This is a genomic window from Pelagerythrobacter marinus (genome assembly GCF_034375205.1).
In the GTDB taxonomy this organism is placed as follows: Bacteria; Pseudomonadota; Alphaproteobacteria; order Sphingomonadales; family Sphingomonadaceae; genus Pelagerythrobacter; species Pelagerythrobacter marinus.
The window spans coordinates 3,189,849-3,244,925 of sequence record NZ_CP139719.1 but is presented as its reverse complement, the minus strand read 5'-3'; the positions used below and the strand labels follow the sequence as shown (position 1 = coordinate 3,244,925).

The 55,077-nt window shown below is 68.9% G+C and carries 55 protein-coding genes and 2 tRNA genes (2 of these 57 running past the window's edge); 30 read left to right on the top strand and 27 right to left on the bottom strand.

Translation table 11 applies throughout. From position 1 onward, the window contains the following. From T8T98_RS15865 to T8T98_RS15850, 4 genes are all read left to right on the top strand, one after another. Window positions 1-371 carry the 3' portion of a MotA/TolQ/ExbB proton channel family protein gene (locus T8T98_RS15865; protein WP_160733370.1) on the top strand. 424 nt of this gene lie to the left of the window's left edge, so the window shows 371 of its 795 coding nt (coding positions 425-795); its start codon lies off the left edge, out of view; the stop codon is at window positions 369-371. Between the two features lie 74 nt (window positions 372-445). After that, window positions 446-979 carry an ExbD/TolR family protein gene (locus T8T98_RS15860; protein WP_202389015.1) on the top strand — a complete coding sequence of 178 codons (534 nt, stop codon included), beginning with the start codon at window positions 446-448 and terminating at the stop codon, window positions 977-979. A gap of 30 nt (window positions 980-1,009) precedes the next feature. Next, window positions 1,010-1,456 (top strand): ExbD/TolR family protein, encoded by a 447-nt coding sequence (locus tag T8T98_RS15855; RefSeq protein ID WP_160733371.1) that lies wholly within the window; start codon window positions 1,010-1,012, stop codon window positions 1,454-1,456. A gap of 160 nt (window positions 1,457-1,616) precedes the next feature. Beyond that, window positions 1,617-2,063: an ExbD/TolR family protein gene (locus T8T98_RS15850; protein WP_251104501.1), complete on the top strand. Its 447-nt coding sequence runs from the start codon at window positions 1,617-1,619 to the stop codon at window positions 2,061-2,063. Window positions 2,064-2,081: 18 nt separating this feature from the next. On the opposite strand, the gene T8T98_RS15845 is transcribed toward T8T98_RS15850, so the two are convergent. Then, window positions 2,082-4,544 carry a ligase-associated DNA damage response DEXH box helicase gene (locus T8T98_RS15845; protein ID WP_251104502.1) on the bottom strand — a complete coding sequence of 821 codons (2,463 nt, stop codon included), beginning with the start codon at window positions 4,542-4,544 and terminating at the stop codon, window positions 2,082-2,084. Between the two features lie 243 nt (window positions 4,545-4,787). On the opposite strand from T8T98_RS15845, the gene T8T98_RS15840 reads away from it, so the two are divergent. Further along, complete coding sequence (locus T8T98_RS15840) at window positions 4,788-5,657, top strand: BON domain-containing protein (RefSeq protein WP_251104503.1); 870 nt, start codon at window positions 4,788-4,790, stop codon at window positions 5,655-5,657. Between the two features lie 76 nt (window positions 5,658-5,733). On the opposite strand, the gene pgmG is transcribed toward T8T98_RS15840, so the two are convergent. From pgmG to T8T98_RS15825, 3 genes are read right to left on the bottom strand one after another with little or no spacing between them, the layout of a single operon-like run. Continuing rightward, entirely contained in the window at window positions 5,734-7,137 is a 1,404-nt protein-coding gene (gene pgmG / locus T8T98_RS15835; RefSeq protein ID WP_251104504.1) for a phosphoglucomutase/phosphomannomutase PgmG, read from the bottom strand. 9 nt (window positions 7,138-7,146) lie between these two features. Continuing rightward, window positions 7,147-7,446 (bottom strand): J domain-containing protein, encoded by a 300-nt coding sequence (locus T8T98_RS15830; protein ID WP_251104505.1) that lies wholly within the window; start codon window positions 7,444-7,446, stop codon window positions 7,147-7,149. A gap of 3 nt (window positions 7,447-7,449) precedes the next feature. Continuing rightward, the gene (locus tag T8T98_RS15825; RefSeq protein WP_407675051.1) at window positions 7,450-8,277 is read right to left on the bottom strand and encodes a division plane positioning ATPase MipZ; all 828 of its coding nucleotides are present in this window, start codon (window positions 8,275-8,277) and stop codon (window positions 7,450-7,452) included. Window positions 8,278-8,334: 57 nt separating this feature from the next. Here T8T98_RS15825 and panC point away from each other — a divergent pair, with 57 nt between their 5' ends. Beyond that, the gene (gene panC, locus T8T98_RS15820; protein WP_251104507.1) at window positions 8,335-9,201 is read left to right on the top strand and encodes a pantoate--beta-alanine ligase; all 867 of its coding nucleotides are present in this window, start codon (window positions 8,335-8,337) and stop codon (window positions 9,199-9,201) included. 12 nt (window positions 9,202-9,213) lie between these two features. Further along, entirely contained in the window at window positions 9,214-9,351 is a 138-nt protein-coding gene (locus tag T8T98_RS16345) for a helix-turn-helix domain-containing protein (protein WP_407675129.1), read from the top strand. A 179-nt stretch (window positions 9,352-9,530) separates the two neighbouring features. Here T8T98_RS16345 and T8T98_RS15815 read toward each other — a convergent pair. Beyond that, window positions 9,531-9,604: transfer RNA gene (locus T8T98_RS15815), tRNA-Gly, on the bottom strand. 183 nt (window positions 9,605-9,787) lie between these two features. On the opposite strand from T8T98_RS15815, the gene cysD reads away from it, so the two are divergent. The 3 genes from cysD to T8T98_RS15800 are packed head-to-tail and all read left to right on the top strand — an operon-like array spanning window position 9,788 to window position 13,355. Continuing rightward, window positions 9,788-10,690, top strand: coding sequence for a sulfate adenylyltransferase subunit CysD (gene cysD / locus T8T98_RS15810; protein WP_251106021.1), 903 nt, complete (start codon window positions 9,788-9,790; stop codon window positions 10,688-10,690). Further along, entirely contained in the window at window positions 10,690-12,615 is a 1,926-nt protein-coding gene (gene cysN, locus T8T98_RS15805; RefSeq protein ID WP_251104508.1) for a sulfate adenylyltransferase subunit CysN, read from the top strand. Before cysD ends, cysN begins: the two co-directional genes overlap by 1 nt. A 2-nt stretch (window positions 12,616-12,617) precedes the next feature. Continuing rightward, window positions 12,618-13,355 carry a 3'(2'),5'-bisphosphate nucleotidase CysQ gene (locus T8T98_RS15800; RefSeq protein WP_251106022.1) on the top strand — a complete coding sequence of 246 codons (738 nt, stop codon included), beginning with the start codon at window positions 12,618-12,620 and terminating at the stop codon, window positions 13,353-13,355. A 3-nt stretch (window positions 13,356-13,358) separates the two neighbouring features. Here the strand turns inward: T8T98_RS15800 and T8T98_RS15795 are convergent, their stop codons facing one another. The 8 genes from T8T98_RS15795 to pepN all read right to left on the bottom strand — a co-directional run bounded on the left by T8T98_RS15795 (window position 13,359) and on the right by pepN (window position 22,870). Continuing rightward, window positions 13,359-13,949, bottom strand: coding sequence for an OmpA family protein (locus tag T8T98_RS15795; RefSeq protein ID WP_251104509.1), 591 nt, complete (start codon window positions 13,947-13,949; stop codon window positions 13,359-13,361). 17 nt (window positions 13,950-13,966) lie between these two features. Continuing rightward, window positions 13,967-15,820 carry a cation:proton antiporter gene (locus T8T98_RS15790; RefSeq protein ID WP_251104510.1) on the bottom strand — a complete coding sequence of 618 codons (1,854 nt, stop codon included), beginning with the start codon at window positions 15,818-15,820 and terminating at the stop codon, window positions 13,967-13,969. A 77-nt stretch (window positions 15,821-15,897) separates the two neighbouring features. Next, window positions 15,898-16,434 carry an adenine phosphoribosyltransferase gene (locus tag T8T98_RS15785; protein WP_251106023.1) on the bottom strand — a complete coding sequence of 179 codons (537 nt, stop codon included), beginning with the start codon at window positions 16,432-16,434 and terminating at the stop codon, window positions 15,898-15,900. Window positions 16,435-16,507: 73 nt separating this feature from the next. Continuing rightward, on the bottom strand, window positions 16,508-17,368 hold the full coding sequence (locus T8T98_RS15780; protein ID WP_251104511.1) for a cytochrome c1: 861 nt from the start codon (window positions 17,366-17,368) through the stop codon (window positions 16,508-16,510). A gap of 27 nt (window positions 17,369-17,395) precedes the next feature. Beyond that, complete coding sequence (locus T8T98_RS15775) at window positions 17,396-18,688, bottom strand: cytochrome b (RefSeq protein ID WP_160733383.1); 1,293 nt, start codon at window positions 18,686-18,688, stop codon at window positions 17,396-17,398. A 17-nt stretch (window positions 18,689-18,705) separates the two neighbouring features. Next, the gene (gene petA / locus T8T98_RS15770) at window positions 18,706-19,293 is read right to left on the bottom strand and encodes a ubiquinol-cytochrome c reductase iron-sulfur subunit (RefSeq protein WP_160733384.1); all 588 of its coding nucleotides are present in this window, start codon (window positions 19,291-19,293) and stop codon (window positions 18,706-18,708) included. Between the two features lie 177 nt (window positions 19,294-19,470). Continuing rightward, complete coding sequence (gene pgeF, locus T8T98_RS15765) at window positions 19,471-20,223, bottom strand: peptidoglycan editing factor PgeF (RefSeq protein WP_251104512.1); 753 nt, start codon at window positions 20,221-20,223, stop codon at window positions 19,471-19,473. Next, window positions 20,216-22,870, bottom strand: coding sequence for an aminopeptidase N (gene pepN, locus T8T98_RS15760; RefSeq protein ID WP_251104513.1), 2,655 nt, complete (start codon window positions 22,868-22,870; stop codon window positions 20,216-20,218). Before pepN ends, pgeF begins: the two co-directional genes overlap by 8 nt. Window positions 22,871-22,924: 54 nt before the next feature. On the opposite strand from pepN, the gene T8T98_RS15755 reads away from it, so the two are divergent. Beyond that, window positions 22,925-23,719, top strand: coding sequence for a Rossmann-fold NAD(P)-binding domain-containing protein (locus tag T8T98_RS15755; RefSeq protein ID WP_251104514.1), 795 nt, complete (start codon window positions 22,925-22,927; stop codon window positions 23,717-23,719). Window positions 23,720-23,729: 10 nt separating this feature from the next. Here the strand turns inward: T8T98_RS15755 and T8T98_RS15750 are convergent, their stop codons facing one another. Both T8T98_RS15750 and T8T98_RS15745 read right to left on the bottom strand, forming a co-directional pair. Continuing rightward, entirely contained in the window at window positions 23,730-24,650 is a 921-nt protein-coding gene (locus tag T8T98_RS15750; RefSeq protein ID WP_251104515.1) for a DMT family transporter, read from the bottom strand. Further along, window positions 24,647-25,642, bottom strand: coding sequence for a threonine aldolase family protein (locus T8T98_RS15745; RefSeq protein WP_251104516.1), 996 nt, complete (start codon window positions 25,640-25,642; stop codon window positions 24,647-24,649). Before T8T98_RS15745 ends, T8T98_RS15750 begins: the two co-directional genes overlap by 4 nt. A 50-nt stretch (window positions 25,643-25,692) precedes the next feature. Here T8T98_RS15745 and T8T98_RS15740 point away from each other — a divergent pair, with 50 nt between their 5' ends. After that, complete coding sequence (locus tag T8T98_RS15740; protein WP_251104517.1) at window positions 25,693-26,013, top strand: GNAT family N-acetyltransferase; 321 nt, start codon at window positions 25,693-25,695, stop codon at window positions 26,011-26,013. Between the two features lie 43 nt (window positions 26,014-26,056). Here T8T98_RS15740 and T8T98_RS15735 read toward each other — a convergent pair whose 3' ends face one another. The 3 genes from T8T98_RS15735 to T8T98_RS15725 form a co-directional block, all read right to left on the bottom strand. Beyond that, a complete protein-coding gene (locus T8T98_RS15735; protein ID WP_251104518.1) occupies window positions 26,057-27,598 on the bottom strand; it encodes a PH domain-containing protein in 1,542 nt (513 codons plus the stop codon). Window positions 27,599-27,606: 8 nt separating this feature from the next. Beyond that, entirely contained in the window at window positions 27,607-28,074 is a 468-nt protein-coding gene (locus tag T8T98_RS15730) for a PH domain-containing protein (RefSeq protein WP_251104519.1), read from the bottom strand. 93 nt (window positions 28,075-28,167) lie between these two features. Further along, window positions 28,168-28,242, bottom strand: a tRNA-Thr gene (locus T8T98_RS15725). A 91-nt stretch (window positions 28,243-28,333) separates the two neighbouring features. Here T8T98_RS15725 and T8T98_RS15720 point away from each other — a divergent pair. From T8T98_RS15720 to T8T98_RS15670, 11 genes are read left to right on the top strand one after another with little or no spacing between them, the layout of a single operon-like run. Continuing rightward, the gene (locus T8T98_RS15720; protein WP_202389019.1) at window positions 28,334-28,495 is read left to right on the top strand and encodes a hypothetical protein; all 162 of its coding nucleotides are present in this window, start codon (window positions 28,334-28,336) and stop codon (window positions 28,493-28,495) included. A gap of 34 nt (window positions 28,496-28,529) precedes the next feature. Then, entirely contained in the window at window positions 28,530-29,216 is a 687-nt protein-coding gene (gpmA, locus tag T8T98_RS15715; RefSeq protein WP_251104520.1) for a 2,3-diphosphoglycerate-dependent phosphoglycerate mutase, read from the top strand. 1 nt (window position 29,217) lies between these two features. Next, window positions 29,218-29,724 (top strand): 5-(carboxyamino)imidazole ribonucleotide mutase, encoded by a 507-nt coding sequence (gene purE, locus T8T98_RS15710; protein ID WP_251104521.1) that lies wholly within the window; start codon window positions 29,218-29,220, stop codon window positions 29,722-29,724. Continuing rightward, window positions 29,721-30,776 carry a 5-(carboxyamino)imidazole ribonucleotide synthase gene (locus T8T98_RS15705; protein ID WP_251104522.1) on the top strand — a complete coding sequence of 352 codons (1,056 nt, stop codon included), beginning with the start codon at window positions 29,721-29,723 and terminating at the stop codon, window positions 30,774-30,776. The genes purE and T8T98_RS15705 overlap by 4 nt, the downstream gene beginning before the upstream one ends. Before the next feature lie 7 nt (window positions 30,777-30,783). After that, a complete protein-coding gene (locus tag T8T98_RS15700; protein WP_251104523.1) occupies window positions 30,784-31,278 on the top strand; it encodes a dihydrofolate reductase in 495 nt (164 codons plus the stop codon). Beyond that, a complete protein-coding gene (locus tag T8T98_RS15695; protein ID WP_251104524.1) occupies window positions 31,275-32,459 on the top strand; it encodes a dipeptidase in 1,185 nt (394 codons plus the stop codon). The genes T8T98_RS15700 and T8T98_RS15695 overlap by 4 nt, the downstream gene beginning before the upstream one ends. Beyond that, window positions 32,456-33,382, top strand: a complete 927-nt coding sequence (locus T8T98_RS15690; protein ID WP_251104525.1) for a bifunctional riboflavin kinase/FAD synthetase — start codon at window positions 32,456-32,458, stop codon at window positions 33,380-33,382. Before T8T98_RS15695 ends, T8T98_RS15690 begins: the two co-directional genes overlap by 4 nt. Next, window positions 33,382-34,422 (top strand): glycerophosphodiester phosphodiesterase family protein, encoded by a 1,041-nt coding sequence (locus T8T98_RS15685; RefSeq protein WP_251104526.1) that lies wholly within the window; start codon window positions 33,382-33,384, stop codon window positions 34,420-34,422. The genes T8T98_RS15690 and T8T98_RS15685 overlap by 1 nt, the downstream gene beginning before the upstream one ends. A 49-nt stretch (window positions 34,423-34,471) precedes the next feature. After that, window positions 34,472-37,384, top strand: coding sequence for an isoleucine--tRNA ligase (gene ileS, locus T8T98_RS15680; RefSeq protein WP_251104527.1), 2,913 nt, complete (start codon window positions 34,472-34,474; stop codon window positions 37,382-37,384). Then, window positions 37,381-37,911 carry a signal peptidase II gene (gene lspA / locus T8T98_RS15675; RefSeq protein ID WP_202389020.1) on the top strand — a complete coding sequence of 177 codons (531 nt, stop codon included), beginning with the start codon at window positions 37,381-37,383 and terminating at the stop codon, window positions 37,909-37,911. The genes ileS and lspA overlap by 4 nt, the downstream gene beginning before the upstream one ends. Window positions 37,912-37,913: 2 nt before the next feature. Then, window positions 37,914-38,342, top strand: coding sequence for a DUF3035 domain-containing protein (locus tag T8T98_RS15670; protein ID WP_251104528.1), 429 nt, complete (start codon window positions 37,914-37,916; stop codon window positions 38,340-38,342). Between the two features lie 90 nt (window positions 38,343-38,432). Here T8T98_RS15670 and T8T98_RS15665 read toward each other — a convergent pair whose 3' ends face one another. Continuing rightward, the gene (locus tag T8T98_RS15665; protein ID WP_160733401.1) at window positions 38,433-39,725 is read right to left on the bottom strand and encodes a hemolysin family protein; all 1,293 of its coding nucleotides are present in this window, start codon (window positions 39,723-39,725) and stop codon (window positions 38,433-38,435) included. A 167-nt stretch (window positions 39,726-39,892) separates the two neighbouring features. Between T8T98_RS15665 and T8T98_RS15660 the strand changes: the two genes are divergently transcribed. Next, entirely contained in the window at window positions 39,893-40,582 is a 690-nt protein-coding gene (locus tag T8T98_RS15660; protein WP_160733402.1) for an OmpA family protein, read from the top strand. A 94-nt stretch (window positions 40,583-40,676) separates the two neighbouring features. Here T8T98_RS15660 and T8T98_RS15655 read toward each other — a convergent pair whose 3' ends face one another. Beyond that, a complete protein-coding gene (locus tag T8T98_RS15655) occupies window positions 40,677-41,465 on the bottom strand; it encodes a 3'(2'),5'-bisphosphate nucleotidase CysQ (RefSeq protein WP_251104529.1) in 789 nt (262 codons plus the stop codon). Window positions 41,466-41,568: 103 nt separating this feature from the next. Here T8T98_RS15655 and sucC point away from each other — a divergent pair, with 103 nt between their 5' ends. Next, on the top strand, window positions 41,569-42,768 hold the full coding sequence (gene sucC, locus T8T98_RS15650; RefSeq protein WP_160733404.1) for an ADP-forming succinate--CoA ligase subunit beta: 1,200 nt from the start codon (window positions 41,569-41,571) through the stop codon (window positions 42,766-42,768). A gap of 21 nt (window positions 42,769-42,789) precedes the next feature. Here the strand turns inward: sucC and T8T98_RS15645 are convergent, their stop codons facing one another. After that, a complete protein-coding gene (locus T8T98_RS15645) occupies window positions 42,790-43,323 on the bottom strand; it encodes a DUF6265 family protein (protein ID WP_251104530.1) in 534 nt (177 codons plus the stop codon). Between the two features lie 198 nt (window positions 43,324-43,521). Between T8T98_RS15645 and T8T98_RS15640 the strand changes: the two genes are divergently transcribed. The 4 genes from T8T98_RS15640 (at window position 43,522) to T8T98_RS15625 (ending at window position 47,229) form a co-directional block, all read left to right on the top strand. Continuing rightward, window positions 43,522-44,268: an electron transfer flavoprotein subunit beta/FixA family protein gene (locus tag T8T98_RS15640; protein ID WP_251104531.1), complete on the top strand. Its 747-nt coding sequence runs from the start codon at window positions 43,522-43,524 to the stop codon at window positions 44,266-44,268. Window positions 44,269-44,389: 121 nt separating this feature from the next. Next, window positions 44,390-45,319, top strand: coding sequence for an electron transfer flavoprotein subunit alpha/FixB family protein (locus tag T8T98_RS15635; protein WP_251104532.1), 930 nt, complete (start codon window positions 44,390-44,392; stop codon window positions 45,317-45,319). A 94-nt stretch (window positions 45,320-45,413) separates the two neighbouring features. Beyond that, on the top strand, window positions 45,414-46,310 hold the full coding sequence (locus tag T8T98_RS15630; protein ID WP_251104533.1) for an energy transducer TonB: 897 nt from the start codon (window positions 45,414-45,416) through the stop codon (window positions 46,308-46,310). A gap of 1 nt (window position 46,311) precedes the next feature. Beyond that, the gene (locus tag T8T98_RS15625) at window positions 46,312-47,229 is read left to right on the top strand and encodes an energy transducer TonB (RefSeq protein ID WP_251104534.1); all 918 of its coding nucleotides are present in this window, start codon (window positions 46,312-46,314) and stop codon (window positions 47,227-47,229) included. A 16-nt stretch (window positions 47,230-47,245) separates the two neighbouring features. Here the strand turns inward: T8T98_RS15625 and T8T98_RS15620 are convergent, their stop codons facing one another. The 6 genes from T8T98_RS15620 to T8T98_RS15595 all read right to left on the bottom strand — a co-directional run bounded on the left by T8T98_RS15620 (window position 47,246) and on the right by T8T98_RS15595 (window position 54,481). Then, window positions 47,246-48,457, bottom strand: coding sequence for a DUF445 domain-containing protein (locus T8T98_RS15620; protein WP_251104535.1), 1,212 nt, complete (start codon window positions 48,455-48,457; stop codon window positions 47,246-47,248). Between the two features lie 77 nt (window positions 48,458-48,534). Next, window positions 48,535-52,023 carry an efflux RND transporter permease subunit gene (locus T8T98_RS15615; protein ID WP_251104536.1) on the bottom strand — a complete coding sequence of 1,163 codons (3,489 nt, stop codon included), beginning with the start codon at window positions 52,021-52,023 and terminating at the stop codon, window positions 48,535-48,537. 3 nt (window positions 52,024-52,026) lie between these two features. Next, window positions 52,027-53,226, bottom strand: a complete 1,200-nt coding sequence (locus T8T98_RS15610) for an efflux RND transporter periplasmic adaptor subunit (RefSeq protein ID WP_251104537.1) — start codon at window positions 53,224-53,226, stop codon at window positions 52,027-52,029. A 230-nt stretch (window positions 53,227-53,456) separates the two neighbouring features. Beyond that, window positions 53,457-53,720, bottom strand: coding sequence for a GlsB/YeaQ/YmgE family stress response membrane protein (locus tag T8T98_RS15605; protein WP_160733412.1), 264 nt, complete (start codon window positions 53,718-53,720; stop codon window positions 53,457-53,459). Window positions 53,721-53,879: 159 nt separating this feature from the next. Continuing rightward, window positions 53,880-54,179 carry a CtrA inhibitor SciP gene (gene sciP / locus T8T98_RS15600; RefSeq protein WP_251104538.1) on the bottom strand — a complete coding sequence of 100 codons (300 nt, stop codon included), beginning with the start codon at window positions 54,177-54,179 and terminating at the stop codon, window positions 53,880-53,882. Continuing rightward, window positions 54,176-54,481: a hypothetical protein gene (locus T8T98_RS15595; RefSeq protein WP_251104539.1), complete on the bottom strand. Its 306-nt coding sequence runs from the start codon at window positions 54,479-54,481 to the stop codon at window positions 54,176-54,178. The genes sciP and T8T98_RS15595 overlap by 4 nt, the downstream gene beginning before the upstream one ends. Window positions 54,482-54,577: 96 nt before the next feature. Between T8T98_RS15595 and mnmA the strand changes: the two genes are divergently transcribed. Further along, window positions 54,578-55,077, top strand: the start of a protein-coding gene (gene mnmA, locus T8T98_RS15590) for a tRNA 2-thiouridine(34) synthase MnmA (protein ID WP_251104540.1). The gene runs 676 nt beyond the window's last position; 500 of the gene's 1,176 nt are visible here — the first part of the coding sequence; it begins with the start codon at window positions 54,578-54,580; its stop codon lies off the right edge, out of view.

Here is a 55,077-nt window from a genome sequence, read left to right as displayed (position 1 = left end):
GTGCGACCGCGCCGTTCGTCGGTCTGCTCGGGACCGTCATCGGCATCTACCGCGCGCTGATCAACATCGGCATCGCGGGCTCGGCCTCGATCGACAAGGTCGCCGGCCCGGTCGGTGAAGCCCTGATCATGACCGCCATCGGTCTGCTCGTCGCCGTCCCGGCCGTGCTGGCCTACAACTGGCTGCAGAGCCGCAACAAGCGCATCGCCGAGCTGCTCTCGGGCTTCTCGACCGACATCCTCGCGAACATCAATTCGAAGGGTGCGGTGAAGCCGGCCGTGATGACCAAGACCTCGACCCAGCAGTCGGGCAAGGCCGCGGCCACTGCCCCGGCCAGCAAGCCGGCCACCACCGCCGCGCCGAAGCGCTGAAAAGCCTAGCCGCCGGGCCGGAACGTTCCGGCCCGGCGACCCAGGCAAACGGAATAGTTGGATAGGATATAGCCATGGCGATTTCGATGGGAGGCGGCGGCCAGGAAACGCCGATGTCGGACATCAACACCACGCCGCTGGTGGACGTGATGCTGGTGCTCCTCATCATCTTCCTGATCGCGGTTCCGGTCGCGATCCAGACGATCGAGAAGCTGCGCATCCCGGTGTTTGAATCGACCGAATCGAAGGACAAGGTCGAAAACCTGCAGCTCACGGTCAGCACGACCGACGCCGCGGGACGCAGTGCCGGCGAACCCGGCTACGAAGGGGCCGCCCGCGAGGGCGAATGCCGCGTTTACTTCAACAACACGACCGCCGTGGATTCGCAGGAACTCTACGACCGCGCGTTCGAACGGCTCGACGCGATCGTCCAGCGCGCCGGCGGCGCCGATGCGATCATGGACGATCCGGACAAGATCCCGCAGGTGCACATCCGCGGCGACGTGAACGCCCCGTGGCAGTGCATCGCCGGCACGATCTACAACGTGCAGGCGGCCGGCTATCCGACCGTCGGATTCATCTCCAACCCGGTCGACCCCAACGGCTGATCGGGCGCAAGGACACAGGAGTAGCCCACCATGGCAATGTCAGGCGGCCGCGACGACGGCTCACCGATGATGGAAATGAACACGACGCCGCTGATCGACGTCATGCTCGTGCTCCTCATCATGTTCATCATCACCATCCCGGTGGCGACCCACTCGGTCGACATCGACCTCCCGGCGCCGAACCCCAACCCGCCGCCGGAAGACCAGATCGATCCGATCAAGAACAAGATCGTCATCACCCAGGCGGGCGAGATCCTCTGGAACGGCGACGCGATCGACCAGGGCGAGCTGGTTCGCAACCTGGAGATCAGCAAGACGATCGAACCGGAGCCCGAGCTTCAGTTCGAACCGGAACAGTACGCCAGCTACGACCTCTCGGTGAAAGTGCTGAACATCATCAAGGGTTCGGGCGTCACCAAGTTCGGCTTCGTCGGCAACGAGAAGTACCGGACCTTCGGCGCGCCGGCCGGCGCCTGACCGAAACGGTTCCTTACCGGACAGCGAAAGGGGGCGGAGCGATCCGCCCCCTTTTTCGTATCGGGCGTGCTCGCGGCAGCATCCGGCGGCGCGTGTCGCGATCCGGCGCGAATCGTGCTACGATGCCCCCGGCGGGAGGGTTGCGAGAGGGAGAGCACGCATGCCCCAACCCGACCACGCCGTACCAGACCGCGCCCGGGCCGATCACGCCCCGATGGCAGAAATGAACACGACGCCGCTGATCGACGTCCTGCTCGTCCTGCTGATCATGTTCGTCATCACGATTCCGGTCGCCACCCATTCGGTGGACATGGACCTGCCGCGCGACTGCGCCGACTGTCCGGCAGTCGATCCCACGGTCAACCGGCTCACGATCGACGGGGCGGACCGGCTCGCCTGGAACGGCAGCATCGTCGGCGAAAGCCAGCTCGCCGCGCTGCTCGTCGCCGCGCGCGATCTCCCGCAGGAGCCGGAGCTCCAGTTCGAGCCGGCGGCATCGGCCAGCTACCGGGCCTCCGCCCGGGTGCTGCGGCTGGTCGAACGGTCGGGCGTCACGCGGTTCGGCTTCGTCGGGAACGCGAAGTACCGGACATTCGGCGCCCGCTGATCGGAGCCGGGAAACCGGTCAGGCCCGGTCGATTTCGTCCTCGGCCGGGTCGACCCGCATCGCCTCCGCCGCCAGCGTTTCGGCTTCGAGCAGCAGCTCTTCGTCCACCGCGCCCTGCGGCATGGCCTCGCGCCCGATCATCGTCATGACCGGCACCGCCAGCGGGCTGACCCGGTCGAGTTCGACATGCACGAGCTGTTCGGCCGAGCGTTCGAGCAGGTCCGCCAGCCGGCCGACATCGGTGAGGCGCGCGCGGGCATCGGCCCAGGCGGCTTCGAGCAGGACATGTTCCGGCTCGTACTTGCGCAGGACATCGTAGATCAGGTCGGTCGAGAAGGTCACCTGCTTGCCCGTCTTGCGCTTGCCGGGATGCTGCCGTTCGACCAGCCCCGCGATCACCGCGACCTCGCGGAAGGCGCGGCGCAGCAGGTGCGAATCGGTGACCCATTCGACGAACTCGTGCGCGAGGATGTCGGGCGAGAGCAGCGGGGCCGGATCGGCCACCGGTTTCAGGCCCCAGACCGCCAGCGAATAGTCGTTCGCGACGAAGCCGCCGGGCGCCAGCCCGCGATCTTCCATCCGGCGCGTGATCAGCATCCCCAGGCTCTGGTTCGCGTTCCAGCCTTCGAACGTGTAATAGACGCTGTAGTGCTTGCGCGCGTGGGGGAAGCTTTCCACCAGCAGTTCGCCCGGTCCGGGCAGGCGGCTGCGCCAGTCCTGCACTTCCAGCCATTCGCGCACGTCGTCGGGAAAGCGCGCCCAGCCGGCGCGATCGACCAGCATGGCCCGCACCCGGTCCGCCAGGTGGGTCGTCAGCGGCAGGCGCTGCCCGCCGTAGGAAGGGATCGTCGCCGAGGCGCGGGCGGCGCGCACGATCACGTCCATGTCCTTGATCTGCTCGACCTCCAGGCTCGTCCCGGCGAAGAAGAACGTGTCGCCGGGCGAAAGGGTCGCCGCGAACCGTTCCTCCACCTTGCCCAGCTGGCGGCCGTTGCGGAACCGGACGGTGAGCATTTCCGAATCGACGATGATCCCGGCGTTCATCCGGTGTCGCTGCGCCTGTTCGGGGTGCGTCAGGCGCCAGGTGCCCGCCGCGTCGCGCACGATCCGCTTGAACCGGTCGTAAGCGCGCAGGGCATAGCCGCCGTTCTCGACGAAGCCGAGCACGCGCTGCCACACTGCTTCGTCGACCCAGGCGTAGGCGAGGCTGGAGCGGATCTCGGCCAGCAGGGCCGCCTCGTCGAACGGCGCGGCACAGGCGCAGGCCATGACGTGCTGCGCCAGGACATCGAGCCCGCCCGGCCGGAAATCGTCGCCGTCGCGCCGCCCCTCGTCCACGGCCTCCTTCGCCGCGGTGGCCTCGAGGAATTCGAAGCGGTTGCCCGGGACCAGGATCGCCCGGCTCGGCTGGTCGAGGCGGTGGTTGGCCCGGCCGATGCGCTGCAGCAGCCGGCTGGAACCCTTGGGCGCCCCCATCTGGACGACGCAGTCGATGTCGCCCCAGTCCACCCCCAGGTCCAGGCTGGCCGTGGCCACCAGCGCGCGCAGTTCCCCCCGGGCCATCGCCCCTTCGACCTTGCGCCGCACCTCTTTCGCCAACGATCCGTGGTGGATGCCGATCGGCAGCTTGTCCTCGTTCACGTCCCACAGCAGCTGGAACACGAATTCGGCCAGGAACCGGGTGTTGGTGAAGACAAGCGTGGTCCGGTTGCGACGGATCTGGTCGTAGAGCTGCGGGATCGCCCAGCGCCCGGCGTGCCCGCCCCAGGGCACGCGCTCTTCCTCGGGCAGGAGGATCTCCACTTCGGCCGGCGCCCCCGGCTCGCCCTCGACCAGGCTGACCGTCTCGATCTCGCCCCAGGGGGCCAGCCATTCGCGGTAGCCCTCGGGCCGGGCGACGGTGGCCGAAAGGGCCGCGCGCTGCATCTGCGGCGCAATCGCCTGGAGGCGCGCGAGCGCGAGCGCCAGCAGGTCGCCCCGCTTGCCCGTCGCGAAAGCATGGACTTCGTCGATCACCACCCGCCGCAGGCCGGCGAACATCTCCAGGCTTTCGGGATAGCTGAGCAGGAGCGACAGCGATTCGGGCGTCGTCAGCAGGACATGCGGCGGGCGCCCGCGCTGCCGCCGCTTGCGATCGGCGGGCGTGTCGCCGCTGCGCGTTTCGATCCGCAGGGGAAGCCCCATGTCCTCCACCGGGGCGAGGAGATTGCGTTGGACATCGTGCGCCAGGGCCTTCAGCGGAGAGACGTAGAGCGTGTGCAGCCCGTCGGGCGCGGGCGCAGCGCCGAGGCGCGAGGGGCAGAAATCGGCCAGCGTCGGAAGGAAGCCGGCGAGCGTCTTGCCCGCGCCGGTGTCCGCCACCAGCAGGGCATGCCGCCCGGCATCGGCCGCTGCCAGCATCTCCGCCTGGTGGCGCCGCACGCGCCAGCCGCGGCCGGAAAACCAGCTTTCCACCTCGGGCGGAACGGCCGCTTCAGGCATCGATCGGGCCGGGGGTGCGCATCGCGTTCACTCCAGCAGATATCGCGGCGACACGAAAGGTTCCGGGCCCCGGCCCGGCCGGTCCCGCTGCGCCGGGCCGTCGCCTCTCCGCGCCCAGCCGACGCAACGATCGCGCCGGCCGCGCGTTGATTCAACGCAACAGGGTGTCGCGGCAGGGGGTCGCAAGGCCTCTTTCCGCGCCAGACCATTCGCTGTTTCACACCAGGCAGGAGATGCTTCACCATGGCTTATCGAAACGACGACCGCCGGCGCTATCGCGACGATCCGCGGCGCCACGAGAACGACCGCTATCGCGAACACGACAGCTATTACCGCCAGGCCGACCAGTTCGCGGCCGACGACTTCGGCCAGCAGGGCTATGCCGAAGGCCGCCACGACGACTGGCAGGGCGGCCAGATGGGCGACCAGGCCCCCTATCGCGGGGATCCGTATGCCGATCGCTCGCGCGACTATGGTCGCCATGCCGAGCGCGGCCGGCGCGAGGCGGATCGCCCGCGCCAGTCGGACTATGGCTCCAGCTTCGGCCCCTCGCGCTTCGACGCGCGCGAAGGGCGCGGGTTCAACAGCTTCACCGGCAACGACCAGGGCGGGGCGGACTTCGTGGCCGGCGCCCGCCGGCCCTATGGCGGCTACGGCCCCGGACTGGGCGGCTATTCGGCCGACTACGCCTCGGGCCGGTACGACGCCGCGCCGCACCCCGGCCATACCGACAGGTATGAAGATCGCGGCTTCCTGGAGAAGGCCGGGGACGAAGTGGCCAGCTGGTTCGGCGACGAGGATGCCGCCCGTCGCCGGCAGATGGACCATCGCGGCCGCGGCCCGGCGAACTATACCCGGTCCGACGAACGCATCCTGGAGGACGTGTGCGACGCGCTGACCGACGATCGCGAGCTCGACGCGCGCAACATCCAGGTCACGGTCAAGGACGGGGAGGTCACGCTCGACGGCACGATCGCCAACCGGTTCGAGAAGCGCCGGGCGGAGGACCGCGCCGACTGGGTTTCGGGCGTCAACCACGTGCAGAACAACTTGCGCGTCAGCGTGCGCGACCAGCGCGCGGAAACGGGCGAATCCCGCTCGGCCGAAGGCTGAGACATTCCTGCGGGCCGAAAAAGGGGGGGAGACGGGGCGCCTGCCCCTCTCCCCCCTCTCTCGTTTCGCCGCGCAATCAGTGGGCCGCCTGGGCCCCGCGTTCCAGCCCCGAGAGCGCGAGCTGCTCGTCGATCTGCGCCATCAGGCGCGCGAGCCCTTCCTCGCTATCGCTTTCCGCCCGCGCAACGAGGACGTCCTGCGTGTTCGATGCCCGCAGGAGCCACCAGCCGTCTTCGGTGGTGACGCGCACGCCGTCGGTGCCGTCGACGTCGGCCGGCCCCTCGGCCAGCCGGGCGCGGACTTCGTCGATCGCGGCGAACTTGCGTTCCTCGTCGACCTGGAAGCGCATTTCGGGCGTGTTGACCATCTCCGGCATTGCGCCGCGCAGCGCGGTGACCGACCGGCCCAGCCGCGCGCTTGCCGCGAGCAGGCGCACCCCGGCATAGAGCGCGTCGTCGTAGCCATAGTATTCGTCTGCGAAGAAGACGTGGCCGCTCATCTCCCCGGCCAGGGGAGCACCAGTTTCCTTCATTTTGGACTTTATCAGCGAGTGGCCCGTCTTCCACATGACCGGCTTTCCGCCGAGGTCGGCGACCTGGTCGAACAGCGCCCGGCTGGCCTTGACGTCGGCGATCACCGTCGCCCGCGGCTGCCGCGCCAGCAGGTCCTGCGCGAAGATCGCCAGCAACTGGTCGCCCCAGATGATCCGCCCCTGCCCGTCGATCGCCCCGATCCGGTCGCCGTCGCCATCGAATGCGACCCCGAAGTCGAGGTTCTTTTCCGCGACCATCGCGCGCAGGTCCGACAGGTTCTCCTCGACCGTGGGATCGGGATGATGGTTCGGGAAATTGCCGTCGACATCGGTGTAGAGCAGGTGGTGTTCGCCGGGCAGGCGCGCGGCCAGCGCCTCCAGCGCGGGGCCGGCCGCGCCGTTGCCGGCATCCCACCCGACTCGCAGGCCGTCGAACGCCGAGCGGTCGATCCCGTCGAGCCCGGCGAGGAGCCGATCGACATATGTCGCCATGATCTCGCGCGATTCGACTTCGCCGGTCCCGTCGCTCCAGGCCCCGTCGGCGGACAGGCGCCCGATCCGCTGGATATCCTGCCCGAAGAAGGCCCGGCCCTGGAATACCATCTTGAAGCCGTTGTAATTGGCGGGATTATGGCTGCCGGTTATCTGTATGCCGCCGTCCACGTCATCGGCTGAGGCTTCCGCGAAATAGAGCATCGGCGTCGGCCCCATGCCGATCCGCACGACATCGCAGCCGCTGGCGGTGAGGCCTTCGATCAGGGCATGTTCCAGCGTCGGCGAGCTGACCCGCCCGTCGTACCCCACGGCGACCTTGCTGCCGCCTGCCTCGCGCAGCAGAGTCGCGAAGCTGCGGCCGATGGCCCGCGCGTCATCGGGGCCGAGCGTTTCGCCGATGATGCCGCGAATGTCGTATTCGCGCAGAACGGTGGTATGGAACTGGTGCGCCATGCGTATCCTTCACGATTGGTCGAGCCCGCGACGGGGCAGATGATCGAGCAGCAGGTCGCGCGCGGCGTTGGCCTCGTGCACCTGCGCGGCGGTGCCGCCCCGGTCCGGGTGCACCACGGCGACCAAACGCTTGTGCGCGGCAATTATTTCCCCGTGATCGGCATTCTCGCACACGCCCAGCAGGCGGCGCGCGCGCGCGACCGCCTGGCCCCGCGCCGCACGCATCCGCAGGTAATCCCACGGCCACTTGCCGAAGATCATCCTGCAGCCGATCGACACGACCGCCGCGATGACGATCAGCCGCAGCACGCGTCAGGCCAGCTCGAGTTCGGGCGATCGGCGCGCCGGTTCGGGCAGGTGGAGCCCGGCGACCAGCGTGCGCAGTTCCTGCCGGGCGACGAGGTGGCTGGTGCCCAGTTCGCCAAGGTGGCCCTTGTCCAGCAGGGTGAGGCCGGAGGGGAACAGCTCGCGGTAGATCACGCGTTCGGACAGCCCGCGCGCGACGCGAAAACCGGCGCGCTTGGACAGTTCGGTCAGCGCGCGCTCGATCCGCTGCATGTTGCGCGCCTCGACGTGGCCGGTCCGGTTGCGCACGACGACCCAGTCGATCTCCTGCCGCCGCTGGAGCGCCCGCGTCTTGCGCGTTTCCCAGATCAGCTCGGCATAGAAGCTCAGCCGCCGAACCTTGAAGCTTTCCGCATCGACTTGCCCGATCAGGTCGAAATCGACGAAGCTGTCGTTGAGCGGGGTCACCAGGGTATCGGCCCCGGTCGCCGCGTGGCGGGCCAGCGGATCGTCGCGCCCGGGCGTGTCGACGACGATGAAATCCACGCCCGCGCCCAGCCGCTCCAGCGCGCCTTCCAGCTCGTCCGCGTCCTGCCCGCGGAAGACCTCGCAGTGCGCCCCGGGCAGATCGATCCCGCGGCGGCTTTCCGTCTCGCCCCGGTTCTCGAAATAGCGGTGCATCGTGCGCTGGCGCGAATCGAGATCGAGCGCGGCGACCCGCGCCCCGCGATAGGCCAGCGCCACGGCGACGTGGACCGCGGTGGTCGACTTGCCGGTCCCGCCCTTCTCGTTGGCGAAGACGATCCGATGGGGACGCTGGTCAGGCACGGGTGCAGGCTTCCTGTCTGTTGTCATTGCCGGGCGCCGGAGGCTAGGTGGCGCCCCGCCAGCTTTATCGGAGGCCCCCGGCCCGTGCAAACCGCGACCGAGCTTGATGTGTTGAGAACGGCCGTGGCCGAACTGCGCGACGGCGGGCGCGCGCTGGCCCTCGTGCCGACGATGGGGGCGCTGCACGAAGGGCACCTGACGCTGGTGCGCGAGGCGCGCAGGCGCGCCGACCGGGTCGCGGTGTCGATCTTCGTCAACCCGACCCAGTTCGGCCCGAACGAGGATCTCGATGCCTATCCGCGGCAGCTGGCCGAAGACGCGCGAATGCTCGAGGCCGAGGGGGTCGACCTGCTCTGGGCCCCGTCGGTGACGGCGATGTATCCCGCGGGCTTCGCGACCTCGGTTGCCGTTGCCGGCGTGAGCGAGGGGTTCTGCGGCGCGAGCCGCCCGGGGCACTTCGACGGGGTCGCCACGGTCGTATGCAAGCTGTTCAACCAGGTCCGGCCCGACCTCGCGCTGTTCGGCGAGAAGGACTGGCAGCAACTGGCCGTGATCCGGCGCATGGCGCGCGACCTCGATCTCCTCGCCCCGCGCGCCGACGCGATCGTCGGCGTACCGACCGTGCGCGAGGCGGACGGCCTCGCGATGTCGAGCCGCAACCGGTACCTTTCGGCCGAGGCCCGCGCCCGGGCCGCCACCCTGCCGCGCGCGATGCGCGAGGCGGTCGCCCGGATCGAGGCCGGCGAGGATGTCGGCCCGACGCTGGCCGCGCTGGCAGAAGCGCTCGCCGGGGCTGGCTTCGCCCCGATCGACTACGCCGAGCTCGCCGATGCCGAGAGCCTCGCCCCCCTTCGATCCCTCGGCCCGCGCCCCGCCCGCCTGCTCGTCGCCGCCCGGATCGAAGGCACGCGCCTGATCGACAACATGCCGGTCAGCCCGCGACCTGGCTGACAGCGCGATGTCATCGAAACACCGGACTATCACGCCGCAACAGTCCCGGATGGCGAGGCCGACCTCGGTTGGTCGCTGGCGGATCTCGCCGCGCAGTCCGGCATCAGCAAACCGATGCTGCAACGGTTCGAAGCGGGCAGCGGGGCGTGAAGGAAAGTACGATCGCGCAGATCGCGCAGAGGTTCGCGAATGCCCAGGTGCACATCGTGGAGAGCGGACCTTTCGAGGGCGCAGTCCATATCGGAACCCCGCCCAAGCCATGATGTGCCGCGGCCCTGTTATCCCCGGGCATCCTGGACGCGACGCAGGCCGGATACGAACGGAAGGGCTGGAGCGGGTAGCGGGAATCGAACCCGCATAACCAGCTTGGAAGGCTGGGGCTTTACCACTAAGCTATACCCGCTCGCTCCGAACCTTCCGTTGCCATCATCGGCGCGGATTCGCAATATCGCGTTTGGCCGCTGCGGCGCCTTTCCGGCAGGCTGACCTTGCCGCCCCCCAAGCAAATCCGCTTTTGCCGCGATCTGCCGATGCGCTAGCCAGCATGGCCGATCCCCAGCAGTGGCAGAACCTTTCTCATAACGTCATGCGTCGACTGACCCATCTCGAACGGCTCGAGGCCGAGAGCATTCACATCATGCGCGAGGTCGCGGCCGAGGCCGTGCGCCCCGTCATGCTCTATTCAGTGGGCAAGGACAGCGCGGTCATGCTCCACCTGGCGCGCAAGGCCTTCCATCCCTCGCCCCCGCCCTTCCCGCTGCTCCACGTCGACACGACGTGGAAATTCACCGCGATGTACGAGATGCGCGACAGGATGGCCGAGAAGGCGGGGATGGAGCTGCACGTCTGGCACAACCCCGAGGCGATGGAGCGCGGAATCAACCCGTTCGACCACGGCCCGCTCCACACCGACATGTGGAAGACCCAGGGGCTGAAGCAGGCGCTCGACCATTACGGGTTCGACGCCGCCTTCGGCGGCGCGCGGCGCGACGAGGAAAAGAGCCGCGCAAAGGAGCGGATCTTCTCGTTCCGCACCGCCAGCCACGGGTGGGACCCGAAGAACCAGCGCCCCGAGCTGTGGAACCTCTACAACGCGCGCAAGGCCAGGGGCGAGAGCATCCGCGTCTTCCCCCTGTCCAACTGGACCGAGCTCGACATCTGGCAATACATCATGGCCGAAGGGATCGAGATCGTCCCCCTCTATCTCGCCGCGCCGCGCCCGACCGTCGAGCGCGACGGCCTGCTGCTGATGGTCGATGACGAGCGCTTTCCGCTCGCGCCCGGGGAAGAGCCGGTCATGCGGTCGATCCGTTTCCGCACGCTCGGTTGCTACCCGCTGACCGGCGCGGTCGAGAGCGAGGCATCGACGCTGAGCGAGGTCGTGCAGGAAATGCTGCTGACCACCACCAGCGAACGCCAGGGGCGCGCGATCGACAAGGACGAGGGCGGCGCCGGGATGGAGAAGAAGAAGCAGGAGGGGTATTTCTGATGGCCCACGACGCTTCGCACGAACCGGCCTACAAGGCCGACAGCCTGATCGCCGAGGATATCGACGCCTACCTGGAGCAGCACCAGAACAAGGGCCTGCTGCGCTTCATCACCTGCGGCAGCGTGGACGACGGCAAGTCCACGCTGATCGGGCGGCTGCTTTACGATTCGAAGATGATCTTCGAAGACCAGCTCGCCAGCCTCGAGGCGGATTCGAGGAAAGTCGGCACCCAGGGCCAGGATCTCGATTTCGCCCTCCTAGTCGACGGGCTGGCGGCCGAGCGCGAGCAGGGCATCACGATCGATGTCGCCTATCGCTTTTTCGCGACGCAGAAGCGCAAGTTCATCGTCGCCGACACGCCGGGGCACGAGCAATATACGCGCAACATGGTCACCGGGGCTTCGACCGCCGATCTCGCGGTGATCCTGGTCGATGCGCGCAAGGGCGTGCTGGTGCAGACGCGCCGCCATTCCTACCTCGCGCACCTGATCGGCATTCGCCACCTGGTTCTGGCGGTGAACAAGATGGACCTGGTCGACTACGACCGCGAGACGTTCGACAGCATCGTGGCCGACTATCGCGCCTTCGCCGAGGAAATCGGGATCGAGGATTTCACCGCGATCCCGATCTCCGGCTTCAAGGGCGACAATATCACCGCCGCCCCTTCGCCGGCGACGCCGTGGTACGAAGGGCCGAGCCTGGTCGAGCATCTCGAGACGGTCGAGATCGCCAATGCCGCCGCGCAGGCGCGGGCGTTTCGCATGCCGGTGCAGTGGGTCAACCGGCCCAACCTCGACTTTCGCGGCTTCTCCGGGCTGCTGGCAGGCGGCACCGTCAAGCCGGGCGACCCGGTGCGCGTCGTCCCGTCGGGCAAGACCACGCACGTCAAATCGATCGTCACCTTCGATGGCGAGCGCGAGGAGGCCGTGGCCGGCCAGTCGGTCACGCTGACCCTGGCCGACGAGGTCGATTGTTCGCGCGGCGACGTGATCGCGGCCGCCGACGACCCGCCCGAGACGTCCGACCAGTTCGAGGCGACGATCGTCTGGATGAGCGACGAGGCGCTCAAGCCCGGGCGCGGTTACTGGCTCAAGCTCGGCACCCAGAACGTCACTGCCACGGTGCAGGAGCCCAAGTACGAGATCAACGTCAACACGCTGGAGCGGCTCGCGGCGAAGACCCTGGGCCTCAACGCGATCGGCGTCGCCGAGCTGCGGACCGAGCGGCCGATCGTCTTCGAACCTTATGCCGACAGCCGTACGCTGGGCGGGTTCATCCTGATCGACAAGATGACCAATGCCACGGTCGGCGCCGGCATGCTGCATTTCAGCCTGCGGCGGGCGCAGAACGTGCACTGGCAGCCGACCACGATCACGCGCGAAGACCACGCGGCGATGAAGAACCAGCGCCCCCGCGTGCTGTGGTTCACCGGCCTGTCGGGATCGGGCAAGTCCACCATCGCGAACGCGGTGGAGCAGAAGCTGAACCTGATGAACCGGCACACCTTCCTGCTCGACGGGGACAACGTGCGCCACGGGCTCAACAAGGACCTCGGCTTTACCGAGGCGGACCGGATCGAGAATATCCGCCGCGTGGGCGAAGTCGCCCGCCTGATGACCGACGCCGGCCTGATCGTGCTGACCGCCTTCATCAGCCCGTTCCGCGCCGAACGGCAGATGGTGCGCGAGATGATGGACGAGTGCGAGTTCATCGAGATCTTCGTCGATACCCCGCTGGAAGTGGCCGAGGCGCGCGACGTGAAGGGCCTGTACAAGAAGGCGCGCAGCGGGCAGCTGAAGAACTTCACCGGGATCGACAGCCCTTACGAGGAACCGGAGAACCCGGAAATCCGCGTGAACACCGTCGAGATGACGGTGGAAGAAGCCGCCGACTACATCATTTCCAGGATACTGCCGCTGAAATGACGATGACCGACGCCGAACTGGCCGCGCACCTGGCGCGCACTGCCGGCCGTATCCTGATCGAAGTGCGCGAAAGCGGCCTGTTCGTGGGCAAGCAGCTCGGCAGCGCGGGCGACGAGGTGTCGAACCGCTTCCTGCTCCACGCGCTGCGCGCCCAGCGGCCCGACGACGGTATCCTGTCGGAGGAAAGCCGCGACACGCTGACCCGGCTGGACAAGGACCGCGTCTGGATCATCGACCCGGTTGACGGCACGCGCGAATATGGCGAAGCGCGGGCCGACTGGGCGGTCCACGTCGGCCTGTCGATCGGCGGCGAGGCGAAAGTGGGCGCGGTCGCGCTGCCCGGGCTCAACGGCGGCGAGATCCTGCGCAGCGACCGCACCGCCCCGCCCGGGCCGGCACCCGAACGCCCGCGGCTGGTCGTCAGCCGAACCCGTCCCGCGCCCCAGGCCGAAGCGGTTGCCCGGGCGATCGGCGGCGAGCTGGTGGCGATGGGTTCGGCCGGGGCCAAGGCCATGGCGGTCGTACGCGGCGCGGCGGAGATCTACCTCCACGCCGGCGGGCAGTACCAGTGGGACAATTGCGCGCCGGTCGCGGTCGCGGCGGCGCACGGGCTGCACTGTTCGCGGATCGACGGCAGCCCCTTGCGCTACAACGGGCCCGACACCGCCCTGCCCGACCTGCTCATCTGCCGCCCCGAATGGGCCGAGCGGGTGCTGGAGGAAGTGCGCCGCGCCTCCTGAGCGCTAGCTGGCCGCGGCATCCTCCGCGGCGGCCGCGTCCGCCGCCGGCGTCGGGGTCGCTTCTTCGGCGGCCCCCGCGGCGTCGCCGGGCACGGCGATCGACACGTCGACCCGGCGGTTGGCGGCCCGCCCCGCCTCGTCCGGCGATCCGTCGAGGTGGGCATTGGGCGCGATCGGGCGCTGTTCGCCCAGCGCCACCACGCCGATCCGCTGCGGATCGACGCCGCGCTCGACCAGCCAGTCGCGCACCAGCTCCGCCCGGCGGCGCGATACGCGCAGGTTCGCCTCGTCATCGCCCAGCGAATCGGTGTGACCGCGCAGGACGATATCCCCCCCGGCCTCCATCTGCGGCGAATCCATGATCGCCTCCAGGTCCGCGAGCGCGTCGTCGGACAGCGTGTCGCCGCCCTCGGCGAACGTAACGCTGGCCTCCAGCGGCTCCAGCGCGGGCGCGATCCGCTCCACCTCGACGTCGGGCCGGATGATGGAGGCGGAGGTCGTCGTCGGCACGGGGCTCGGCTCGGGGGCGGGGGCCTCGCGGCCTTCGCATCCTGCCAGAGCGAGCGCGGCCGCGGTCGCGAGCCATCGTTTCATGCTTCTGGTCCTCTCGATCATGCCGGCTGGGCGCCCGGCTCGCCGCCGGCGGGCCGCCGCGTCGTTTCCCCCGCCGGCCGGCTCTTGGGCGGGGTGAAGGATATGATCGTGTCGCCGGGGCGCGGATCGGGCCGCATGGCATGGGTGAAGAAGCGCAGCGTGCCCCCCTTGCGCACCAGCAGGAGCAGGTGCCCCTCGTCGGGCAGGACCTCGCGCGCGTCGTCGAAGTCGAACTCGTCCGAAAGCTTGGTCTTGCGGAAGACCCAGCCCTTGGCCTGGCGCTCGTTGACGTCGGCGACGCCGAAGCCCGATTCGAACAGCGCGCGGCCGCGCAGCGACGCGGGGATCGCGTGCTTGTCCGCCTCGTCGGCGGATTCGCCCAGCTGATAGACGGTGTCGCGCCCGATCTCGTAGGCGAACTCGTTGCAGACGAGCGTGTTGTACGCCTCGTTATCGGTGGCCGCGACGAGCACCTGGAACGGCGAGAGGTCGAGATTGTGCTCGGTCGCCTCGTTGAGGATCTCGCCGTGGTAATAGGGCAGCCCGGCGCGGCGCGCGGGGGCCAGGCGCTGCCAGCTCGAATCGACGATCATCACCGGGGTCTTGAGCGACTGCATCTCCTGCGCCAGCGCGATCGTCCACGGCGTGCTGCCCACGATCAGCAGGCCCGGGCGGCTGGTCCCCTTCACCCCCAGCAACCGCGCGGCGAGATTGACGGTGAAACCGTGCGCGACGATCGTCGCCACGACCACCGCGAAGCTGAGGCCTATCAGCACTTCCCCGTCGGCATAACCGAGATCGGACAGGCGCAGCGCGAACAGGCCCGAGATCGCCACGAGCACGATGCCGCGCGGCGCGATCCAGGCGAGGAAGAGCCTCTCGTTCCACGGCACCGAGCTGAACAGCAGGCTGGTAAGGATCGTCAGCGGCCGGACGAGGAACAGCAGCGCGAGCAGGAACAGCCCGAAGCGCCAGTTGAGATAGCTGAGTTCGCTGTAGTCGAGCGAGGCGGAGAGCAGGACGAAGATGCCCGAGACGAGCAGGACGGCGATGTTCTGCTTGAACGGGTGGATCGAGCGGAGGCTGGAGACGTTCATGTTCGCCAGCGCCACGCCCATGACGGTCACGGCGACGAGCCCCGCCTCGTGCTCGATCTTGTTGCTGAGGACGAAGACGCCGATCACCATCGTCAGCAGCACGGGCACCTTCAGGTATTCCGGGATCAGCCCGCGCGGGAACGACCAGGCGACGAAGCGGGCGGCGACATAGCCGATGCCCGCCGCCAGGATCGCGGCGATGATCATCGGCGGCACCACGTCCACCACCGTCGCATCGGGCGCCGCGGCGACCATGCGGAAATACTCGTAGGCGATGACCGCGCAGAGCGCACCGATCGGGTCGTTGACGATCGCTTCCCACTTGAGCACCGCCGCCGGGCGCGGCTGGACGTTCGACTGGCGCAGCATTGGCAGGACGACGGTGGGCCCGGTGACGACCAGGATGCCGGCGAACAGGATCGCCACCGGCCAGACGAGGCCGGCGATGTAATAGCCGGCGAAGCTGCCCAGCAGCCACCCGATCGGCACGCCGAACAGCACCAGCCGCCAGACCGCGTCGCCGGCGTGGCGAAGCTCGCGCAAGTCGAGGCTCAGCCCGCCCTCGAACAGGATCAGGGCAACCCCGATCGCGACCATCGGCTCCAGCAGTTCGCCGAAGGCGTGTTCGGGATCGAACAGGCCGAGCACCGGCCCGGCGAGGAAACCCGCGGCCAGCATCAGGACGATCGCCGGCCAGCCGGTGCGCCAGGCAACCCACTGGGCGCCGATTCCCAGCACACCCACGAGGGCGATGACGAGTGCCTGTTCTTCCATCGTTTCGGAGTGTTCCCCTCTGCCGCCCCGAACCAACGCGCCAGCCGCGTTTTCTATCCCGCCGGCCCGCCGATCCCTCAGTCGCCCTCGAACTGCATCAGGGCCTCCACCGCGATCCCCTCGGCACGCAGCCGGTCCGCGCCGCCGAGATCCGGCAGGTCGATCGCGAACAGCGCCGCCGGAACTTGCGCGCCGGCCTTCCGCAGCAGCGCGGCGGCCGCCAGCGCCGTGCCGCCGGTGGCGATCAGGTCGTCCACGATCGCCACTTTCTGTCCCGCGGCCACGGCGCCGGGATCGATCTCCAGCCGGTCGGACCCGTATTCGAGCGCATAATCGGCGGAGATCGTCTCGACCGGCAGCTTGCCCGGCTTGCGCACCGGGACGAAGCCCACGCCGAGCGTGACGGCAACCGCGGCACCGAAGATGAAACCGCGCGCCTCCATCCCGGCGACCGCCTCCGCCCCGGCGGCACGCGCGCGGTCCGCAAGGTGCGCCACCGCGGCGGCGAAGCCTTCGCCGTGGCCGATCAGGGTCGTGATGTCGCGGAACCGGATGCCCGGCGCGGGGAAGTCCGGCACGGTGCGGACGATAGCCTTGAGTTCGTCGGTTGTCATCATGCCCAATGCGAAGCCCCCCTCGCATCGCGGTGGATGGAGGGGGGCATCATGCTGCGCGCTGCAGGCCGTTTCAGTCGCGTTCGCGCCGGGGCGTCACGCTCGACCAGACCTGCTTCTTGGCGAGGAAGGCCAGGATCGTGGCGAAGATCAGGAAGCCGAGCACCGGCCAGCCGGTCTGGCGCCGCTCGACCAGCTTGGGTTCGGCGGTCCAGGTCAGGAAGGCGGCGACGTCGGCGCTCATCTGGCGGATGGTCGGTTCCGGGTTCCCCTCGGCATAAGTCACCTGGCCATCGGCCGTGATCGGCGGCGCCATCGCCAGGTTGAGGTTGGGGAAGTACTGGTTGAAGTGCAGCCCCGACGGGGTGTCGAAATCCGGGAATTCCGCCTTCAGTTCCTCGGGGATCGGGCCATAGCCGGTCAGCAGCGAATAGACGTACTCGGTGCCGTGGTGCCGCGCCTTGGTGATCAGCGAGAGATCGGGCGGAACGGCGTTGTTGTTGGCCGCGGCCGCCGCCACCGCATTGGGATAGGGCGACGGGAAGTAATCGGTCGGCAGGCCCGGGCGGAACGTGTCTTCGCCGGTGTCCGGGTTGATGCCCGGCACCTGGTAGCTCGCCGCCTCGGCCTTGATCTGGCCTTCGGTGTAACCCAGCCCGGCGAGGTCGCGGAACGCAACGTACTTGAGGCTGTGGCAGGCGGCGCAGACTTCCTTGTACACCTGGTACCCGCGCTGGAGCTGGGCCACGTCCCAGGTGCCCAGCGGGCCGTCGTGCTGGAACCCGCCCTCGGGCCCGTGGGGCGCGAGGTAGAACTCGTACTCGGCGGAAGGCTGGGTCTCTTCGGTCGCCCAGGTATAGGCGCCGGTGACGAAGGCCAGCAGCACCACGATGCTGAAGCCGAGACCGACGAGGATTGCGATAGGCCGGATCATTGTGCGTCTCTTTCTCTCGTCCTCAACTCAGGTCGCGGGCTTGGTGTTTTCGCCGAGCACGGCCTTCTTGTCCGACCCCAGCACGGCCTCGGTGATCGAGTAGGGCAGCGGCTCGGGCTTCTCGAACGAAGAGACGAGCGGCAGGATCACCAGGAAGTGCAGGAAGTAATATGCCGTCGCCAGCTGGCTGAGCATGACGTAGGGCTCTTCCGCCGGGGCCCCGCCGCACCAGAACAGCACGACCATCGCCGGGATCAGGCCGAACCAGAAGAACTTGCGGAACAGCGGGCGATAGTGGCCGCTGCGCACCGGCGAACGGTCGAGCCAGGGCAGGAAGAACCACAGCAGGATCGCGGCGAACATCGCGATCACGCCCCACAGCTTCGCCGGCAGGATGAAGTCCATCGTGAAGGCGCGCAGGATCGCGTAGAACGGCCAGAAGTACCATTCGGGCACGATGTGCGCCGGGGTCGAGAGCGGGTTCGCCTCGATGTAGTTGTCCGGGTGACCCAGCGCGTTCGGCAGGAAGAACACCATGATCGCGAACAGGATCAGGACCACGCCGAGGCCGAAGCCGTCCTTCGCCGTGTAATAGGGGTGGAACGGCACGGTGTCGCTCTCGCTCTTCACCTCGACGCCCGTGGGGTTCGAAGAGCCCGGGATGTGCAGCGCCCAGATGTGCAGGATCACGACGCCCGCGATCACGAAGGGCAGGAGGAAGTGAAGCGAGAAGAAGCGGTTGAGCGCCGCGTCATCGGGGGCGAAGCCGCCCAGCAGCCAGACCTGCAGCGGCTCGCCCACCACGGGGATCGCGCCGAACAGGCCGGTGATCACTTTCGCACCCCAGAAGCTCATCTGCCCCCAGGGAAGGACGTAGCCCATGAAGGCGGTCGCCATCATCAGCAGGAAGATCACCACGCCCAGCAGCCACACCATCTCGCGCGGCGCCTTGTACGAGGAGTAATAGAACCCGCGGAAGATGTGCATGTAGATGACGATGAAGAAGAAGCTCGCGCCGTTCGCGTGGGCATAGCGCATCAGCCAGCCCCAGTTCACGTCGCGCATGATGTGTTCGACCTTGCCGAAGGCGACGGTGGCGTCGGATGCGTAATGCATCGCCAGGACGATACCGGTCACGATCTGCAGGACGAGGAAGAACCCGGCGAAGACGCCGAAATTCCACATGTAGTTGAGATTGCGCGGCACCGGGTAGCCGGCGCCCACCGCGTTGTAGACGAGCCGCGGCAGGGGCAGCTTCTCGTCGAAGAATTTCATGACCGGGTTGGTCGGCGTATATTCCTTGGCCCAGGGGAAGCTCATTTTCTGTCTCTCGCTCCTCAGCCGACGCGAATCACGGTGTCGGACGTGAACTCGTATTCCGGCACTTCGAGATTGGTCGGCGCCGGGCCTTTGCGGATGCGCGCTGCCGTGTCGTAGTGCGAACCGTGGCAGGGGCAGAAATAGCCGCCGAATTCGCCCTTGTTCTCACCCTCGGCCGCACCCAGCGGCACGCAGCCGAGGTGGGTGCACACGCCCATCGTCACGAGCACGTCCTCGTGGCCTTCCTTGGTCCGTTCCTGCAGCGTCTGCGGATCGCGCAGCGAGCTGGCATCGACCGCGTTCGCCTCGGCGATCTCGCGCTCGGTCAGGCGGCGCACGAACAGCGGCTGCTTGCGGAAGATCGCCTTGATCGACTGCCCCGGCTCGATCGCCGAAACGTCGACCTCGGTCGTGCTCTCGGCAAGGACGTCGGCCGAAGGCGCCATCTGGCTGATCAGCGGATAGAGAACCGCGACCCCGCCGAAACCCGCGGCGCTGACCGCCGCAATGTTGATGAAATCGCGCCGGTGCACCCCATCGCCATGCCCCGCATCGTGCGGATCGGCGACGGCTTCGGGTGTCGCGGCGCCAGTCGTATCAGCCATCAGTTCTGCCTTAGTTCCGACGTGTCTTGCCCTGATCCGGCCCGCCGCCGGCGGGGAGGACCCCCACACGGCCGTCATCCGCACACATGCGGACGAGGCCCCCCGCGGAGCCGGTTTGGGCGGCCTGTAGACGCGAAAGTCACCGCTGCCAACCGCCTTTTTCGGATGATCGGGGGGCTAGGCAGGCATTCCGACGAGCGAAATCAGGCGCCCGTAATCGGGCTCCCCCCGGTGCGTCGCGCGGCGGAAGGAGTAGAACAGCTCCGGCTCCGCATAAGTGTCGCGCCCCAGGCTCTCGACCCGCGCCACGCCGGCCCGCTCCAGCCGCGCCGCGACATATCCCGGCAGGTCGAACTGCCAGTGCCCTGCCCGCCCCGGCGCGAAGAACGCGCCCTCGCCTTCGCCGAAACGCGTGCGGAAGCCGTCGTCCACTTCGTAGCTGGCCTGCATGATGCAGGGTCCGATCGCCGCGGCGATCGCGGCGCGATCGGCGCCCAGCGCCACCATGGCATCGACGGTGTTCTCCAGCACCCCGTCATGTGCCCCGCGCCAGCCGGCATGGGCCGCCCCGACCACGCCGGCGGCGCGATCGGCGAGGAGGACGGGCGCGCAGTCGGCGGTCACGACCGCGAGCAGCAGGCCCGCGCGGTCGGTCACCAGGGCATCGCCGCGCGGACGCGCTTCGTCTTCCCACGGCGCGGTCGCCACGACGACGTCGGGCGAATGGACCTGGTGCAGGCCGACCAGGCTCGCCCCCGGCAGCACGGCGCCGGCCGCCAGCTCGCGGTTGCGGCGCACCGCGGCCGGGTCGTCGCCGGCGCCGAAGCCGCATTGCAGCCCGCCCACCGCGCCTCGCGACACGCCGCCGCGGCGGGTCAGGAAGCCGTGCGGAACCCCGTCCAGCGCCGCTGCGCGCAATGCCTCAGCCAAGCGAGCGCCCCACCTGTTCGCGCGTGTCGCGCGAAAGGCCGGGCGCGGCGGCAATCCGTTCCAGCTCCGCCCGCATAAGCGCCGCGCGACCCGGCTCGATCCGGCGCCAGCGGCCGAGCGGGGCGACGAAGCGGGCCGCGGTCTGGGCATTGATCGGGTCGAGTTCGAGGATCAGGTCCGCGATCAGGCGGTAGCCCTCGCCGCTGGGCGCATGGAAGGCCTGGGGATTGCCGGCGAAGGCCATGTAGAGCGCCCGTACGCGGTTCGGGTTGCGCAGCGTGAAGTCCGCGTGCCCGCGCAGCGCCTTGACGTGTTCGATTGCGGCAGGGTGAAGCGACATCGCCTGCAGGCTGAACCACTTGTCGATCACCAGCGCGTTGCCTTCGTAACGGCGGTAGAAGTCGATCAGGCGATCGGTCCGGGCCGCGCTGTCCAGCCCGCACAGGACCATCAGCGCGCCCTGGCGGTCGGTCATGTTGTCGGCCGAATCGTATTGCCCCGCGGCGAGATCGGCCGCGCTGGCCGGATCGCCGGCGGCGAGGTAAGTCAGCGCCAGGGTCTTGACCTTGCGCGCCCCGCGGGCCTCGCGCTCGAGGCCGTAGGGCACCTCGCTCGCCCGCTGGTGGAGACGCAGCAGGCGGTCGCCCAGCTCGCCGGCCAGCCACCGTTTCAGCCCCTCGCGCTCGCGATGGATCCGCCCGGGGTCGGCCACCAGCATCTGCTCGGCGAGATAGGTCTCGCCCGGCAGGACCATCAGCTCGCCGCGCATCAGGTCGTCGAGCCGCTCGTCGTCGAGCACCGCGGTCAGCGCCTCGGCAATCGCGGCCTGGCCCCGCTCGCGGTCCTTCGCATCGAGCCCTTCGCCCGCCGCGGCCACGAGGTGGCCGACGACGAGTTCCTGCATCGCTTCCGCCCGGGCGAAGGCATCGTCGTCGCGCGCGGCGAGGAAGACGAGGTCTTCGCGCGGGACCTGCCGCTCGATCGAGACCGGCGCGGAGAACCCGCGGTTGATCGAGAGCACCGGCGGGGTGGAGAACCGGTCGAAGGCGATCGTCATTTCCTCTTCGTCGAGGATCACCAGCTCTTCCCCGCGGTGGGTGCCCGCCTTGCGGTCGAACAGGGCCAGGCGCAACGGGATCGGCATCGGCTGCTTGGACGGCTGCCCCGGCGTGGGCGGGACGTATTGCCGCAGCGTCAGCGTCGCGCTGTCGCCCGCGTGGTCGAGATCGACCGAGACCTTGGGCGTTCCGGCCTGCGAGTACCACCGGCGGAACGCGCCCAGGTCCAGCCCGGCGCCGTCTTCCATCGCCCTGACGAAATCCTCGCAGGTCGCGGCCTCGCCATCGTGGCGGTCGAAATAGAGATCGGTCCCCGCGCGAAAGGCTTCGGGCCCGGCCATCGTGCGCATCATGCGGATGACCTCGGCCCCCTTGTTGTAGACCGTGGCGGTGTAGAAGTTCGAGATCTCGCGGAAGCTGTCGGGCCGGATCGGGTGCGCCAGCGGCCCCGAATCCTCGGGAAACTGGACCGAGCGCAGGACGCGCACGTCCTCGATCCGCTTGACCGCCTCGCCCTGCAGGTCCTGGCTGAAAAGCTGGTCGCGCAGGACGGTGAAGCCTTCCTTCAGCGACAGCTGGAACCAGTCGCGGCAGGTCACCCTGTTGCCCGACCAGTTGTGGAAGTACTCGTGCCCGATCACGCCCTCGATCGCGTCGTAATCGCCGTCGGTGGCGGTTTCCGGGTCGGCCAGGACATACTTCGTGTTGAAGATGTTCAGGCCCTTGTTCTCCATCGCGCCCATGTTGAAATCGCCAACGGCCACGATGTTGAACTGGTCGAGGTCGTATTCGCGGCCGAAGGCCTCCTCGTCCCATTTCATCGCGCGCTTGAGCGATTCCATCGCGTGCTCGGTGCGCGGCAGGTCGGCCTCGCGGACCCAGACGTTCAGCGCGACCTCGCGCCCGCCCATCGTGACGAACCGATCCGACCGCGCGACGAGGTCGCCGGCGACGAGTGCGAAGAGATAGCTCGGCTTGGGCCAGGGATCGTGCCATTCGGCCCAGTGACGGCCGTCGCTCGCCTCGCCTTCGGCGACCTTGTTGCCGTTCGACAACAGGACGGGGAACTGCGCGCGCGGCCCTTCCAGCCGGACGCGATAGGTGGACAGCACGTCGGGCCGGTCGGGGAAGAAGGTGATCCGGCGGAAGCCCTCGGCCTCGCACTGGGTGCACAGCATCCCGCCCGAGGCATAGAGGCCCATGAGCTGCGAATTGGCGGACGGGTCGATGCGGGTCTCGATCGCGATCTCGTGCGCATCCCCCGCCAGCGGCAGGACGAGATCGCCTTCGTCCATCGCCCAGTCGTTCACCGGTTGGCCATCGATCGCGACCTGCCGCGGCGTCAGCCCGTCGCCGTTGAGGCGGATCGTCTCCGCCCGGTCGCCGCGCGCGTTGCGGGCGACGGTCAGCTTCGCCCTCACGACCGTGCATTCGAGGCCGAGATCGAAATCCAGCGCGATCTCGGGCACCAGCCAGGGGAATGGCCGGTAATCCTCGCGCCGGATCAGCGGCGGCTCTTTCGGCTCTGGCGCCGCATCGGCCATCTCGGGGTTGCCATCGGGCGTGCTCGGATCGGGGCGAATGTCCATGATTCGAAGCTTCTAGGTCCTTTCTCTGGCGCGTCCATCGGATAGAACGCGCATATGGGCACAATGTTCATCTTCGGCATCGGATATACGGCGAGCCGCATTGCCGCTGCGCTGGAGGCGCGCGGATGGTCGGTCGGCGGAACGGGCTCGGGCGGAAACGTCGCTTTCGACAACGCGGCCGCGGTGCGCGAGGCGCTCGACCGGGCCAGCCACGTGCTTTCCTCCGTGCCGCCGGACCGCGCCAGCGGCGCCGACCCGGTCCTGGCCGAATATGGCGAGTGGCTGGAAGGCGGCGGCCGGTGGATCGGATATCTCTCCTCCACCGGCGTCTACGGCGATACCGGCGGTGCCTGGGTGGACGAAAGCGCCCCCACCGGCACCGGCCGGCGCACTGCGCGCGCGGCGGCCGACCGGGAATGGCTCGCGCGCGGCGCGCGGGTCCTGCGCCTCCCCGGGATCTACGGGCCGGGGCGCAGCGCGCTCGACCGGGTTCGCGCCGGCAAGGCACACCGGATCGATCTCGGCCCCGGCGCGCCGCAGCAGGTCTTCAGCCGCGTCCACGTGGACGATATCGTGACCGGCGCGATCGCCGCGCTCGGCGCGCCGGCCGGGGCCTACAACCTCGCCGACGATTGCCCGGCCAGCCAGAACGCGGTGGTGGAGGAAGCCTGCCGCCTGCTCGGCCGCGCCCCGCCCCCGCTCCTGACGGTCGAGCAGGCCGGCCTTTCACCGATGGCGCGCGGATTCTACGCGGAGAATCGCCGCATCGCGAACGGCAAGGCACGGCGCGTACTCGGCTGGCAGCCGCGTTATCCCACGTTCCGCGAAGGGCTGGCCGCGCTGGCCTGAAGGGTGCGCGTCACACCTGGCGGGCGCGCAGCGCGATCAACATGCCGCCCAGCCCCAGGACGGCGCCTGCCACGGCCAGCAGCGACCAGGCATAACCTTCGGCCAGGGTCGAGATGACCATGGCGACCACGATCACCAGCACCCCGTTATAGGCCGCCCGGCCCGCCCCGATCTGGCGCACGATCGTGTAGTAGAGCGGGAAGGTCACGACCGACCCGGCGATGGCGAGCCAGGCGGTGCCTGCCCAGAACGCCGGCGCGGCGGGGATCGTCGGCGGGCCGGCAAGGGCCCAGGCGACGGCGATGTCGAAGCCCGTGCCGTAGAGCATCGACCAGGCGAGCAGGCTGGCCATCGGCAGCGCGCGGCCGGTCTCGTTGGCCTGGATGACATTGGCGATCGAGGCCGAGAGGATGCCCCCGATCGCCAGCGCCACGCCGAGCATGACGCTGCCGCCCAGCGGCGAGAGGCGCGCCTCGTGCAGCAGGAGGAGCGCGATGCCGCCGATCGCGATCGCGCTGCCCACCAGGAAACGCGGGGTGACCTTCTGGCCCAGGAGCCAGCGCCCGAATAGCGCATTGGGCACCATCAGCATGCCGAACATGACCGCAACCACGCCCGAGGTCAGGTGCAGTTCGGCGCGATAGACGAAGTTGAAATTGCCGCAGAACTGCGTCAGCCCGACCGCCAGCGCCAGGAAGTGGCCGGCCCTGCCGATCGCCAGCGAACGCCGCATCGCCAGCGCGACGGCGAACATTGCAGGCGTCGCGATCGCGAACCGGTAGGCGACCGACCAGCTGGGCGCGACCTCGTGGATCTGCCCGGTGATGACATACCAGGTCGACCCCCAGATCAGCGCCACGACCAGGAACGGCAAGGCGATCCGCAGCCGCAGCAGCGCGTGCGGCGGAGCGGCGGGGCCGGGCGCGGTCACAAGCCGGAAATCGCGCGCGCCAGGGCCGCGACGGCCTCGTCCGCGCTGTTCCACGCGGTGACGAAGCGGGCCGCATCGCTCCCCCAGTCGTAGAAGCCGAAGCCTTGCCCGCGCAGCGCGGCGCGTTCTTCCGGCGAAAGGCGGACGAAGACCTCGTTCGCCTCGACCGGGTGGAGGAGACGGTCGCCGCAGGCCCCGGCGATCTCCGCGGCCGCGGCATTGGCCGCGCGCGCATTGGCCAGCCACAGGTCGCCCTCGACCATCGCGAGGACCTGCGCCGCGAGGAAGCGCCCCTTCGACTGCAGGTGCCCGGCCCGCTTGCGGCGATAGCGGGCGAGATCGGCGGCGGCAGGGTCGAAGAAGACGACGGCCTCCGCGCTCATCGCGCCGTTCTTGATGCAGCCGAAGCTCAGGGCGTCGGCCGGGCCGGCCGCTTCGGCCGCGGGGCAATCGAGGAAGGCCACGGCATTGGCGAACCGCGCGCCGTCCACGTGCAGCCCCAGCCCGCGTTCGCGCGCCAGGCGGCCGATCGCCGCCAGTTCGCCCGGCCGGTAGCACAGGCCGTATTCGCTCGCCTGGGTGACCGAGACGGCATGGGGCTGGACCTGGTGGACGTCGTCGCGGATCGGATCGATCGTCGCGGCGATGGCGGCAGGATCGAGCTTCGCCCCCGCCCCCTCGGCCAGCAGCAGCTTGGCCCCGTGCAGGTAGAACCCCGGCGCGCCGCCTTCGTCCATCTCGATATGGGCCTCGCGGTGGCAGACGACTGCGCCGTGCGGCTGGACCAGCGTCGCCAGCGCGAGGCAGTTCGCCGCGGTCCCGGTCGCGACCCAGATCGCCGCGCATTCGCGCCCGAACAGCGCGGTGAAGGCCTCGTCCAGCCGGTTCGACAGGCCGTCGCCGTCGTAGGGGGCATCGGCGGCGTCGGCGGCGCGCATGGCCTCCCACACGCGGGGATGGACGGCGGCGGCGTTGTCGGAGAGGAACTGCATCGCGGAACGCGTCTAGCCGCCGCAGCGTTGAGCGCAAGAAGGAGCGCAGCATGACCATCGAAGGCCTGGAGATCACGCGCCACCCCGGACCGGGGGAGGAACCGGTGCACGGCGAGTACCGCGCGCACGTGCCCGGCAGCGACCATGTCGGGCGGCTGACCTGGAAAGCACGCGGCAATGCGCGAATCGCCGATCATACGCTGGTGCCGCCAGAAATCGGCGGTCGCGGGGTCGCGGCCGCGCTGGTCGAGGCGCTGGTGGCCGACGCGCGCGAACAGGGCTTCACGATCGTGCCGCAGTGTTCCTACGTCGATGCCCAGTTCCGCCGCCACCCGGAATGGAGCGAGCTGCTGGCCCCGACGCCTTCCTGATTCGGGCCTGATCCGGGCCTGACCCGGCCTGAACCGGGGCGCGCTAGGCCAGGCGCGAGAAATCGCGCGCGCAGATGCTCTCGGCAATCGCGCCGCGCAGCGCCCAGGCCCGCCCGTGCGCGAGGCCGGGGATTTCCAGGCTTCCGCCGGCGAGGCCCAGGCGAAGCGTGGCATAGCCGCGCCGGCGGGCGATCGGGCCCGCGACCACTTCCACCGAGTGCAGCTTCACCCGGCTCGCCACGTCGGTCCGCGGGGCCAGCCAGCCACGGCGGGCGTAGAGCCAGCGGTCGTCGATCGCGTGCCGTTCGAAACGCCACAGGAACCATTGCCAGGCCGCGAGGATCGCGCCCGCCGCCAGCGGCACGAGCGCGAACAAAGGGCTGGCCAGCCCGTTCAGCGACAAGGCGACGAAAACCGCCAGCGCGATCGCCCCGGCAAGCCCGCCGGCCAGCAGGGCGCTGTCGAGCCGGTAGCGGCCGCTGGCCCGGTGCCAGTCGAGATCTTCGGCCGGCATCGCGAAACCGGCCGCGCGGGCGATTGGCGCGAGTTCGCCCCAGCGGGCGAAGGGCGCGACGTCGTGGCTGGCCGCCCCGGCATCCTGCGCGAGGCTGACGAACTTGAGCCCGTGCCAGCCGAACCGGCGGCGGATCACGCCGGTGCGGAACGTCAGCGCCTGGACCCGGTGGGCCGGCATGACCACGTCGGTCCGGGTCAGCAGGCCCCGGCGACGGCGGAAGCCCTTGTCGGTCCGCTCGAGCACAAAGCCCCAGTCGCGCAAGACGGTGCGGATCACGCCGGTCGCGATGCCGAGCGCGATGAAGGTGGCGACGGCCAGTGTCCCGCCCACGACTTGCGCGGTCTGGCCCAGGCCGGAAAGCCACGCGCCGGGCCCGGCCAGCCGTTCCTCCCACGCGTCGAAGTCCCACAGGTCGAACGGCAGGAGAAAATCGAACTGCTGCGCGAGGCCGGCGACGACCGCCACGACCGCGAGCGAGAATTCGAACAGGCCGAAGAGGACAATCCGCCGGGGCCCCATGGCGAAGATCGGCGGCCTGCCCTCGATCTCGCCCTCGGCCCTGCCCTCTGTCTCGCCCTCGGTCTCGCCTGCCGGGGCGCCGGGCCCGTCCTTCTGCGCGCGCACGACCTCGCGCAGGCGCTCCCCCTCCTCTTCGCGCAGGAAGGCAAGCTTCAGCTCGTCCTGCCCACCCGCGCCGGTTTCGAACCGCACCTCGACCAGTCCGAAAAACCGGGCCAGCAGCCCCTGCTCGAGACTGACGTCCTGGATCCGTTCGTAGGGAACCGAGCGGGCGGCGCGGCTCAGCACGCCGCTTTCCACCCGTATGTCTTCCGCCCCCACGCGATAGGTCAGCCGCCGCCACTGGAGCCAGGCCAGGCCGAGCGTGAGCGACAGCAGCACGAAAGCGAGCGGGATGAGCGCCAGCAGCCAGCGCCCCTCGTCGCGCAGGACGAAGCCCGCCGCGAGCAGCGCGGGCACGACCTGGCGCAGCCCCGTTGCCGCGTGAACGGCCAGGCCGACCGGCTCGGTGCGCCGGGCCTGCCCCTGTTCCGCGCCAGCTTCCGTCATCGCCGGCGTCACATCGTGTCGCGCCGGATGCGCGCGCGAATCGTCTCGCGCATCGCCCGCGCGTCCTCCTGCGCCAGGCCGGGCAGCGCGACCGAGGCATTGTGGTTGCCGGCCGTGTGGAGCGTGAGCGTGGCGAGGCCATAGGCGCGTTCCAGCGGGCCCTGGTCCACGTCGATATGCTGGACGCGGCCGAACGGCACGACGGTATCCGACCGGAAGAGAATGCCCCGCACGACCCGCAGCCTGTCTTCCCCCATGGCATAGCCGCGCGCGGCATGGCGGCGCAGCGGCACCCGCACGATCAGAAACCCGGCGACGAGCAGGACCGGGACGGCAAAGGCGCCCCGCGGCAGGAGATCGGCGACCTCGAGCACCAGCGAGCCTATCACGAAAGGCAGCGCGGTGAGCGCGGCGGCGATGCGCAGGACCTTGACGTGATTCGGGTGCAGCGCGGTCAGCTCTTCGCGGTCGTCCATGGTGCCTTACATGGATAAGACGGTGACGAAGGGCAAGGCGCAAATTCGCCGGGCAGTGCGTTGGTCGCGATCGGGCCGGGTGCCCGGAAGGAATGGTGCTGCTGGGGAGGATTGAACTCCCGACCTCACCCTTACCAAGGGTGCGCTCTACCACTGAGCTACAGCAGCGCCTGACGAAGCGGGCGCGCTATTGTCGCGCACCGGTCGAAAGTCAAGCCAAGCTTGAGCCGCGCGCGCATTCGCGGCTAGACGCAGCGCCATGTCCCGGGACAACGACCCCCAGCCGACGCGCGAAGAACGCCTGGCCGCCAAGCTGCGCGAAAACCTGCGCCGGCGCAAGGCGCAGTCGCGCCGGATCGCGGGCGCGGAAAGCCCCGAATCGGCAGACAGCGGGCTTTCCAACGCCGGCCCGAAAAGCTAACCGCACACACCCGACCGATAGAGGAGCCTTTCGTTTGCCCACGCTGATCCTAGTCCGTCACGGCCAGAGCCAGTGGAACCTGGAAAACCGTTTCACCGGCTGGTGGGACGTGGACCTGACCGAGAAGGGGGTGGCCGAAGCGGTCGCCGCGGGCGAACTGCTGGCGGCGAAGAACTTGCTGCCCACGCGGGCCTTCACCTCGCTGCAGACGCGCGCGATCAAGACGCTGCACCTGGCGCTGGAGGCTTGCGGGCGGCTGTGGATCCCCGAGACGAAGGACTGGCGCCTCAACGAACGCCACTACGGCGGGCTGACCGGCCTCGACAAGCAGGAAACCCGCGACCGCCACGGTGACGAGCAGGTCCATGTCTGGCGCCGCAGCTTCGACGTGCCGCCCCCGGTCATGGAGGACGGCAGCGACTACGACCTGGCGGCCGATGCGCGCTATGCCGGGATCGAGGTTCCGCGGACCGAGAGCCTGAAGCTGACCATCGAACGCGTCCTGCCCTACTGGGAAAACGAGATCCTGCCCGTGCTCGCAAGCGGGGAAACGGTGATCGTCTCGGCCCACGGCAATTCGCTGCGCGCGCTGGTCAAGCATCTTTCCGCCATCTCGGACGACGACATCACCGGGCTGGAGATCCCGACCGGCCAGCCGATCGTCTATGAATTCGATGCCGACATGAAGTGCGGCGAACGCCAGTACCTGAAGGATCGCTGACATGGCCGGCGGCGGAGAGGGGACCGGGGCGCGCGTCGCCATCGTGATGGGCAGCCAGTCGGACTGGCCGACGATGAAGTGCGCGGCCGAAGTGCTGGACGAGCTGGGCGTCGCGTACGAGGCGCGGATCGTTTCCGCCCACCGTACGCCCGACCGCATGTACGCCTTCGGCAAGGAGGCCGAGGGCAAAGGCTTCCGCGTGATCATCGCGGGCGCGGGCGGCGCGGCGCACCTTCCGGGGATGCTGAGCGCGCTGACCCACCTGCCGGTGCTGGGCGTGCCGGTCGAATCGAAGGCGCTTTCGGGGCAGGACAGCCTGCTGTCGATCGTGCAGATGCCTGCCGGGGTGCCGACCGGCACGCTGGCGATCGGCAAGGCGGGGGCGACCAACGCGGGCCTGCTCGCCGCGGCGATCCTCGCGCTCGGCGATGCCGACCTTTCGCAGCGCCTCCAGGCCTGGCGCGCCGCGCGCAGCGCCGCCGTGGCCGAGCGGCCGCAGGACTCATGATCGCACCGGGGGGAACGATCGGCATCCTGGGCGGCGGGCAACTGGGCCGGATGATGGCCATTGCCGCCGCGCAGCTCGGCTATCGCTGCCATGTCTACGAACCGGGGCGCGACAGCGTCGCGGCCGAAGTGAGCGCGCAGTTCACTTGCGCCCCCTGGCACGACGAGGCCGCGCTCGCGCGCTTCGCCGAGGGGTGCGACGTCGTGACCTGGGAATTCGAAAACGTCCCGGTCGCCCCGCTGGCCCCGATCGAGGGGCTTCTCGCCCCCCATCCGCGCGCGCTCGAAACCGCGCAGGACCGGCTGAAGGAAAAGCGCTTCGTCGAAGGGCTCGGCGGTGTGCCCGCGGCCTATGCCCCGGTGGACAGCGCGCACGACCTCGCCGCCGCGGTCGACCGGATCGGCGCGCCCGGCATTCTCAAGACCCGCCGCGACGGTTACGACGGGAAGGGCCAGTGGCGCATCCAGACCGCGCGCGACGCCGACGCCATCCGCGTGCCCGACGCGCCGACGATCTACGAAGGGTTCGTGGAATTCGCGTGCGAATTCTCGGTCATCCTCGTGCGCGGCCGCGACGGGGAGGTCCGTTTCTGGGACAGCGCCGAGAACACCCATGTCGGCGGCATCCTGGCCACTTCGACCCTGCCCGCCAGCGCCATGGTCGCCGAACAGGTGCCCGCCGCGCGCGACCTGGCGGCGCAAGTGGCCGAGGCGCTCGGCTATGTCGGGGTGCTGACGCTGGAATTCTTCGCCACTGCCGAAGGGCCGGTGTTCAACGAAATGGCCCCCCGGGTGCACAATTCGGGCCACTGGACGATCGAGGGCGCGGCCACCAGCCAGTTCGAGAACCACGTGCGCGCGATCTGCGGCCTGCCGCTGGGGGACACCGCGACCACGGCCGGCCAGGTGGTGATGACCAACATCATCGGTGAAGACGCGCAGGCCGCGCACGAATGCCTGGGCCAGCCCGGCGCGCACCTCCATCTCTACGGCAAGCGCCAGGCCCGCGCCGGGCGCAAGATGGGCCACGTCACGCGGATCGGCGCGGGATGAGGCCCGCGTGACGCAGGAAATCTTCTGCATCTACGCCCGGGCCGCCAACGGCGTGATCGGCGACCGGGGCCGGCTGCCCTGGCACATCCCGGCCGATCTCAGGCGGTTCAAGGCCCTGACGATGGGCAAGCCGATGATCATGGGCCGCAAGACGTTCGAGAGCCTGCCCGGCCTCCTGCCCGGTCGCCGACACATCGTGCTGACCCGGCGCGAAGGCTGGGGCAGCGAAGGCGCGAGCGTGGCGCACTCTCCCGCAGAGGCGCTGTCCCTGGCCGGCGAAGCCTGCCCCGAAGTCGCCGTGATCGGCGGGGCGGCGATCTTCGACGTCTTCCTGCCGCGGTCCGACCGGATCGAGCTGACCGAGATTCACGCGCGCTACGAAGGCGACGTGCTGATGCCCCGGCTCGGCCCCGAATGGGCCGAGAAGCGGCGCGAGGAACACCCGGCGTCGGGCGAACTGCCGGCGTTCGATTTCGTCACCCTCGTCAGGGAAGCGGCGTGAAGGCGCGGCTGCCCTGGGGCCTGCTGGCGGTCGTAGCGGTGGCCGCGGGCGCCTTCTTCACGCTCGGCCCGGCGCTGGTCGAACGCAGCATGAACAGGATCGACGGCCAGCCGCCGATCGCCGTGTCCGACGAAGCGCGCGCGCTGCACGAAACGCTGACCATCGTCGACCTGCATTCCGACACCCTGATGTGGGATCGCGACCTCCTCTCCCGCTCCAGGCGCGGGCACGAGGATCTGCCGCGGATGGAGGAAGGCAACGTGGCGCTGCAGGTCTTCTCCAGCGTCACCAAGACGCCGAGCGGCCAGAACTACGACGCCAACGACGGCGATAGCGACAATATCACCCCGCTGGTGATCGCCCAGTTGCAGCCGGTCCGCACCTGGACATCGCTGCTCGAGCGCTCGCTCTACCACGGCGAGAAGCTGGACAGGGCAGTGGCCGCCTCGGACGGCCGCCTCGCCCGGGTGACGACGCCGGGCGAGCTGGACGGCCTGCTCGCGCGCAGGGGCGAGGGCGGGAACACGCCGGTCGGCGCGATGCTCTCGGTCGAGGGGCTGCACAACCTCGAAGGGGACCTCGCCAATCTCGACCGGCTCCACGCCGCGGGCGTCCGCATGGCGGGGCTGACGCATTTCTTCGACAACGACCTCGCCGGATCGATGCACGGGATCGCGAAAGGCGGCCTGACCGCAAAAGGGCGCGCGGCGATCCGCCGGATGGAAGACCTGGGAATCGTGGTCGACATCGCGCATTGCAGCCATGCCTGCGTGGCCGACATCCTCGCCATGGCGCGGCGCCCGGTCGTCTCCAGTCACGGCGGGGTCCAGGCCACCTGCAAAGTCAACCGAAACCTTTCCGACGAGGAGATCCGCGGCGTGGCGCGCACCGGCGGCATTATCGGCATTGGCTACTGGGACGCCGCGATCTGCGATACCTCCCCCCGCGCCGCAGCACGGGCGATGAAGCACGTGCGCGACCTGGTGGGGATCGAGCACGTGGCGCTGGGCAGCGATTACGACGGGGCGACGACGGTGCGGTTCGACACGAGCGAGCTGGTCCAGGTCACCCAGGCGCTGCTGGACGAAGGGTTTACCCACGAAGAGATCCGCGCCGCCATGGGCGGCAATGCCCTGCGCGTGCTGCGCGCCGGGATCGCGCCGATGGAGCCGGCCCGATGAGGTGGCTCGACCATCGCCAGCCGCTGCCCGACAGCCTGCGCGGCGCGATCATCGCGCTGGGCAATTTCGACGGCTTCCACCTCGGCCACCAGGCGGTCGCGCGCGAGGCGATCGAATGGGCCCGCGCCGAAGGGCGCCCGGCGATCATCGCCACGTTCGATCCGCACCCGGTCCGCTTCTTCCGCCCGGAAGCCGCTCCGTTCCGCCTGACCACGCTGGAACAGCGGCAGGAACTCTACCTCGCGGCCGGGGCGACGGCGATGCTAGTGTTCCATTTCGACGCCGCGCTGGCCGGGACGAGCGCGGAAGACTTCGTCCGCGTCCTGCTGCACGAACGCCTGGGCGTTGCCGGGGTGGTCACCGGGGAAGACTTCACTTTCGGCAAGGGCCGGGCCGGCGATCGCGCGGTGCTGGCGCGCCTGGGCGGCGAGGCGGGGATCGCCGCGCGGGCGGTCGCCCCGGTGATGGACGGCGGTGCCCCCGTATCCTCCAGCCGCGTGCGCGAAGCGCTCCGTGCCGGCGATCCGGAGGAAGCCGCCCGCCTCCTTACCCGCCCCTTCGCCATTCGCGGCGTCGTCGAACATGGCGACAAGCGCGGGCGCGAAATCGGCTATCCCACCGCCAACCTCGCGATCGAGAGCTACTTGCGCCCGCGTTTCGGCATCTATGCCGTGACCGGCCGCGTCCTTGCCACCGGGCAGGTGCTGACCGGCGCGGCGAATATCGGCGTGCGCCCCCAGTTCGCCCCCCCGCGCGAACTGCTCGAACCGCATTTCTTCGACTTTTCGGGCGATCTCTACGGGCAGGAAATCGAAGTTGCCTTCCGCCATTTCCTGCGGCCGGAGGCGAAGTTCGACACGATCGAGGGGCTGATCGCGCAGATGGAGCGGGATTGCGCGCGCGCGCGGGAGCTGCTCGGCTGATGCCCTGGCTGCGCTATCTCGCCTTTGCCCTCGCGCTGGGGTTCCTCGCGCTTACCGTGGTCAACGCCAGCTGGCTCGCGCCCGAGCCGAAAGGGGCGGTCAAGCTGATCGCCGATGGCGGCCTGCGCCAGTTGCCGGCGCCGGATGACAACGACGACGTGCCCTGCCCCGGCACGCGGATTGAACAGCCGGCGCACGATTACATCGCGAACACCGCGCGTTCGATCGCGCGCGCGGCCAAGCTGGGCGCCCACGTGATCGCGGTGGACGTGACCCCGACCGCCGACGGGCAGATCGCGCTGTTCGCCGACGAGACGCTCGATTGCCGGACCGACGGCACCGGGCCGGTTCGCGGCCAGTCGATGGCGGCGCTCAAGGCGCTCGACACCGGCCATGGCTTCCGCGCCGAGGGCGGGACCCACCCGCTGCGCGATGGCGAGACCGGCGCGATCGCGACCCTGGCGGAGGGCATTCGCGCCGCCGGCCGCGCGCGCCTGCTCTATCGCTTTACCGCCGACGACGCGGGCGAGGCGGACCCGCTCGCCGCGGCATTGCGCGCGGCGGGCCGCGACCCGGTGGCCGCCGGCGACGGTTTCCACGGCCCGCCCGCGCCGATCGCGCGAATCGCGCAGATCCATCCCGATGCCTGGGCATTCTCGCCCGAAAGCGCCCGCAAATGCACGAGCGCCTACATGTGGCAGGGATGGTTCGGGATCGTGCCCGCCGCCTGCCGGGGCGGCACGCTGATCGTGCCGCTCGATCGCCAGTGGGCCTTTGCCGGCTGGCCCAACCGCCTGGTCGCGCGGATGGAAGAAGCCGGCGCGCACGTCGTCGTCGCCGCGCCGGGCGGCGGCGACCGCCTGGCCGGGCTGACTTTCCCCGAGCAGCTGGGCGAGATCCCGGCCAGCTTCAACGGCTATGCCCTGGTGGACGACGGGTTCACCGTCATCCCCGCGCTGATCAACCGGTTCGACGACCGTTCGCAGGCGGAAATCGACGCCGCGCAGGCCGCGCTCGAACGGCGGCGGGCCGCCCGGTGACGCGAACCGGCTTTATCGCGCGCGGCAATTGCCCTAACGGCCCATCCGCATGACTGAACAGCGCGACTACAAGGACACGGTCTTCCTGCCCAGGACCGATTTTCCCATGAAGGCCGGCCTTCCGCAGAAGGAGCCGGGCATTCTCGCGCGCTGGGAGGAACAGGGCCTCTACCGCAAGCTGCGCGAGGAGCGCGCGGGGCGCGAGACGTTCGTCCTCCACGACGGCCCGCCCTATGCCAATGGCGACATGCATATCGGCCACGCGCTCAACCACGTGCTGAAGGACATGGTGGTGCGCACGCAGACCCTGCTCGGCAAGGATGCGCCCTACGTGCCCGGCTGGGACTGCCACGGGTTGCCGATCGAATGGAAGGTGGAGGAACAGTACCGCAAGAAGAAGCGGAACAAGGACGAGGTGCCCCCGGCGGAATTCCGGGCCGAATGCCGCGCCTATGCGCAGCACTGGGTCGATACGCAGCGCGAACAGCTCAAACGGCTGGGCATCAACGGCGACTGGGACAATCCCTACCTGACGATGGATTTCGAGGCCGAGGCGACGATCGTCGCCGAGCTGATGAAATTCGCCGAGGCGGGCAATCTCTACCGCGGCGCCAAGCCGGTGATGTGGAGCCCGGTGGAAAAGACCGCGCTGGCCGAAGCCGAAGTCGAGTACGAGGATATCACCTCGACCCAGATCGACGTCGCGTTCGAGATCGTCGAAAGCCCGATCCCCGAACTGGTCGGCGCCCACGCGGTGATCTGGACGACCACGCCGTGGACGATCCCGGTCAACCAGGCCTTGGCCTATGGGCCGGGGATTGACTATGTCCTGCGCGATGTCGATGGGCGCCGGCTCTTGCTGGCTGCGCCGCTGGCCGACGAAACCCTGCGTCGTCTCGCGAGCGGAAGCGACGCCCCCGGTCAGGCTCAGGCGGACACGGTCTGGCGCGGCAAAGGCTCCGATCTCGCCGGCACCGTCGCCCGCCACCCGATGCACCACCTCGGCGGGTTCTTCGCCGAGCCTCGCCCGCTGCTCGCCGGCGATTTCGTCACCACCGACAGCGGCACCGGCCTCGTCCACATGGCGCCCGATCACGGCGAGGACGACTTCGCCTTGTGCAAGGCGCACGGCCTGGCGCCCAGGTTCGTGGTCGAGGCCGATGGCCGCTATCGCGACGACTGGCTGTGGCTCGGCGGCGACGACGAACGGCGCATGTCGGTCATCAACCCGAAGTTCAACGCGCCCGACGGCCCGATCTGCTCGGACTTGCGCGAAGCGGGCGCGCTGCTTTCGGCCAGCGCCGACTACAGGCATTCCTACCCCCACTCGTGGCGGTCCAAGGCCAAGGTCATCTATCGCTGCACCCCGCAGTGGTTCGTGCCGATGGACAAGCCCATCGAGCCCTCTCCTGTTCAGGGGAGAGAGTCGGGAGAGGGGGGCTCGCGCGAGCTTGCAAACAGTCCCCTCCCCCCGACCCCCTCCCCTCCAGGGGAGAGGGAGAATACCCTGCGCAGCACCGCCCTCGCCGAAATCGAGCGCGTGCGTTTCGTGCCCGAAAAGGGCCGCAACCGCATCGGCGCGATGGTGGAGGGGCGGCCCGACTGGGTCCTTTCGCGCCAGCGCGCCTGGGGCGTGCCGATCACGCTGTTCGTCGATCGCAAGACCGGGGAATACCTTGCCGACCCGGCGGTCAACGCGCGGATCGTGGAGGCCGTGCGCGCGAAAGGCGTTGATGCCTGGACGGAAGAAGCCGCCGCCGACCTGCTCGGCCCCGATTACGACCCGGCAGATTACGAACGGGTGACCGATATCCTCGACGTGTGGTTCGATTCGGGCTGCACCCACGCCTTCGTGCTCGAAAGCGGGCGCTGGCCCGAGCTGCGCTGGCCGGCGGACCTCTACCTCGAAGGGTCGGACCAGCATCGCGGCTGGTTCCAGTCCTCGCTGCTCGAAGCCTGCGCCACGCGCGGGCGCGCGCCTTACGATGCCGTGCTCACCCACGGGTTCACGATGGCCAGCGACGGCAAGAAGATGTCGAAATCGCTCGGCAACACGGTCGATCCGAACAAGGTCATGCAGCAGTACGGGGCGGACATCATCCGCCTCTGGGCGCTATCGGTGGACTTTACCGAGGATCACCGGATCGGCGACGAGATCCTGAAGGGCGTCGCGGACCAGTATCGCAAGCTGCGCAACACGTTCCGCTACATGCTCGGCGCGCTCCAGGGGTTCGATAGCGAGACGGAAGGGGTGGACCCGGCGGAAATGCCGGAGCTGGAGCGCTACGTCCTGGGCGAACTCCGTGCGCTCGACGCCACGCTGCGCCGCGCGATCGCCGATTTCGACTTCAACGAGTATACCCGCGCGCTGGTCGATTTCGCGAACGAGGACCTTTCGGCCTTCTTCTTCGATATCCGCAAGGACAGCCTCTATTGCGACGGCGAGGGCGACTTGCGCCGTCGCGCCTATCGCACCACGCTGGACATCCTGTTCCACGCGCTCGTGCGCTATGCCGCGCCGGTGCTGGTGTTCACCGCGGAGGAAGTGTGGACGACGCGTTTCCCCGACCGGGGCAGCGTGCACCTGCTCGAACTGTCGCCGATGCCCGAAAGCTGGGTCGATCCGGCCCTCGCCGACCGCTTCGACAAGCTGCGCGACTTGCGCGAACGGGTGATGGAAGCGATCGAGCCGCTGCGGCGGGAGAAAGTCATCCGATCGGGCCTGGAAGCCGCGGTGACGGTGCCCGCAGCCGCCGTGCCCGAGGGTTTCGGCGACGCCGACCTGGCCGAGCTGTTCATCACTGCGTCAGTCGCGCGCGGGCAGGGCGAAGGCGTGACCGTGACGCGCACCGACGACAACAAGTGCGGCCGCTGCTGGCGGCTCCTGCCCGAAGTGAGCGAGGACGGCGCCCTGTGCGGCCGCTGCGCCGGCGTGATCGCGCAACTGGATGATGCGGCATGAGCAAGGTCATGAAATACCGGCTGGCCGGCTTCGCGGTGGCGATCGCGCTGTTCCTGGCCGACCAGGCGATGAAGCACTACGTCACGCAGACGCTGGCGATGCAGCGCGGCGACGTGGTCGAGCTGCTGCCGTTCTTCGATTTCCGGCTGACCTACAATTTCGGCATCTCGCTCGGCATGTTCCAGGCGGATTCGATGGAAATGCGCTGGCTGCTGGTCGGCGTGACCAGCCTGATCGCCCTGGTGGTGACGATCTGGATGCTGCGCGAGCGGCTGCTGGGCGAGATCCTGGGCCTTGCCCTGATCCTCGGCGGCGCATTGGGCAATATCCGCGATCGATACGAGCTGGGCTATGTCGTCGACTATGCCGACCTGCACTTCGGCGAGTTTCGCCCCTTCCTGATCTTCAACATCGCCGATGCCGCGATCACCATCGGCGTCCTCATTATCCTTGCCCGCGCGTTTTTCCTGCGCGACAAGGAGGAAACATCCGAAACCGAGACGGCGCCCGGCGCCGCGGAGAGCTGACAATGAGCCAATTTTCCAGGCGCAAAGCGACCACCCTCGCCCTTCTGACCGGCGCCAGCGCCATGCTCGCCGCCTGCGGCAGCAACGGCGGGATCCTCGCGCGCGAACGGCCCGACGAATTCGCGGTCCAGCGGCAGGCGCCGCTGGTCGTGCCGCCCGATTTCAACCTCGTGCCCCCGGCCCCCGGCGCGCCGCGCCCGGCGGAAGGCACGGCGGGCGAACAGGCGCTGGAGGCGCTGTTCGGCGGCCCGGCCCCGCGCAGCGCGGTCGAAACCAGCGTTCTCGACCGTGCGGGGGCGGCCGACCCGGGCATCCGTTCGACCGTCGGCGATCCGCAGACGAACACCGTCGCGAAAGGCAGCGTGACGCGCGACATCGTCGCCGCGCCCGAAGGCGACGGCCAGTATGCACAGGCCGTGATCCCGGGCTGACGCGCCCCACCCTGCCGGCGCCGACCCGGGCCCGGCAGGCGATGGCGAAACCATCGATGCGAAGCGGCGCTGGCAGCGCGCGGCCGGGCTTTACTCGGGCGCGACCAGTATCTTGTCGATCTTGCGCCCGTCCATGTCCACGACTTCGAAGCGCCAGCCCTGGTCGGCGAAGCTCTCGCCTTCCTGCGGCAGGTTCTTGAGCACCGAGAGCACGTAGCCGGCGACGGTCGCGAACTCGCGATCCTCGCCGTACTCGATTCCCAGCCGGTCGGCGAGGTCGTCCGCCGGCAGGGCCCCGGACACGAGCAGCGAACCGTCGCTGCGCTCGACGATGCCCGGCTGGTCGCCCTGGTCCTGGTCGCTGGCGAACTGGCCGGCGATCGCGGTCAGCAGGTCGGAAGGGGTGACGATCCCGTCGAGATGGCCGTATTCGTCGTGCACCATGGCCATGGCCACTTCCGACTGCTGCAGGACGCGCAGCGCGTCCATCGCGTCGAGCTGGTCGGGCACGACTTCGGCCTGGCGCATGATCGCGCGTGGCGAAACCGGCTCGTTCGCGACCATCCGGGCCAGGACCTCGCGCACCTTGACCACCCCGACGATGCGATCGGGCGAACCTTCCGCCACGGGCAGCAGCGAGTGCGGGCTCTTCTCGATCGCGGCGCGCATCTCCGCCTCGTCGGCATCGGCATCGACCCAGTCGAGCTCGGTCCGCGGCGTCATCACGTCGCGGACCGGCTTTTCCGCCAGCCGCACGACGCCGGCGAGGATCTGGTGCTGGTCCACCTCGATCACGCCCGACCGGGTCGCCTCGGCGAAGATCATGTGCAGTTCTTCCGCGGTCACGCTCGACTGCCCGCCGGGCCGCACGCCCAGCAGGCGGATCAGCAGGCCGGACGAGGTGTCGAGCAGCCAGACCAGCGGCGCGGCGATCCGGGCGAGGAGCGCCATCGGGCGCGCCATGACCAGCGCGATGGGCACCGCGGCGCGCAATGCGACCTGCTTGGGCACGAGCTCGCCCACGACCAGGCTGCCGTAAGTCGTCAGCGCGATGACGACGGCAAAGCCCGCCTCGTCGGCATAGGTGGACGGGAGGCCGAGCGCCTCCAGCCGCTCGCCGACCGGGCCGCCGAGGCTGGCGCCCGAATAGGCGCCGGCGACGATCCCGACCAGCGTGATGCCGATCTGCACGGTCGAGAGGAACTTGCCCGGGTCCGCCGCCAGCGCGATCGCCGTGGTCGCGGCGGAGCTGCCCTTGTCGGCGGCCGCCTTGAGGCGCGCGGTGCGGGCGGAAACGATCGCCAGTTCGGACATCGCGAACACGCCGTTCAGCAGGATGAGCCCGGCGATGATGAGCAGGTCTGACCAGGGAAAGGGTGTCACGCCGGCAGCGCTAGCACAAATGCCGCGCCGCGCCAGCCTCCCGCGTGCGGGATCGTTGACGGGATCGGGGAACGGGCGCACCTTACGATAGTTTCGCAAGGGCGAGACGCAGACGGGGGCCGTGCCCTCCAACGACTCAATGCGTGTGCAGCAGAGGGGAAATACCCATGAAGAAGTCGAAAATGATCGTTGCCAGCCTTGCCGCGATGTCGCTGGTGAGCGTGTCGGCCTGTGTTACCGATCCGAACACCGGCGAACGCAAGATTTCGCGCACGGCGATCGGCGGCGTCGGGGGCGCGGCGGCCGGTGCACTGCTCGGCGGGCTGATCGGGGGCAAGACCGGGCGCATCATCGGCGCCGTCGGCGGCGGCGCGATCGGTGGCGTCGTGGGCTACAGGATGGACCAGCAGATCAAGGAACTGCGCGAATCGACCGCCGGCTCGGGCATCGACGTGACCGAGGTGGACAATGGCGAGGCGATCCTGGTCAACCTGCCCGACGGCGTGACGTTCGATGTCGGCAGCGCGACGCTCAAGCCCGCGTTCCGCTCCACGCTCGACGACGTGGCCGCCAACCTGACGCAATATCCGAACAGCCTGATCGACGTTTACGGCCATACCGATTCGACCGGTTCGGAATCGTTCAACCAGGGCCTGTCCGAACGGCGTGCCCAGACGGTGGCGAACTACCTCACCAGCCGCGGCGTCAACTCGGCGCGCATTCGCTGGCAGGGCTTCGGCGAAACGATGCCGGTGGCCGACAACTCGACCGATTACGGCCGGCAGCGCAATCGCCGGGTGGAAATCAAGATCATCCCGCTGACGCAGGCAGAGATCGACGCGGCCCAGAACCGCTGATCCCGCCTGCCCGCGGGGCAGCAAAGGCTAAGGGGCCGGCCCGGATGGATCGGCCCCTTTTCATGCCCGGGCCGCCGGCCCCGCCGGAGGCTGTTCAGCGCCGGGGCCGCGCCAGGGCGTGCGCCCGGCCGGACAGCCGATCGACCGCGGCGGAATGGATCGCCGGGGCGCTGATCAGCAGGCCGAAGGCGCGCGGATCGCGCTTGTTGTAGTTGAGCGGATCGCCGAAAGCGTCGGTCACGGCAGCGCCCGCCTCGCGCGCGATCAGCGCCGCGGCGGCGATATCCCATTCGTAACCCCAGCGCAGCGTCGCCAGCAGGTCCGCCTCGTCCGCCGCGACCATCGCCGCGCGCAGGGCGATCGAATTGGGCTTGTTCACGGTCGCCAGGTCGCGGTCTTCGCGGGGCAGCGAATCGGCCGGCACCCGCGCCCCGGGAAAAACCTCCCGCCGCGACGCCCGCAGCGGCTCGCCATTGCGCCACGAGCCCTGGCCCGAGATGCCGATCCATTCTTCCCCGCGCGCCGGGGCCGCCAGCATTCCGATCAGGGGCCGGCGCTCGCTGATCAGCGCGACCGACACGGCCCAGCCGGTGCGCCCGCGGATGAAATCGCGCGTGCCGTCGATCGGATCGACCAGCCAGATCAGCCCGCGATCGAGCCGCGCGGGATCGTCCGCCGTCTCCTCCGAAAGCCACCCGGCCGCGGGCAGCAGCCGGCCGAGCTCGCGCCGCAGGAAGGCATCGACTGCCAGATCGGCCGCGCATACCGGGTTCCCCGGGGTCTTCTCCCAGCTTTCCAGCGCATGGCCCGCGCCGGGCCACGACCCGAACGCAATCCGCCCGGCTTCGCGGACGATGTCTTCCAGGCGGGCGCGATCGATCATCGTGCTTCGCTGTTGGGAGCGGACGCCGGACTTTTCAAGCGGGGCAATCCGTGCTTATGCCCCGCCGCATCCTTCCCATCCGCAACAACGGGGCCCGCCTTCCATGAATATCCACGAATACCAGGCCAAGGAACTGCTCGCGAAGTATGGCATCGGCATCCCGGCCGGCCATGCCGCCACGACCGTGGAGGAAGCGGTCGAGGGCGCGAAGAAGCTTCCCGGGCCGCTCTACGTGGTCAAGGCCCAGATCCACGCCGGCGGCCGGGGCAAGGGCACGTTCAAGGAACTCGGCCCCGATGCCAAGGGCGGCGTGCGCCTGGCGAAGTCGGTCGAGGACGTCGAATCGAACGCGCGCGACATGCTGGGCAATACGCTGGTGACCGTGCAGACGGGCGAAGCGGGCAAGCAGGTCAATCGCCTCTACGTCACCGACGGGGTCGACATCGCGCGTGAATACTACCTCTCGATGCTGGTCGATCGCGCTACCGGGCGCGTGGCGATGATCGTTTCGACCGAAGGCGGTATGGATATCGAGCAGGTCGCGCACGACACGCCGGAGAAGATCACCACGATCACGATCGACCCGGCCCAGGGCTTCATGCCGCATCACGGCCGCGCGGTCGCCTTCGCGCTGAAGCTGACCGGCGATCTCAACAAGCAGGCCCAGAAGCTGGCGAAGCAGCTCTATACCGCCTTCATGGATCTCGACTGCGCGATGCTGGAGATCAATCCGCTGGTCGAGACGGAGGACGGCAAGCTCCTCGTCCTCGACACCAAGATGAGCTTCGATTCGAACGCGCTCTACCGCCACCCCGACGTGGAGGCGATGCGCGACGAGACGGAAGAAGACCCGGCCGAAGTCGAGGCGAGCGAATACGACCTCGCCTACATCAAGCTCGACGGCAACATCGGCTGCATGGTCAATGGCGCGGGCCTGGCCATGGCGACGATGGACATCATCAAGCTCAACGGCGCCTTCCCGGCCAACTTCCTCGACGTGGGCGGCGGCGCCAATCGCGAGAAAGTGACCGCCGCGTTCAAGATCATCCTCAAGGACCCCGCGGTCGAGGGCATTCTCGTCAACATCTTCGGCGGGATCATGAAGTGCGACGTGATCGCCGACGGCATCGTCGCGGCAGCCAAGGACGTGAACCTCTCGGTCCCGCTGGTGGTTCGCCTCGAAGGCACCAATGTCGAACAGGGCAAGGACATCCTGAACAACTCGGGCCTGCCGATCGTCAGCGCCGACGACCTGGGCGACGCCGCGCGCAAGATCGTGGCCGAGGTCAAGCAGGCCGCCTGACCGGGCACGGCGGGGCGCGCGCTAGGGCGTGGGCTCCGCCGCCGCGGCCTTCTCCCGGCGGTCGAACCGGAACACCTGCTCGGTAACGGTCTCGCCTTCCCCCTGCATCCGCACGGCGACGATCAGGCCGCCCTCGCCGTCGCAGCGATAGGTCAGCGCGCTGAAGCGCAGCAGGCACGGTTCGGCCGCGATCAGGCGGAACCGGACCATCTCGTCCTTCTCCTCCCACCCGGTCAGGTCGGGGTTGAAGTGCTTGAGCCTGAGGACGAGGCTGTCTTCCTCCTCGGCGATCTGCATGTGTTCGGTGAACATCAGGCCGCCCTGGTGCTGCTGCTGCACGAACACGCCGACCATCGTGTCCCCGGCCGGGGGCAGCCAGCTTTCCGCCGCCGGCGCGCCGGCGATCCCGGCCCCGGCCCAGTCGCCGACCAGCCACGCCGCATCGGCGATCGTCGCCGGTGGCGGAACGTGCCCTTCGGCTGCGACCTGCGTTTCCTGTGCCGCCGCCGGCAGGGCGAGCATCGCCGCCAGCGTCATCATGGCCCCGCGCATCATAGGCATTCCCCTCTATTGCCCCGGGGCGAGGCTATCCCGGATCGGCCGGGCGGTAAAGCGATCGAGGCTTGACCGCGCCGACCCGGAACGCGAGGACAGCCGGCAGGTTCAATCAGAGCGGGCGGGTCCTCGCGACTTGACGCTTACGTAAACGCTAGCTAGGCGAACCCTCGTGTAATTCGAGAGGAAGGACAACCGATGAAAATCCTCGTGCCCGTCAAGCGGGTGATCGACTACAACGTGAAGCCGCGCGTCAAGGCGGACGGTACGGGCGTCGACCTGGCCAACGTCAAGATGAGCATGAACCCGTTCGACGAGATCGCGGTGGAAGAAGCGATCCGGATCAAGGAAGCGGGCAAGGCGGACGAGATCGTGGCCGTTTCGATCGGCCCGGCCAAGGCGCAGGAAACGCTGCGTACCGCGCTCGCCATGGGCGCGGACCGGGCGATCCTGGTCCAGACCGACGACGAAGTCGAACCGCTCGCGGTCGCCAAGATCCTCAAGGCCATCTACGAGGCGGAGGAGCCGGGCCTGGTGATCCTGGGCAAGCAGGCGATCGACGACGATTCGAACCAGACGGGCCAGATGCTCGCCGCGCTGACCGGCCGGCCGCAGGGCACGTTCGCCAACACGGTCGAGATCGACGGCGACAGCGTCACGGTGAAGCGCGAGATCGACGGCGGCCTGGAAACGGTGAAGCTGACCCTGCCGGCGATCGTGACGACCGACCTGCGCCTGAACGAGCCGCGCTATGCCTCGCTGCCGAACATCATGAAGGCCAAGTCCAAGCCGCTCGATACCAAGAGCCCGGCCGATTACGGCGTCGATACCGCGCCCCGGCTGACCACGACCAATGTGTCCGAGCCGCCGGTACGCCAGGCCGGGATCAAGGTCGCCGACGTCGACGAGCTGGTCGCCAAGATCAAGGCGCTCGGCATCGCGTGAGGATTATCCCCCGCCTCGCCCGGCGCGAGCCCCCGGCCGCCAGCGCAGCCGCCGGGAGCGCAAGGCCCGGGCCGGCACCGGCGAACCGGGCCGAGCGGGGCAGATTTGAAGGGAAGTTGAGATGAAGACTCTCGTTCTGGTCGAACACGACAACGCTTCGGTGAAGGACGCGACCCTCGCCACCGTCACCGCCGCGGCCAAGCTGGGCGACGTCAACCTGCTCGTGGCCGGCAGCGGCTGCGCCGCGGTGGCCGATGCCGCGGCGAAGATCGCAGGCGCGGGCACGGTCTACCTGGCCGACGATACAGCCTACGAACACCAGCTGGCCGAGAACGTCGCCCCGCTTGCGGCCGACCTGATGAAGGACCACGACGCCTTCCTCGCGCCCGCGACCACGACCGGCAAGAACATCGCCCCGCGCGTGGCGGCTCTGCTCGACGTGATGCAGATTTCCGACATCCTCTCGGTCGAAGGCGAGAAGGCCTTCACCCGCCCGATCTACGCCGGCAACGCGATCGCGACCGTCGAATCGAGCGACGCCAAGCTGGTCATCACCGTGCGCGGGACGGCCTTCGACAAGGCGGACGCCGAAGGCGGTTCGGGTTCGGTCGAGACAGTGTCCGGCCCCGGCGACGCCGGCATTTCCAGCTTCGTCGGCCAGGAACTGGCGGAAAGCGAACGCCCCGAACTGACCAGCGCCAAGGTGATCGTTTCGGGCGGCCGCGCGCTCAAGGATGCCGAGACGTTCGAACAGTACATCATGCCGCTGGCCGACAAGCTCGGCGCGGGCGTCGGCGCCAGCCGCGCCGCGGTGGATGCCGGCTATGTCCCGAACGATTACCAGGTCGGGCAGACGGGCAAGATCGTCGCCCCGGAAGTCTATTTCGCGATCGGCATTTCCGGCGCGATCCAGCACCTCGCCGGGATGAAGGATTCCAAGACGATCATCGCGATCAACAAGGACGAGGACGCCCCGATCTTCCAGGTCGCCGACATCGGCCTGGTGGCGGACCTGTTCAAGGCCGTTCCAGAACTGACCGACAAGCTTTGATGCTTGTATGACAACGGGCGGTGCCGTCTTCCGGTCGGCGCCGCCCGTGTTATAAGTGCGCCTCCATCGCCGTGCCGATCGGGGGGAGCGCACGATGAAAACACTATCGGTCCTGGCCGCCGGCGGCGCCGCCCTGGCGGCCGTTTTCGCAGGCCAGCCGGCATCGGCCGGCGAACCGGTCCACCTGGCCCCGTCCTCACCGTGGCAGCTTCGTTACGACAAGGAAGCCTGCCGCCTTTCGCGCTCGTTCGGCGAAGGTGAGCAGGAAGTCGTGCTCACGCTGGCGAAATACGCCCCGGGCATCGCGATGGAGTTCGTCGTGGCAGGAACGCCGCTGCGCCCCGATGGCGATCGTTTCGCCTATCGGTTCGACCCGGTCCGCGAACCGGACGAGGAGCGCCATGCCCTGTTCGGCACGGCCGACGACGGGCAGACCATCTGGCAGTTCACCGGCGAACTGATCCCGCGCGCGATGCTCGCCCATGTCGGCGGTGGCAGCGAGCCGGGCGGGCTGAAGGCGGTCGAGACCCGGATTGCCGAACAGACCGAAGCCTTCACGATCGTCTCCGGCGTCAGGCAGCCGGTCTCGCTCCGCACCGGCAGCCTGGCCAGGGCAATGGCGGCGCTCGACACCTGCCTTGTCGACCTGGTTCGCAGCTGGGGCTACGATCCGGAACAGCTCAGCGCGCTGAGCGCATGGCCGCACCCGCGGTCCCACCCCCGCCTGTGGATCCGGGGGACCGACTATCCGGACACCGCGCTGCGCGACAACCTGGCCGGCGCGGTGCGGTTCCGCCTGGCCGTGGACGCGGAGGGCAACGTGTCCGACTGCGTGGTCCAGGCGGCCTACTCCGATCCCGCCTTTCGCGAAGCCACCTGCAAGGCGCTGCTCCACCGCGCGCGGTTCACCCCGGCGCGCGACGCCGAAGGACGACCGGTGGCGGCTTACTGGGTCAGTTCCAGCTTGTTCGCCATCGCCCGGTATCGTTGACATGACGGCAGCAAGGCAGCTCGGGATCGCATGCGCGCTCCTCTCCGCGCTGGGTGGCTTTGCCGCGCAGGCCGCGGCGAAGGAGCCGCTCGTCCTCCGGCCCGTATCGCAGTGGGTCCTCGACTATGCCGACGACAGCTGCCGCATGGCGCGCACGTTCGGCGAAGGGGAGGAGAAGACGATCTTCATCCTCGAGCGGTACGAACCCGGCGACCGGTTCTCCCTCATCGTCGGCGGCGATCCGCTGAAGGCCCAGCTCTACACCGACACTGCCTTCCGCTTCGGGCCGGACGGGTACGAGGAGGAGGGCGCGTTCCGGACCGGCGAGATGGGGGAATACTCGCCCATCGTGCTGGGCAGCGGCCTCTTCCTCGCCGCTCCGCCCAACCTCGGCGAGCGCGGGGGCGCCGAGGCTCGCGATGCCGACGCCGGCACGATCAGCATATTCGACCAGGCGATCGCTTTCGAACAGGAGGCGGCGATTACCTGGCTGGAGATCCAGCGCGGAAAGCGGCGCCCCGTGCGGCTCGCGCTCGGTTCGATGGGGCCGCCGATGGCCGCCATGCGCAAATGCACCGAAGAGCTGCTCACCCATTGGGGTATCGACCTGGAAAGCCACCGCGCCCTGACGCGCAAGGTCCGGCCCAAGGGCAATCCCGGCCACTGGGTCGTGAGCAGAGACTATCCGGGCGACCTCGCCAGCAAGGGTGTCGAAGGGCTCGTCCATTTCAGGCTCAGCGTCAGTGCCGAAGGCGTGCCGACCGATTGCCACATTCAACGTTCTATCCGTCCGCGGGATTTCGACGAGGCCGTGTGCAACGCGCTGATGCGCCGCGCCCGGTTCGAGCCGGCGCTCGATTCGCAAGGCCGCCCGGTCGCTTCCTACTGGCGCAGTACGGTCAACTTCCTGGTGCCCTAGGCCCTTCGCGGCCCGGTCACGGCAGGATGGCCGTGACCGCGTGGATGGTCACGCCGACCAGCCCGCCCACCAGCGTGCCGTTGATGCGAATGAACTGAAGATCCCGCCCGACGGCGTTCTCCAGCCGGTCGGTAATCGTGCGCGCATCCCAGCGGCGCACGGTTTCGGACACCAGCTGGACGATCTGCCCGCCATAGCGGGTGGCCACGCCGACCGCGGTGCGTCGGGCGAACCGGTTGACCTGCATCTGCAAGCGCACGTCCTGGCGCAGCGCGGCGCCGATTTCGCCCAGCGTCGAACCGAGCCAGCCGTCGAGCGCCGAATCGGGATCGCGCGCCGTGGCCACCAGCCGGGTCCGCAGCCGTTCCCATACCCCCTGCCACCATTCCGCGACCGCCGGGTTGTCGAGCAGCTCGCGCTTCATCCGTTCGACCTTCTCCCGCGTGGCGGGATCGTGAACGAGATCGTGGGCCGTCTGCTCCAGCCCTTCCTCGATCTTGCGCCGCAGCGGATGCTCCGGATCGACGAGAACCTCGGCCAGCAGGCGATAGAGCCCGTCGAGCACCGAGTTCGCGAGCCGCTCGTCGAGGCCGGTCCAGCGCAGCAAGGCGTTCGCCCGCTCGTGAATCATGGCGCGGACCATGTCCTCGTTGTCCTCCAGCGTCAGGCCCGCCCATCGGATGATGCTGTCGATCAACGGCAGGTGCCGCTTGTCGGCAATCGCGGCCTCCAGCATCTGGCCGAGCAGCGGGGCGACCTCGAACCGTTCCAGCTGGTGCTTCAGGCCGCTGCGCACCTGGCCGCCGAGACGATCGGGGTCGAGCGATTCGAGCACTCCGGCAAAGAGCTCCGCCGCGCCCGCCCCGATTCGCGACTGCGCGCCGCCCGGGGCGCGAACGAGGAAGTCGCCCATCGCGCGCGCCATGTTCATCGCGTGCATTCGCCGCGCGACCACCGCGGGGGTAAGGAAATTGTCGCGCAGGAACTGCGCCATCGTGTCGGCGATCCGGTCCTTGTTCTCGGGGATGATCGCCGTATGCGGAATCGGCAGGCCGAGGGGGTGGCGGAACAGCGCGGTGACCGCGAACCAGTCGGCCAGGCCGCCGACCATGGCCGCTTCGGCGAAAGCGTGGACGTAGCCCCAGGCCGGGTGGAGATCGAGCAGGCGATGGGTGGCGAGGAAGATCGCCGCCATCAGGACCAGCATCGCTGTGGCCGTCAGGCGCATCCGGCGGGCACGATCTGGCGGGAGCGAAGCACGCCTCATCCTGCTGGAACGCACCGGCAGCGGCTCGGTTTCCCCGGTCACTCGGCCGGCTGCGGCCCCGCCCGGGTGGCGGGCACCGGCCCGTCGCCATCGTCGTCAGGCCCCGGCCGCGGCGCTTCCTCCCCCGGGCGATAGGTCAGTAGGCGATTGCGCAGCCACGGGCCCAGTCGCTTCTCCAGCCCGTCGGCCAGGCTGAAACCGGCCGGCACGATCAGAAGGGTCAAGAGGGTGGACATGATCAGGCCGCCGATGACCACGGTGCCCATCGGCGCGCGCCAGGCCCCGTCGCCCGAAAGCGAGAGCGAGACGGGCACCATGCCCGCCGTCATCGCCACGGTCGTCATCACGATCGGCTGCGCCCGCTTGTGACCGGCATCGAGGATCGCGTCGAGCTTGCGCGTGCCCTTGTCCATCTCTTCCAGCGCGAAGTCGATCAGCAGGATCGAGTTCTTCGACACGATGCCCAGCAGCAGCAGGATGCCGATATAGACCGGCATCGATTGCGGCTGCCCGACCAGCCAGACGAGCAGGATGCCGCCAAGCGGCGCCAGCGCGAGCGAGGTCATGTTGACCAGCGGGCTCATCAGCCGCTTGTAGAGCAGGACCAGCACCGCGAAGACCAGCAGGATGCCCGAAAGGATCGCAATCCTAAGGCTACCGAGCATTTCCTGCTGCCACTCGTCCTCGCCCACCAGGTCGCGGATCACGCCTCGCGGCAGGTCCTGCAGGATCGGCAGCTGGCTGATCTGGGCATCGGCCTCCCCCTTCACCACGCCCTGCGCCAGGTCCGCCCCCACAAGGACGCGGCGGTTCTGGTTGTAGCGCTGGATCGAGGTCGGGCCGGAACCGAAGCTGATGTCGGCCACGCGCGACAGCGGCACCGTGCCGCCGTTGCGGGTCGGCACCGGCAGGTTCTCGATCGTGGTCATGTCCTCGCGCGATTGCTCGGGCAGCTTGACCCTGATCGGGATCTGCCGGTCCGACAGCGAGAACTTGGCCGCGTTCTGCTCGATCTCGCCCAGCGTGGCGATGCGGATCGTCTGGCTCAGCGCCGCGGTCGTCACCCCCAGCTCGGCTGCGAGGTCCGCGCGCGGCTCGACGATGATCTCGGGCCGGTTGATGTCGGCGCTGATGCGCGGCGCGACGAGGGTGTCGAGCCCCTTCATCTGCTCGACCAGGGTGGCCGCGGTTTCCTCCAGCAGGTCGGGGTCGGACCCGGCGAGCATCACGGTGAGGTCGCGGCCGCTGCCGAAACCGCCGGACTGCGACTGGAACCGTACCCGCGCATCGGGGATCTGCGCCAGGCGCGGCGCCAGCGCGCGCTCGAACTCGATCGAGGTGCGTTCGCGGTCGGGCCGCAGGGTGATGTAGATCGTCGCATTGCCGACCCGCACCCGTTCGAGCGCCCGGAGGACTTCCGGTTCGGCATAGAGGATTTCCGCGACCTGGTCGGCCACCCGCTCGGTCGTCTCCAGCGTCGTCCCCGGGACCATCTCGATCTCGACCCGGCTGTTGTCGCTGTTGATCTGCGGCTGGAACTGCGGGGGCACGTTCATGAACAGCAGGACGGTGAGGATCAGCGCGAAATAGCCGGTCATCATCATCCACACGCGGTGATCGTAGAAACGCGCCTCCAGCCAGCGCCAGCTGTCGCGCAGCCGGCCGGTCCAGGGCAGCCCCAGCAGCTTGAGCACGCCCCACCCCGCGCCGAAGCCGATCGCCACCGCGATCGCCAGTTCGACGATCTCGAGCGGTTTCAGGACCAGCCAGTGCAGGAAGCCGCCGCCGCTGTCCGACGCCAGGGGGCCGGCGATCGTCTCCGGCACGGCGAGCCCCTGGAGGAAATCGTAGGAGAGGAAGACCGCAACGAGCGGCGTCGCGATCAGCACGAGGACAACGGCCAGGAAGGCCAGGCCATAGAGGAACCGGCTGCGCGGCGGCTCCAGTCCGGCGCGGCGGGAGTGCATCTTGCCCCGGTCGAGCGACCACGACAGCACGCGCATGTAACGGTCCATCATCGGCCCTTCGCCATGCGCGGCGTGCCCCTTGGCCTTGAGGAAATAGGCCGCGAGCATCGGCGTGATCATCCGCGCCACGGCGAGCGACATCAGCACCGCGATCACCACGGTAATGCCGAAGTTCTTGAAGAACTGGCCCGAGATGCCGGGCATCAGCCCGACCGGCAGGAAGACCGCGACGATGCAGAAACTGGTCGCCACGACCGGCAGGCCGATCTCGTCCGCGGCGTCGATCGAGGCCTGGTAGGCGGATTTGCCCATGCGCATGTGGCGCACGATATTCTCGATCTCGACGATCGCGTCGTCGACCAGCACGCCCGCCACCAGGCCGAGCGCGAGGAGCGAGAGCGAGTTCAGGTTGAACCCCATCAGGTCCATGAACCAGAAGGTCGGGATGGCCGAGAGCGGGATGGCAATCGCCGAGATCACCGTCGCGCGCCAGTCGCGCAGGAAGAAGAATACCACGACGACCGCGAGGACCGCGCCCTCGATCATCGCCGCCATCGAGCTTTCGTACTGTTCTTCGGTGTACTGGACCGTGTTGAACAGCGGGATGAAGCGCACGCCCGGGTTTTCCGCCTCGATCGCGGCGATTTCCTCGGCCGCGGCCTCGAACACGGTGACGTCGGACGCGCCCTTCGCGCGCGAGATGCCGAAGTTCACCACTTCCTTGTCGCGCACCTTGCTGATCGAGGTCCGCTCGCTGTAGCCGTCGCGCGCGGTGGCGACATCGGCCAGCTTGACCGTGCGCCCGTCGCCCAGCTGGATCTGGCGCTGCGACAGCTCGTAAGCGGTTTCGGTACTGCCCAGGACCCGGACCGACTGGCGCGTGCCCCCCACCTCGGTATTGCCGCCGGCCGCGTCGATATTGGTCTGGCGCAGGACGTTGTTGATCTGGCTGGCGGTGACGCCGAAAGCCTGCATCCGCTCGAGGTCGATGATCACCTCGATCTCGCGATCGACGCCGGCAAAGCGGTTCACCTCGGCCATGCCCTCGATCGAGAGCAGGCGCTTGGCGACCGTATCGTCGATGAACCAGCTGAGCTGTTCGATCGTCATGTCGTCGGCTTCGACCGCGAAAATGCCCAGGAAGCCGCCCGCGATCTCCTCCTTGGTGATGCGCGGCTCGATGATTCCGTCGGGCAGGCTGCCGCGGATCTGGTCGATCGCGTTCTTCACCTCGGACACGGCATCGTTGGGATCGATCCCGATTTCGAACTCGACGAAAGTGTTCGAATTGCCTTCGCTGGCGGTCGAGTTGAGCGACTTGACCCCGTTGATCGAGCGGACGGCCGATTCCACCCGCTGGGTGATCTGATTCTCGATCTCGGTCGGCGCGGCCCCGGGCTGCGAGATCGAAATGTTGACCGCCGGAAACTCGATATCCGGGTTATTGACCACGTCCATCTGCCGGAACGACAGCAGCCCGGCCAGCAGCAGCGCCGTGAAGAACACGAGCGGGATGACCGGGTTGCGGATCGACCAGGCGGAGATGTTGCGGAAATTCATGCGTCAGTTCCCGTCGGCATCGACCTTGCGCGGTTCGACGGTTTCCCCTTCGGTGAGGAAGCCGCCCGCGCGCAGGACGACCCGTTCGGTGCCCGACAGCCCTTCGGCGATGGCAATGCCGCGATCGGTCACCATGCCCAGCCGGATCGCGCGCCGCTGCGCCTTGTTCTCGTCGTCGACAACATAGACGTAGCTGCCCTGATTGTCGGAAAGCACCGCCGATTCGGGCAGCATCGGGGCCACGATCGTGCCGCTGCTGATCGTGGCGCTGGCAAAGCCGCCGGGGCGCAGGCCGGGGGCATAGGACAGCGCGATCCGCGCCGTGCCCTGGCGATTGTCCGCCTCGATCGTGGGGGAAAGCTGCCACACCTGGCCGGTGAAGGTCTCGTCCGTGCCGATCGGCTGCACGGTGGCCTGGGTCCCGACCGAGAGGCTGGCGAGGTCGGTCTCGCTGACCTTGGCCAGCATTTCCATTTCCCCGCCGCGCGCGATCGTGAACAGGGCGCCGCTGCCGGCCCCCACCGTCTGGCCCGGTTCGACATTGCGGTCGAGCACGAGACCGGAAGCCGGGGCATAGATGTTCAGCCGGGCCGTGCGCTCCTGCAGCTCGCCCAGCTGCGCCCGCGCCACCTGCACGCGGGCCCGGGCGGCGTCGCGGGTCGCGGTCAGGCGATCGACGTCGGCCTTGGAGATGAAGCCGCGATCGACGAGCTGGAGCGCGCGATCGAGATTGGCCTGCGCGAGATCCGCATCGGCCTGCGCCACCTGGACATTGGCCCGGGCGCTGGCGATCTGCTGGACCTGGACCGCGCGATCGATCACCGCGAGCACCTGGCCCTGTTCGACCCAGTCGCCGGCATCGACGGGCACGGACAGGACGCGGCCGCCCTCCCCGACCGAGCCGACCGGCAGGGGCCGCCGCGCCGCGAGCGTGCCCGAGGCTTCGATCTGGCCCTCGATCGTCGCCCGGCCCGGGGTGATCACCGAAATGACCGGCGCCTGCGACTGGTCGTCGCCCGCACCGGCCGCACCGCCTTCGCCGCCCCGGGCGACGAAGAAGGCGATCGCCCCCAGCACGACCAGCGCGAGAACGCCGATGATGATCCAGCGCCGCCGCCGCCGCGCGCGCGCCTCCGCCTCGTCGACGAGGTCGGCAGGATAGGCCTCGGCCCTTTCCGCGGTCACGGGACTCTCGTAATTCATCGCGCTCTCGGTCTTGTGGATTGCGGAGTGTGTTATATTGATAACTCACTCCTGGCAATAGTGGGCCTCGTCTTACGCGCGTGCCGCCCCAGCGGCAACGCGGCGTTCGACGGGGGGCATATCTGGCCGACGAATGGCCATGCCCGATGCCCCTGCCGAAAGCGCGCATGAAAAGGGCGGGCCCGGCCTTCGCCGCGCCCGCCCCGGTATTTCCTGCGATCTTGCGGGGTTTAGCGCACCCGCCCGCGCTGGATCAGGTTGACGATCGCCAGCAACACGACAGCGCCGATGAAGGCGATGATGAGGCCGGTCAGCGAGAATTCCTGTATGGAGCCAGCCCAGCCGAACTGGTTGGCGATGAGGTTGCCGATCACCGAGCCGACGATGCCGACCACCACGTTCCAGAAGATGCCCATCGAGGCGTCGCGGTTCATTACGAGACTCGCGAGCCAGCCGGCGATGCCGCCCACGATGATTGCAATAATCCAGCCCATTACCAATTCCTCCTGTTTTCAAGCGCTGCCCGGCTCAAACGACGGGCAAGGCAATGCGGTTCCCCGGCATTCTTCGCGTGCCGTGGGGCGAGGATACGCTAAACGGGATTGTTCGGCTAGGCTTGGCTGCAGCGCAGGTGAACGCGCGGCACCGCGCGCTCAGTACTTGAGCTGCCGCTCGTAAAGGTCGCGGTAGTGCTGGATGCGGGTGACGCGCAGGCCCTGCATGCCCGAACGGTCGACCGCGCGCTGCCAGGACGCGAACTCCTCCAGCGTCAGGCTATAGCGTTCCAGGACCTCGTCGATCGTCAGCAGCCCGCCATTGACCGCGGCGACGACCTCTGCCTTGCGGCGCACGACCCACCGCTTGGTATCGCGCGGGGGCAGGTCGTCGAGCGTCAGCGGCTCCCCGAGGGGGCCGATCACCTGGTCAGGACGGATCTTCTGGTTCTCGATCATTGCATCTCTCGGTCGCCGGCGCGGGCATCGTTCTCGTCGCAGGGAACAATGCCGCCGCCGCCTTTGCCACGAGCTAAATCATCAGGGTTAACGATCGGTTCGCGCGCGGCCGCTGCAGATTCGGCAAGCGCCCCGAATCGCTCGAAATTGCCCGTGTGCCGGCCGTGAATCGGGGCCGCCAGCCGGCGCATCTCGTCGGCGACGGCCAGCCGGGTGACCAGCTCCGCCCACTCGGGGACCCGCAGCGAACCGCCATCGGCCGTCGAATCGACCACGGCGGGAACGATCTTGCCTTCGTACATGCCCGACGGTGTAGGGGCGACATCTCAAGATCGGGTAAAGCGCGGGTTCGCGCCCCTCCCTTTATGGATAACGCGCCAGCGTGTATGGGCGCGCGCATGAACGCTCCCGTCCGCATCCCCGGCGCCACCGATCCCGCCGCCCTGTTCGACCTGCCGCGCCCGGCGGCGCAGTGCCGGATCGTGGTCGCCATGTCGGGCGGCGTCGACAGTTCGGTCGTCGCCGCGCTCGCCGCGCGGACCGGCGCGGAAACGATCGGCGTGACGCTGCAGCTCTACGATTACGGTGCAGCGACCGGCCGCAAGGGCGCCTGCTGCGCGGGCGACGACATTGCCGACGCACGCGCCGTCGCCGACCGGCTCGGCATCGCGCACTACGTCTTCGACCACGAAAGCGCCTTCCGCGAGGAAGTGGTGGAGACGTTCGCCGACGATTACCTCGCCGGGCGCACGCCGGTGCCCTGCATCCGCTGCAACATGGGGCCCAAGTTCACCGACCTGCTGCGCATGGCCCGCGAACTGGGGGCCGACTGCCTCGCCACCGGGCACTACGTGCGCCGCGTCGCCGGGCCTGCCGGGCCCGAACTGCACCGCGCGCT

Excerpts from the sequence above, each read along its gene's own strand:
- lspA (WP_202389020.1), top strand. The coding sequence starts at position 37,381 with ATGAGCAAGGTCATGAAATACCGGCTGGCCGGCTTCGCGGTGGCGATC.
- T8T98_RS15795 (WP_251104509.1), bottom strand. The coding sequence starts at position 13,949 with ATGAAACGATGGCTCGCGACCGCGGCCGCGCTCGCTCTGGCAGGATGC.
- T8T98_RS15860 (WP_202389015.1), top strand. The coding sequence starts at position 446 with ATGGCGATTTCGATGGGAGGCGGCGGCCAGGAAACGCCGATGTCGGAC.
- purE (WP_251104521.1), top strand. The coding sequence starts at position 29,218 with ATGGCCGGCGGCGGAGAGGGGACCGGGGCGCGCGTCGCCATCGTGATG.
- T8T98_RS15625 (WP_251104534.1), top strand. The coding sequence starts at position 46,312 with ATGACGGCAGCAAGGCAGCTCGGGATCGCATGCGCGCTCCTCTCCGCG.
- T8T98_RS15755 (WP_251104514.1), top strand. The coding sequence starts at position 22,925 with ATGGGCACAATGTTCATCTTCGGCATCGGATATACGGCGAGCCGCATT.
- T8T98_RS15640 (WP_251104531.1), top strand. The coding sequence starts at position 43,522 with ATGAAAATCCTCGTGCCCGTCAAGCGGGTGATCGACTACAACGTGAAG.
- T8T98_RS15720 (WP_202389019.1), top strand. The coding sequence starts at position 28,334 with ATGTCCCGGGACAACGACCCCCAGCCGACGCGCGAAGAACGCCTGGCC.
- T8T98_RS15615 (WP_251104536.1), bottom strand. The coding sequence starts at position 52,023 with ATGAATTTCCGCAACATCTCCGCCTGGTCGATCCGCAACCCGGTCATC.
- cysD (WP_251106021.1), top strand. The coding sequence starts at position 9,788 with ATGCGTCGACTGACCCATCTCGAACGGCTCGAGGCCGAGAGCATTCAC.
- T8T98_RS15800 (WP_251106022.1), top strand. The coding sequence starts at position 12,618 with ATGACCGACGCCGAACTGGCCGCGCACCTGGCGCGCACTGCCGGCCGT.
- T8T98_RS15850 (WP_251104501.1), top strand. The coding sequence starts at position 1,617 with ATGCCCCAACCCGACCACGCCGTACCAGACCGCGCCCGGGCCGATCAC.
- T8T98_RS15855 (WP_160733371.1), top strand. The coding sequence starts at position 1,010 with ATGGCAATGTCAGGCGGCCGCGACGACGGCTCACCGATGATGGAAATG.
- pgmG (WP_251104504.1), bottom strand. The coding sequence starts at position 7,137 with ATGGCGCACCAGTTCCATACCACCGTTCTGCGCGAATACGACATTCGC.
- T8T98_RS15780 (WP_251104511.1), bottom strand. The coding sequence starts at position 17,368 with ATGATCCGGCCTATCGCAATCCTCGTCGGTCTCGGCTTCAGCATCGTG.
- T8T98_RS15610 (WP_251104537.1), bottom strand. The coding sequence starts at position 53,226 with ATGAATTACGAGAGTCCCGTGACCGCGGAAAGGGCCGAGGCCTATCCT.
- sciP (WP_251104538.1), bottom strand. The coding sequence starts at position 54,179 with ATGATCGAGAACCAGAAGATCCGTCCTGACCAGGTGATCGGCCCCCTC.
- T8T98_RS15790 (WP_251104510.1), bottom strand. The coding sequence starts at position 15,820 with ATGGAAGAACAGGCACTCGTCATCGCCCTCGTGGGTGTGCTGGGAATC.
- T8T98_RS15620 (WP_251104535.1), bottom strand. The coding sequence starts at position 48,457 with ATGCGCCTGACGGCCACAGCGATGCTGGTCCTGATGGCGGCGATCTTC.
- T8T98_RS15595 (WP_251104539.1), bottom strand. The coding sequence starts at position 54,481 with ATGTACGAAGGCAAGATCGTTCCCGCCGTGGTCGATTCGACGGCCGAT.
- T8T98_RS15740 (WP_251104517.1), top strand. The coding sequence starts at position 25,693 with ATGACCATCGAAGGCCTGGAGATCACGCGCCACCCCGGACCGGGGGAG.
- T8T98_RS15745 (WP_251104516.1), bottom strand. The coding sequence starts at position 25,642 with ATGCAGTTCCTCTCCGACAACGCCGCCGCCGTCCATCCCCGCGTGTGG.
- T8T98_RS15605 (WP_160733412.1), bottom strand. The coding sequence starts at position 53,720 with ATGGGCTGGATTATTGCAATCATCGTGGGCGGCATCGCCGGCTGGCTC.
- T8T98_RS15705 (WP_251104522.1), top strand. The coding sequence starts at position 29,721 with ATGATCGCACCGGGGGGAACGATCGGCATCCTGGGCGGCGGGCAACTG.
- T8T98_RS15785 (WP_251106023.1), bottom strand. The coding sequence starts at position 16,434 with ATGACAACCGACGAACTCAAGGCTATCGTCCGCACCGTGCCGGACTTC.
- T8T98_RS15775 (WP_160733383.1), bottom strand. The coding sequence starts at position 18,688 with ATGAGCTTCCCCTGGGCCAAGGAATATACGCCGACCAACCCGGTCATG.
- T8T98_RS15630 (WP_251104533.1), top strand. The coding sequence starts at position 45,414 with ATGAAAACACTATCGGTCCTGGCCGCCGGCGGCGCCGCCCTGGCGGCC.
- T8T98_RS15660 (WP_160733402.1), top strand. The coding sequence starts at position 39,893 with ATGAAGAAGTCGAAAATGATCGTTGCCAGCCTTGCCGCGATGTCGCTG.
- petA (WP_160733384.1), bottom strand. The coding sequence starts at position 19,293 with ATGGCTGATACGACTGGCGCCGCGACACCCGAAGCCGTCGCCGATCCG.
- T8T98_RS15845 (WP_251104502.1), bottom strand. The coding sequence starts at position 4,544 with ATGCCTGAAGCGGCCGTTCCGCCCGAGGTGGAAAGCTGGTTTTCCGGC.
- T8T98_RS15685 (WP_251104526.1), top strand. The coding sequence starts at position 33,382 with ATGCCCTGGCTGCGCTATCTCGCCTTTGCCCTCGCGCTGGGGTTCCTC.
- T8T98_RS15840 (WP_251104503.1), top strand. The coding sequence starts at position 4,788 with ATGGCTTATCGAAACGACGACCGCCGGCGCTATCGCGACGATCCGCGG.
- cysN (WP_251104508.1), top strand. The coding sequence starts at position 10,690 with ATGGCCCACGACGCTTCGCACGAACCGGCCTACAAGGCCGACAGCCTG.
- ileS (WP_251104527.1), top strand. The coding sequence starts at position 34,472 with ATGACTGAACAGCGCGACTACAAGGACACGGTCTTCCTGCCCAGGACC.
- T8T98_RS15655 (WP_251104529.1), bottom strand. The coding sequence starts at position 41,465 with ATGATCGATCGCGCCCGCCTGGAAGACATCGTCCGCGAAGCCGGGCGG.
- T8T98_RS15645 (WP_251104530.1), bottom strand. The coding sequence starts at position 43,323 with ATGATGCGCGGGGCCATGATGACGCTGGCGGCGATGCTCGCCCTGCCG.
- pepN (WP_251104513.1), bottom strand. The coding sequence starts at position 22,870 with ATGGACATTCGCCCCGATCCGAGCACGCCCGATGGCAACCCCGAGATG.
- T8T98_RS15730 (WP_251104519.1), bottom strand. The coding sequence starts at position 28,074 with ATGGACGACCGCGAAGAGCTGACCGCGCTGCACCCGAATCACGTCAAG.
- T8T98_RS15735 (WP_251104518.1), bottom strand. The coding sequence starts at position 27,598 with ATGACGGAAGCTGGCGCGGAACAGGGGCAGGCCCGGCGCACCGAGCCG.
- sucC (WP_160733404.1), top strand. The coding sequence starts at position 41,569 with ATGAATATCCACGAATACCAGGCCAAGGAACTGCTCGCGAAGTATGGC.
- T8T98_RS15670 (WP_251104528.1), top strand. The coding sequence starts at position 37,914 with ATGAGCCAATTTTCCAGGCGCAAAGCGACCACCCTCGCCCTTCTGACC.
- T8T98_RS15635 (WP_251104532.1), top strand. The coding sequence starts at position 44,390 with ATGAAGACTCTCGTTCTGGTCGAACACGACAACGCTTCGGTGAAGGAC.
- T8T98_RS15825 (WP_407675051.1), bottom strand. The coding sequence starts at position 8,277 with ATGACAACAGACAGGAAGCCTGCACCCGTGCCTGACCAGCGTCCCCAT.
- T8T98_RS15690 (WP_251104525.1), top strand. The coding sequence starts at position 32,456 with ATGAGGTGGCTCGACCATCGCCAGCCGCTGCCCGACAGCCTGCGCGGC.